Origin of the sequence: Bradyrhizobium sp. DN3, assembly GCF_041357655.1 — a bacterium.
Classification (GTDB): Bacteria; Pseudomonadota; Alphaproteobacteria; order Rhizobiales; family Xanthobacteraceae; genus Bradyrhizobium.
On the sequence record NZ_JAULLN010000035.1, the window covers coordinates 1 to 54,956 of the forward strand.

The window sequence follows — 54,956 nt, forward strand, 5'->3', positions numbered from 1 at the left end:
CTGAATCACTGATATCTCTGCGTCGCAACAGCCGTCTTTTTCAACAGAATCGGCCATAAGCGGACCCGTGCACGTGCCATTCCGAAGGATGGAAATTAACTGGCTTTCCGCTATTTTGTGTTGAGCCGCAGTTCTGTAGCGGCGATCTCGAAACGAGGTTCGCGATGACCTCCAGGTCCTGGATCAGGCGGCTCGGCGCGCCGCTCGTCGCTTTTTTTCTGACCATCTGGCCGTTGATTCCTCCGGTACATGCGATTGAGGACTCTGCAAAGGTTGGCGTGGTGTCCTTTGGTCTGTACGGGGATCAAGGCGTGTTTAGATCCGAGGCGACCGGCGCGGCTGAGGTCGTGGCCGGCCGTTTCGAGACTGGACCGATCAACGTGGAGTACAATTCCAAGAAAGGGGGACGTGCAACGATCGAAGCTCTGACCAAGTCGTTGCAGACGGCAGCCAACCGCTTGGATCCCGAGAAAGACGTTCTCTTTTTGATTCTCACCTCGCATGGCTCTCCTGATGGCCTTGCAATCAAGGCGGGGCGGCTCACAGAAACGCTTACACCATCTCGTCTCCGCGACATGCTCGCGAAGACAGGTGTGCGACACAAGGTGGTGGTCATCTCGGCTTGTTATTCCGGAGTTTTTATCCCGCGCCTGGCGAGTCCCGATGTGCTGGTCATCACCGCGGCCGATGACAAGCATCCGTCGTTCGGCTGCCAGGACAAGGCCAAGTGGACCTATTTTGGCGACGCTTTTTTCAATGTCGCGCTCCGGAAAGCCGTCAGCCTGAAGGATGCGTTTCTCGATGCGCGCTCACTCGTCCGGAAGCGAGAATTGCGGGAACATTTCGAGCCGTCGAATCCGCTCATGGCGGGCGGTGCAGACGTGCTGCCATTGCTTGTCGGACGCCCTTGAACAACCGGCCGCGAGCGCAAAGGCTGTTGCTCGCGGGCGCATCGCCGTTTCCGGTCACCCCCGATAAGCAGACTGCTTGGCGGCCCCCTTAGACTTCGCATTCGGGGCCAATAACGGACTCCGTACCGCCGCATCAAATGGCATCATCAATAACCCCCGTCAGCACGTAGCAAGAAGGGCTCGGGAATAGTTAGGCCAGCAGCCCTCGCACTCGCCGGGCGTCATCGAAGCTGGTGACAGGGAGGTCACCAGTCCTGAGCGAACCGCCGGAATTGGCCAACTGCCGGCGTTAGATGGCCGCCTCGGTCTGCGCGTCGAAAACGTGAAGCCTGGAAGGCCGCATGGCAACGCGCAGCTTATCGCCCACCCTCACCCTCGCGGTCGGCTCGATGCTCGCCACCATGATGCTCTCGCCGACCTTCATATCGAGCAGGATTTCCGAGCCGAGTTGCTCGACCACCTCAATCACAGCATCGAAGCATGGGTGGCCGAGATCAACGCTACCGGCCACGGTGAGGTCCTCCGGACGCACGCCGAGCAAGACCTCGCGTCCGATATGGCCGCGCAGCCGCTGCGCGGCCTCGTCCGGCAGCCTGATGCGCAGACCGGAGTTCTCGGCGATCAGCGATCCGTTCGCCTCGGTCACCGTAACGGCGGCGAAATTCATGGCCGGGGAGCCGATGAAGCCGGCGACAAACTTGTTGGCGGGCCGATTGTACAGCTCGAGCGGCTCCCCAACCTGCTGCACCACGCCGTCTTTCATGACCACGACCCGGTCACCCAGCGTCATGGCTTCGACTTGATCATGAGTAACGTAAATGGCTGTAGTGCCGAGTCGCAGATGCAACTTCTTCAGCTCAACGCGCATCTGCACCCGCAGCTTGGCATCAAGGTTCGACAGCGGCTCGTCGAACAGGAACACGCGGGGGTGGCGCACGATAGCACGGCCTAACGCCACGCGCTGGCGCTGGCCGCCTGAGAGCTGGCGAGGCCTGCGCTTTAGCAATTCGCCGATGCCGAGGATGTCAGCCGCCTCCAGCACGCGCTTGTCAATCTCGGGCTTTTCGAATTTGCGCATTTTCAGGCCGAACGCCATGTTGTCGTACACGCTCATGTGCGGGTACAGCGCGTAGTTCTGGAACACCATGGCAATGTCGCGGTCCATGGGCGCCAATTCATTGACCACGTTGCCGTCGATGGAAATGTCGCCGGAACTGATCGCTTCAAGCCCGGCGATCATCCTGAGCGTCGTCGTCTTGCCACAGCCGGAGGGGCCGACGAACACCACGAACTCCTTATCGCGGATCTGCAGATTGACGTCTTTGACAGCGTGCACGCTGTCAAAGAACTTGTTGATCCCCTTGAGGACGACCTGGCCCATTCACTTTCACCTGCCTCCCAACGACCTATGCGCAATCTGGATTCGCGCCTTCGAATCCCTATGATCCGTCGTGCTGTCAGCCCTTCACCGATCCGGTCAATCCTGCGACGTAGTGCTCGACGAAAAACGAATAGGCGATAGCAACCGGTATCGATCCAAGCAGGGCCCCAGCCATCAGCGGTCCCCAGTAGAATACATCGCCACGGATCAGCTCCGATGTGACGCCGACCGGCACAGTCTTCTGCTCAGGCGAGGACAGGAAGACAAGCGCATAGATGAACTCGTTCCACGACAGCGTGAAAGCGAAGATGCCGGCCGAGAGGATGCCCGGGATCGCCACCGGGATGACGATGTAGAGCATAGCCTGCCAGCGCGAGGCGCCATCAATGCGCGCGCATTCCTCGAGCTCCTTGGGTACCGCCTTGAAGTAGCCCATCATGAGCCAGGTGCAGAACGGAATAAGAAAGGTCGGATAGGTCAGAATCAGTGACCAAGGCGTGTCACCCAGCCGATAGTTGCGTATGATCTCTGCCAGCGGAATGAACAGCAGCGTTTGCGGTACCAGATAAGTAATGAAGATGCCGGTGCCCAGGCTGCCGGCAAATGGAAAGTTCAGCCGCGACAGAGCATAGCCGGCGAACACGCCGCACACGAGCGAGATAGCGGTTGACGCGAGCGCGATGAACGTCGTGTTCCACAGCCACGATGCGAACAGCGTTTCCTCGAACAAGTACCTGACATGGTCCCAGGTCGGTTTCCAAGTCCAGAACGGATTGTAGTTGATCGAATTCCAAGGCCGGTAAAGCTCGCCGTCCGGCCGCACCGAAGTGATCACCATCCAGTAGAACGGGAACAGCAGGAAAAGCAGGAACAGCGCCATGGGGACGTAGAAGAATATCCACTTTCGCCACCTTGCGCCTTCGATCATGGCTCAGCGGACCTCCACGCGGCGGATGTAGAGAAGTTGGATGATGACGACCAGAAACAGGACCGGAAACATTGCGAGCGATATTGCGGCGCCCTCGCTCAAGAGGCCGGTGCCGATACCAATCTGATAGGCGTAGGTGGCAAACAGGTGCGTTGCGTTGGCTGGTCCGCCGCCCGTCATCACATAGACGATCTGGAAGTCGGCGAACGTCTGAATCACTGAGAACAGCACCACGACCATGGTCACGGGCAGCAGCAGCGGCCAGGTGATGTGCCAGAACCGCTGCCACGGCTTGGCGCCGTCGATGGCAGCGGCCTCGTTGAGTTCGGGACTGATAGTCTGCAAGCCTGCGAGCAGGCTGATGGCAAAGAACGGCACCCCGCGCCAGATGTTGACGATGATAATCGAGATCATGGCGAGGTCCGGATCGCCCAGCCAATTGATCCGACCGGTGATCAAGCCGAAATGGTAGAGGAGCCAATTGAGAACGCTGAACGTCGGGTCGAACATCCACTTCCAGGCGAAAGTCGAGAGCACGGTCGGGATAATGAAAGGCAGCAGGATGAAAGCACGGGTAAAGGCCTTGCCGCGGAAATTACGGTTGAGCAGCATGGCCAGCCACAGCCCGAGCGCCAGCTTGAAGACGGTGGTCACGCCCGTATAGAGGAAGGTGTTGTAAACGGAGGTGCGAAAGATTCCGTCATTGAAGATCTTGTAGAAGTTAGCGAGGCCGACGAAGTCGCCGGGCATACCGACGCGCGAGTTGGTGACCGACAGCAATATCCCTCGAATGAAGGGATAGGCAATGAACATGCCGAGCAGCGCGATGGTCGGCACCAGCAGCACGAATGCCAACCAGCGCTCGTCCTCGAGCAACCGCTGTCGCCGCGGAGGGGGCGCCTCGCGGAGCGTGGTGGCGGAAACCGCGCTTATCGCCATGTTCGATCCTCGTCGGCCGGAAGATTCCCTTCCCCTACGAAAACGGGAGAGGGACGGCTTAACCTCAGACGTAGACCTTCTTGAGCTCAGCCTCTGCCCACTTCACGGCATCCTCGGCGGGCATGCCTTGGACGGCCTTTGCGTACATATCAATGATGATGTACTTGGTAACGACCTCGGCTGCCTTGCGCGTAGAGGGGCCTTGGTAGCCAGCGAAGCGCCCTGTGCGCGCCGCTTGCTTGTAGGGCAGCATGATCGGGTCGTCGCCCCACAGCTTGTGCTTTTCCCAATCCGTGGTCGGGCCGACTGAGAAGCCCTTCTGGGAGACGAACCACTTGTCGTAGACGTCCTTGGAGTGAATCCAGCCAAGGAATTTCTTCGCCGCATCCTGGTTCTTCGAATAACCCATCAGGAGGTTCGAGAACGGGACGTGATAGCTGAACTGCCCGCCGGGGCCCTTGGGCAGCGCGGCGTGCAGGATGTCGTCCTTCAATTGCCCGCCTGCCTCCGTCTTGTAGGTATCCGGCTTACGCAGAGCCTCGATGTAGATCGAGGCGCCATTGAGCGTGGCGCTGCACGTCCCGGACAGAAAAGCGCGGTTGTTGTTGGAATCGTCCCAGGCGAGCCCGCCTTCATCGTGGGCGTCCTTCCAGAAGGCCACCATGAACTTTACCGACTCGACTGTCGCTGGGCTATTCAGCACAACCGTCTTGCCGTCTGCTTCGACCTCTTTGCCGCCCCAGGACCACAGGTAGGGGTAAGCGAAGGCGGGCGCATCGCCGAACGTGTGACCCAGCGTTTGGCCGATCGGCCGTCCCTTTGCCTTCAGCTTCTTGCCGGCCTCGCGATACTCTTCCCAAGTCTGGGGAAATTTTCCATCCGTGTAGCCGATCTCGGCAAACCAGGACTTTCGGTATGCGATCTGCAGGCCGACGATGCACCACGGCACTGCGATCCATTTTTTTCCGTCATTGGCGACCGCGCGGGATGTTTCGTAGAAGCCGCCCTGGCTCTTGCCGAGTGCCTCAGCGAGATCGCTGACATCCACGACGCTCTCGCCGTAAAGTTGCCCCCAATTGTTGAGGACACAGACGACGTCCGGGCCTGACCCCGACTGGATAGCCGAGGTGACGCGGGCCTGGATATCGTTGGCATTGATGGTCTCGATATTGAGCTTTATGCCGAGCGCCTTCTCGCCCTCCTTGGCGATCTCGTTGCGCAGAAGCTGATCTGACGCCGGAACGAAGTCGGTCCAGCGCAGCCAGTGCACCGTGGTGGCTTGCGCATAGGCGGGCGCCCTGCCGGTCGCCAAGATGCCGGCCATGCCGCCCACAACCGCGGCACCGCCCTTGAGGACGTTACGTCGGGTTACCGTCGTCATGCATCCCTCCCTCGGTGTGTCTGAGCTGATGCCCTTCGGCCGGTCTTACGCCGGCTTGGACTCCCTTTCAGCCTATCGCGCCTCCGTGGCTCAACGCATGCCCACGCTGTCGCCTGCGCAATACGTTGGCTCGATGATCTTTTGTAGGTGTTCCACTTGCAGCGCCGTGGTGGCGAGTTCGCCGCGAAACATGGTGAATTCTTCGCAGAGCAGCGGCGCGACCACGTCGTTCCCAATCGTCGCGGCGATACGCCCGGCGGCCCGGATCGTGTCGGCGCTGCAACATGAACCGCACCGTCATAACGGTCCCTCCCGCGCAGCGACGGTATTGCCGTGGCCAAGCGGGTTTTCCCCGTCTTATATAAAGTTCAGTACCGGAAGCTGGCGTGACGTCATTGTCGCCCGTCGCAGCAGGAAATCAAGTGCTAGCTTTGACGCGCCGGCCATGGTCTCACTTCGGCTCTCTTTGCGGGTTCGTGGCCAATTGACGAGTCTCCTTTGGGGCAATCGCGCCAGGTCGCCGGCGGGTCCAAAGGGCCGCTTCGCACCCTTCATTCCTTTCTTCTGGAGATCTGGTCCTTCACCAAGAGCAAGCCGACGGCAAAGAGCCTGCTGGCGCACCTGTCGCAGCCGAAGGCAATCGAAAGGATGGTGGCCGCGAGCGGAGGCCACGACCTTCGGGCCTTCGACAACCTGACGACGCTCAAGACCTGGGCCGACGAAGGACCGCCGAAGGGCACGCTCTACCACTACCCGAATCCCTACAACCACCAGATCCTATCGATTGCCGCGCAGCCAACACCGCTCAAGATCGCAGTGCAGATATATTCCTAGGGCCTCATGACCCAGATGACAGTCCGCCACATGCAGGGCGAGCCGCTAGAGAAGACGCTCGCCTGGGCTGAGGGCGAGGTTGAAGGCTACTTGCGCATGTGAAGTCGCGGGTCACGTCGTTGTCCAACGAGCAGACGTTTGTCGGCCTCGCTTGCAGGTCCCTTCGGTGCAGATAGTGCGTCAATCGAATCGGGCGGTTATCGATGGCCACGGTCGAGGGTCCTGCCGACGTCTCATATGGGGTCAAAATCGGCAGTCTGCACCGTTGCGAGCCCCTTCCGGTCTACATCCAACAGCCGACGCTTGGACCGGCATCGAGCTAGGCAGGATCGGGCCACAAGAGTACATCATTCAATTACCTCGTCGGCGCCGGCGAGGAGTGTCGGGCTCATTTCGAGGCTGAGCGCCTTGGCAGCCTTCAGATTGATGACCAACTGGAATTTGTTGGGCCGATAGATCGGGATGTCGCCGGGCTTGGTCCCGTTCAGGATCTGATGCACGTCGATGGCAAGGCGTTGGGCAAGTTCGCCCAGATCCGGCGCATAGCTCATCAGCCCACCTGAATCCACATAGTCGCGAAAGGGATAGATGATCGGAAGATGAAGTTTCCCGGCGAGTTCGGCAATGGAGGCGCGTCGTAAAGGGCCACCCTGCGGTGGCCCTTTTGATCATTTTTGAAGGTTTGCGGCGAAGAACTTGGCTGCTTCCGCCTTCGCTTCCTGATCAGCCTTGGCGTCGTATCTGAGCGGCAAATTGAACTTCTTGCCGAGTTCGGTCGCTTCGGGGTTCGTGAACGCGTGCACAGCGCCGGGATACTCGATGATCCGATAATCGGCCTTCGCTGCGTCGAAATCCTTCTTGAGCGCATCGTACTGCTCGCGCTTCGCGAACGGGTCGTCCGCGCCGTTCAGAATGAGGATTTTAGATTTGACGGTTCCCGGCGCCGGTGCAGGAGTGTTCAGACCAAGTGATGCGTGAAAGCCCGCAACGGCGGCGAGATCAGCGCCGGCGCGTGCCATGTTCAGCACCACCGCGCCGCCGAAGCAGTAACCGACTGCGCCGATCCGCTGGGGATTGACCGAGGCCTGCTTGGCGAGTTGCTCCCGCGCTGCGTTGAAGCGCGCCTCCATCGCCTTCGGATCCTTCATCACGGATCCCGAGAGCGCGCCGGCGTCCTTCGGGTTGTCGGCGGTCTTGCCGTCGCCGTACATGTCCGCAATGAACGCCGTGTAGCCCTGCTGTGCGAATTTCCGTGCCTCGTTATGGATATGCTTGGTGATGCCCCACCATTCGGGCACCATGACGATGCCGGGCCGCTTGGCCTGGGTCGCGTCGTCGTAGACAACGAAGCCCTTCATCGTGGTCTGGCCATCCGTGTAGGTGACCGGCTCTTCCCTGACCGCTGCGTGTGCGCTCGCGACCATTGCGATGGCGCAAAGTGCTCCCACTATGTTCGTTCGCATGCTAACCTCCCGCGGGTTTGGCACTAGACTAAATTGGCATACCAGCGACTCCTGCGCTAGGCTTTGAAACCCGTGCAGGTGCCCTCGGTGGCTGCGCCTAAACTTCAAGTTTCCGGACCTCCAGCTTGAGGCGGAGCGTGCCGACATTGCGGTTGGTCGCTGGATGACAAGGCGCGTTGCGCGGACCGCCCAACCGGGCGCTGTGGCCCATCTCGGAAAGTAGGCTCTGGTCCGACCGGGAGCGATATGCTTTGATGGGTGGGGGCGAGTGGCGCGTGGTGGCCCCATGTACATGGTCATTCGCAAGTACACCAAGGTTCGTTCGGTCGCGGACGCCGCCCGCCGCGCCAAGAGCGGCGTCGGCGAGATCCTCAGGCAATCGCACGGCTTCAGATCTTACCATGTGCTGGATGCCGGCGACGGTGTCGGGATCGCCGTGATGATATTTGACGACCGCGAAAGCGCCAATGCAGCGAACGCCAAGATACTGGCGTTTGTTCAAGCCAGTCTGCATGACCTCGATCTTGGAGTTCCCGAAATCGCTGCCGGTGAGGTTTTGGTGAACATCGAGCCTAATGGGTCCTCGGGCATCAAGTAGCCGCAAACCGCACCAGTTGCGTGGCGGGTGCCGTCCTTGCTCATGTCGTCGACCTGATGTCCCCGTCGCGTTTGCGGCGATCACGCCCTGGGCATGCGCGTGCCATTCGATTGCGCGTGCTTTTCGAGGAGCACAACGACATGAAGCAACACACCTTCGAAGCATTTTCCATCACAGCGATCGACCGGATACCGCTGGTGCTTATGGGCACCGCGATGCCGCCACGAGATCCCGATGAAGACGAGGAGGAGGAAGACGACGAAGAGGACGATGACGAACCGGCGGTCGTGCGCGAGCCGGACGAAGACTAGGCTAGCGCGTGCTCGACAGTCGGCGCTATAATATCTGCCATGGGCTGGGATGCGAAAGACATAGCGCTCCTCACTAGGCTCTGGTCCGCAGGACAGAGCGCAGCGCAGATCGCGCGCCGTCTCGGGTGCAGTCGTAACGCGGTCTGCGGCATGCTGACTCGTCAGGGCCTGAAGCGCGGCCACAAGCCGCCCACGGCAAGACCCAAGATAAGGCCGCCCCCGAAGCTGAGGCCGACGTCGTCGGCAGCTTGCGTCCGTCCGGTCGCAAAGAAGGTGTCGCGGAACACAGCGGAGAGGCAGCAGCAGCCCAAGGAATTCAGCAAGCAGCAGCTTTACGCCATGCTGGCTGAGGCGGTCAGAAACACCGGCTAAGAGCTCACCACGAACGTCGTTGCGCTTTCGTCAGTGCCTGGCTCAGCTCGACGGGTTCTTCCGTCGTGTAGCTTCCCAAGCCTTCGTCTGCTTTCAACTCAGATGGCAGCTCCGGCCAGCAAGAAAGCGCCGCCAAGCGCGACCATCACGAGCCCAGGCCAGTTCGATTTGATGCCGAAGCCGCTACCTGGCCTTTCAGGTTCCAGCGTGTCACGTCCGGAGCGAAGCCACTTCCCACCGCTGAATCGGCCTCGCCAGATGGGCTGAAACGCCATTTGGAGTACGCCGACGAAAACAAGGAGCACACCAAGCCATATGAGAGTCATGCTCACCTCCTCTACCTGCGAACGCCGATAGGTTGCTGCGCCGAGAACCGTGGTCCATTCAGCGCCTGCCCGCTGCTCTCGGAATCAGACCGACCTTGGAAGCCGCCGGACGCACCAGCGCGCCGCACGCACGCTGGGGACCGCACTCGCCGAAACTCAGGCGACGTCTAAGCGTCCTGCTTAGTCCTCGTCCGGCTCGCGCACGACCGGCGGTTCGTCGGTTTGGTTCTCTTCATCGTCTTGCTCTTCCTCCTCATCCTCTTCGTCGTCATCAGGATCTCGGGGCGGCATCGTGTCGGGCATGATCGCGAAGACGTGCCGGTCGATCTCGGCCGGAACCAGCTCGGGGAGTTGGGTCATGGTGTTGCTCCTCGGATGTGACCCTGGGGCACTCTACCCCTTTTCGGCGGGGCAGGCACGAAATTGGCGGCCAGCGCGGACGGTTGCGGAAGTGAAGGAGGAGAACGTGCTTTGCCTCTGGATGGCATGGGGGGCGATCTGTTCCGTCAGACCTGCGCGAGGTGCTGCGCCGGTCGGGTGCAGTCAGATGCGGGGGCGGGCTGTTCAGCCCGGCGACCCGATCCCCCGGGTTTGATCCAGCGCAAGATTCTGAATCGCTTTCAGGATAGCTTTGATCATTCAATGGTTCGTTGGAGGCCACAATGATCATTGAGCGCCTATCCCAAGAACACCGCAATATTGAGACGCTGCTCGCCGTGCTTGAGCACGAGCTTGAGATTTTCGATCGCGGCGACCACCCCGACTATGAGGTCATTCGCGCAATCATCAGCTACTTCGAACTCTATCCCGAGATTTACCATCATCCCCTGGAGGAGCTGGTCCTTGCCAAGCTAGAGCTTCGGGATCCGGCTGCGGCGGCTAGCGTCGGCAACCTGAGACTTGAGCACCAAAAGGGGACCGATCGATTGCGCCGCGTTGCTCGGGCGATCGACGGTGTCCTGTCGGATCGGGAAATCCTTCGGCAAAACGTGGACAATATCGTTCGCGACTTCATAGAGAGCGAGCGGCGTCACATCATGATTGAAGACCGCGATTTCTTTCCTGCCGCTCTCAAGGCTCTAAAGCCTGCAGATTGGAGCGAAATCGCTTCGACCTCAATCGATCATGAGGATCCGCTGTTTAGCGAGGCTGCCGAAGAGACCTTCGGCGCGCTGCGACAGCGCATCTTGCAGATGGAGCACGAGTCTGAAGTCGGACGACGTTAGAAGCGCTCCACTGGCAGCGCCGTCAATGCCTCGACCGTGTATCAGGTCAGCTGCCTCGCCGCCGCCGAGATCATCACCAGCCCGCCGGTGATCACCGCGACGTCCAAGATCGCGGTGTGGATGTGCACCGGCATCCGCTCGACGAAGGCTTTTGCGAGGAACGCACCGGGGATCGCAATCGCGCCGATCAGCAGCGCGAAGGCGAGCACCTGCGCGGTCACAGCACCGGCAAGGCCGAACACCGAGATCTTGATCAGGCCGGTGCCGAGCGAGATCATCGCATCGGTTGCGATCACCGCCGCGCCTTCGAGGCCGGCGGCCATCAGCAGCGACAGCAGGATCACGCCGGAGCCCGAGGTACCGCCGACCAGCACGCCATAACCGATCGAACCGGCGGCAAGGCCGGTGTCGCCGATCCTGACCTCGCGGCGGCGCAGCACGCGGCGCAGCGGCACGCTCAGGATCAGCATGGAGCCGATCACGAGCGCCGCGCCCGCATTGGTCAGCCGCGTATAGCCATAGGCGCCGAGCGCGGTCGTCAGCGCCGCACAGAGAAGCACGATCAGCGCGCGGCGGCGGTCGGCATGGCGCAGATAGGCGATGGCGCGGCTGCAATTGGTGAAGATGGCGGAGATCGCGATGATCGGCACCACGGGCTCGGCGCCGACCAGCGGCACCAGCACCAGCGGCATCAAGGCGCCGGTGCCGTAACCGGCGAGACCACCGATGATCGAAGCCAACAACGCCATCAACGCGACCAGCAGGAGCTGAAAAATCGAGATGTCGGCGAAGCCTGAGACGATGGTCACGTTCTCTCATCGCGGCTGACGCGTGCCGCAGCTTGATCGGCGATGGAAGCGAGCGCGGCTTGCTCTAGTGGAAAATCCGCCGCAAGCCAAGCGTCCTCGGCGAGCGTCAACACATGTCCGAGCGAAGGCCCTTCCGCCATGCCGCGCGCGATGAAGTCGGCGGCCTTCAGCGGAAATTTCGGCGCAGTCCAGCGCTGCGGCAGCTCGGCGAGCGCACGCCATCGCGACGATCCGACGTCGCCGCCGGCCCGCGCCCAGGCCAGCAACACGCGATCGTGATAGCGCTCGGCGCCGAGCCGATAGAGCAGCCGGCGTGCATCGGCCTCATCCTTGGTGACCAAGCGCCACCAGCGGTGTCCCATCGAATCCAGCGCCTTGGTCTCGGTATTGGAGAGCCGCAGCCGCGCGGCGACGCGCTTGGCATCTTCGGTCACGGCGACCGCCAGCGCGGCCAGGCGCCGCGTGGCATTCGCCGGCAGGCTGAGCTCGCACTCGATCGCGATCATCGCCGACAGCGGACCCGTATAGACGACGCCCCCGGTCAGCGCTTGCAGCAATCCGCCCTCGGCCATGGCCAGCACGGCCGCGGACGCACCGCCGGCCACCAGCAGCTTGAGCATCTCCATGCGCACCCGCTCGGCCGAGAGGCTAGCCAGGCCCGCGCGTCCCCGGATGCAGGCGAGATAGCCGTCGCGGTCTGGCTCGCCGGCGCCGAAGGCGGCGTGGATGCGGAAGAAGCGCAGGATGCGCAAATAATCCTCGGCGATGCGCTGGCCGGGATCGCCGATAAAGCGCACGCGACGCGCTCTGGCATCCGCGATCCCGCCGACATAGTCGTGCACGACACCATCAGCATCGACCGACAGGCCGTTCATGGTGAAATCGCGCCGCTCGGCGTCCTTCACCCAGTCGCGGCCGAACGCGACCTTGGCCTTGCGGCCGAAGGTTTCGGTGTCCTCGCGCAGCGTGGTCACTTCATAGGGATGCCCGTCGATCACGAGCGTGACGGTGCCATGATCGATGCCGGTCGGCACGCTCTTGATGCCGGCGGCCTTGGCGCGCCGCATCACTTCGTCCGGCAACGCGGTGGTCGCGATGTCGATGTCACCGGGCTTAAGACCGAGCAGCGCGTTGCGCACCGCGCCGCCGACCACCCGCGCCTCTTCGCCGTCCGCGCCCAGCAATTGCAGGACGCGCGCGGTCCCGCCTGCGGTCAGCCAGGGCGCATGGACAAGTAAAGGCTCCGCGATCATCCGTCGGCCCCTATTTTTCCACGCCCGGCACGAGCTTGCCGTTCTCGATATGGGCGGGAACGTAGGTCGAATCCGGCGCCGCGCCGGAGAAATGCGCGAGGCCGATCAACCCCGCGATCACCAGCACAAGCGCCACCAGGACGAGGCGAGCGACGACATAGACCGGCCAGGACGATTGCACGAACAGGCCGGAACGGCTGGCGGCCAGGAACAGCGCATAGACGGCAAAGGGGATGAGGAAGATTCCGATCTCGGTCAGAACCGTCCGGATCATGATGAATAGATCCGCTCATAAAGCACACGCAGCATACCCGCCGTCGCACCCCAGATGTAGCGTTCCGCGAACGGCATCGCGTAGTAGAACCGCTCCATGCCGCGGAATTCCTTGCTGTGCACCTGGTGGTTCACCGGGTTCATCAGGAAGGATAGCGGCACTTCGAACGCGTCATCAACCTCGGAATGGTTGATGGTGAGCGCAAAGCCCGGCCTGACCCTCGCGACCGTCGGCAGGATGCGGAAGCCGAAGGCGGTGCCGTAGAGATCGAGATAGCCGATCGGCTCGACGAAGTCGCGCGACAGCCCGACCTCTTCCTCGGCCTCGCGCAGCGCCGCATCGAGCGGGGAGGAGTCGGTCGCGTCGATCTTGCCGCCGGGAAAGGCGATCTGGCCGGCATGGTCGTTGAGATGCGCCGAGCGCTGCGTCAGCAGGATGGTCGGCTCGGGATGGTCGACCACCGCGATCAGGACCGCCGCCGGCCGCACCGGCTGCTCGCGCGCGATGATCTCCAGCATCTTGTCGGTGCCTGGATCGCCCGAGGCGGGAATGATGTTCGGATCATAGAGGCCAGGCGGGACGTCGAAGCCGAGCCTGGCCCTGGAGCGGGCGAAGAAATCCGCCGCGCTGAGCGCGACCGGATCGTTCTTCAGGATAGTTTTGTTCAAAGCGCGGCCCTCACCTGCTCCGCGTCGGCCATGGCGAAGAATTCGCCGGCCGACTCGACGCCGAACATCGGCTGGCCATCGACCATCCGCTCCTCACCCATGTCAACCAGATCGTAATAGAGCGCGCGGGTGACCTTAGCCCAGAGATCGGCGCGGACATGCAGATAGGGCGTCAGCCCGCCGTCCTTCGCCTGCTCGAAGCGCAGCCGGTGCGCGGCGTCGCAGGTGACCCAATCGTCGACATTGGTGCGGAAGCTCAGCACGCGGTGGCTGCCCTCGCCGTGCTTCAGCATCTCGACCGCCATGAACGGTGCGTCGTCGACGCGAATGCCGACCTTCTCCACCGGCGTGACCAGGAAATGCTTGTCGCCCTCGCGCTTGAGGATGGTCGAGAACAGGCGGACCAGCGCGTGACGGCCGATTGGCGTTCCCATGTAGAACCAAGTACCATCAGAGGCGATTCGGATATCGAGATCCCCGCAAAACGGCGGATTCCACAGATGCACCGGAGGCAGGCCCTTTTTGGCGCCTTCGGCATTGGCAGCGCTCTTGGCGGCGGCAGTCAGCCCCTCGAGACCGCGATCGGCACTCTGCCCTTGGTTCGCCATGGTTTGCCCTGACTTTGTCATTTGGCACGATTGGTGCAGGTCTACGTTGTACCTCGGTGAGCGGTTCCACTCCGGACGAGTCCGGTGCGCGAGGTCGCCACTTCGTGATGCCGTACATAACCCGAAGCCGATAAGGTGGGGATAGGTTAATTCAACGAATACATGGCCTTCCTGCAAGTCTAGCATAGGGCCCATGATCCGACGGATGACCTCACGTGATCTGCTGAGGTGGAGTGCTGACGTGACGACGCAGGCAAGCCGCGTGGCAGGCTGAAGGAGCGAGCGAATGGCGGAAAGTATCGAGAAACTCGAGGACGGCATCGTCCGTTCGGCCGAGCAGGTGTCGGGCCAGATTCGCGCCGCGAAAGAGGCGATCGCGTCCGTCATCTTCGGCCAGGATCGCGTGATCGAGAACACGCTCGTCACCATCCTCTCCGGCGGTCATGCGCTGCTGATCGGCGTCCCGGGCCTCGCCAAGACCAAGCTGGTCGAGACGCTCGGCGTCACGCTCGGCTTAGACGCCAAGCGCATCCAGTTCACGCCCGATTTGATGCCGTCGGACATTCTCGGCGCCGAGGTGCTGGATGAGAGCACCGCGGGCAGGCGCGCCTTCCGCTTCATTGCAGGTCCGGTGTTCGCGCAGCTCCTGATGGCCGACGAGATCAACCGCGCCAGCCCGCGCACGCAGTCGGCGCTGCTGCAGGCGATGCAGGAGCAGCACATCACGGTTGCGGGTGCGCGCCATGACCTGCCGAAGCCGTTCCACGTGCTCGCCACGCAAAACCCGCTGGAGCAGGAAGGCACCTATCCGCTGCCCGAGGCGCAGCTCGACCGCTTCCTGATGGAGATCGACGTCGATTATCCCGATCGCGACGCCGAGCGCCGCATCCTGTTCGAGACCACCGGCGCCGAGGAGACGCTGGCCAGGGGATCGATGACCGCCGATGCGCTGATCGCCGCGCAGCGGCTGATCCGCCGCCTGCCGGTCGGCGATTCCGTGGTGGAGGCGATCCTGTCGCTGGTGCGCTCGGCCCGTCCGGGTCCCGACGCCGGCGAAGCCGGCAAGTTCATCGCCTGGGGACCCGGCCCACGCGCCAGCCAATCGCTGATGCTGGCTGTGCGCGCGCGTGCGCTGATCGACGGCCGTCTCGCGCCCTCTGTCGACGACGTGCTCGACCTCGCCGAGCCCGTGCTGAAGCACCGCATGGCGCTGACGTTCCAGGCGCGCGCCGAAGGACGCACGATTCCGGACGTGATCCGGCAATTGAAGACACGGATCGGTTGATGGCGGCAGAGAACGGGCACACAGCAAAGGAGATCATAGCGATCCGACGTGCCGATGGCGAAAGCCGCACGCTCGCCGCTTCGCTGCCGCGCCTGGTGCTCGAGGCCCGCCGTATCGCCGCCAACGTCATCCACGGCCTGCACGGAAGGCGCCGCGCCGGCTCCGGCGAAAGTTTCTGGCAGTATCGTCGCTTCGTCTCGGGCGAGCCGTCGCAGAACGTCGACTGGCGGCGTTCGGCGCGTGACGACCATCTTTACGTCCGCGAGCAGGAGTGGGAAGCCGCGCACACGGTCTGGATCTGGCCCGACCGCTCGCCCTCGATGGCCTTCGCCTCCAAGACCGCGCGCGAATCCAAGCTCGAACGCACACTGATCGTCGCCTTCGCGCTGGCCGAACTGCTGGTGTCCGGCGGCGAACGCGTCGGCATTCCCGGGCTGATGGCGCCGACCGCGAGCCGCAGCGTGATCGACAAGATGGCGCAGGCGATGCTGCATGACGACGCCGAACGCCTCAGCCTGCCGCCGTCCTTCGTGCCCTCGGCGCTTGCCGAGACGATCGTGCTGTCGGATTTCTGGTCGCCGATCTCCGAGATCAGGACAACGCTCGCAGGGCTATCCGGCTCGGGCGCGCATGGCACCATGGTGCAGATCGTCGATCCCGCCGAAGAGTCGTTTCCGTACTCCGGCCGCATCGAGTTCGTCGAGCCGGAAGGGTTCGGCGTGATCACCGCCGGCCGGGCCGAGAGCTGGGTGCAGGATTACACGACGCGGCTCACGCTGCACCGCGACCAGATCCGCGCCGAGACCAACAAGCTCGACTGGCTGTTCACGACGCATGCGACCGACCGCTCGGCCGCCGAACTGCTATTGTTCCTGCATGCCGGCCTGCAGGTGAGCAAGTCGGGCGCCCGCACCACCACGATCAAGGCGGGGCCGGCCGCATGATGGGATTGCCGCTCGCCTTCACCGAACCGCTGCTCCTGATCGGCCTCGTCAGCCTGCCCGTGCTGTGGTGGCTGCTGCGGGTGATGCCGCCGCGGCCGCGCCGGATCGAGTTTCCGCCGACACGGCTGTTGTTCGATATCGCGCCGCGCGAAGAGACGCCCTCGCGGACGCCGTGGTGGCTGACCGCGTTGCGCCTGCTCGCGGCCGCGCTGGTGATCTTCGCCGCCGCCGGCCCGATCTGGAATCCGCAGACGGGTCTTGCCGGCAGCAAGGCGCCGCTGATGATCATGTTCGACGACGGCTGGAGCGCGGCGTCGCATTGGGACGTCAGGATCAGGGCCGCCGACGAGCTGATCGCCAACGCCGACAATGACCGCCGCGCCATCGCCCTGGTGCCGCTGTCCGAGCCGAACCGCGACATCACCCTGATGCCGGCGGGGGCGGCGCGCGTCGCGCTGCGCCAGCTCGCGCCAAAGCCCTATTCGATCGACCGGGTCGAGACCCTGGCCGCGGTCGATCGTTTCCTCAAAGCCACCGGCGACTGCGAGATCGCCTGGCTGTCCGACGGCGTCGACACCGGCCGCGGCGAGGAATTCGTAGCTGGCCTCGGCAAGACCATCGGCGATCGCAGCCTGACCGTGTTCGAAGGCGGCACCTCGGCGCCGCTGGCGCTGGTCGCGGCCGAGAACGCCGCGGCCAGGATGACGGTGAAGGTGCTGCGCACCGACAGCGGCATCGCCGTCGGCACCGTGCGCGCGCTGGATCAGAAAGCCTCGCCGATCGGAGAAGCCCGCTATTCATTCGGTCCGCAGGACAAGGAGACCGACGCGGCGTTCGATCTGCCGGTCGAGCTGCGCAACGACATCACGCGACTCGAGATCTCGGGCGAGCGCTCCGCCGGCGCGGTGCAGCTGCTCGACAAGCGCTGGCGCCGCCGCGCCATCGGCATCGTCTCGGGCTCAACCAGCGAAACTGCGCAGCCGCTGCTGGCGCCGACCTTCTATCTCACCCGCGCGCTGGCGCCGTTCGCCGACGTGCGGCTCGCCGACAAGGGCTCGCCGCAGCAGGGCATCACCCAATTCCTCGACCAGAAGCTGCCGATGATCATCCTCGCCGACGTCGGCACCATCGCGCCTGAGCTGCGCGAGCGCCTCAATGCCTGGATCGATCAGGGCGGCGTGCTGGTGCGGTTCGCAGGGCCCCGGCTGGCGCAGGCCGAAGACGATCTCGTGCCGGTCAAGCTGCGCAAGGGCGGCCGCACGCTCGGCGGCAGCCTGACCTGGGAGAAGCCGCAGCATCTCGCCTCCTTCGCTGCCGATGGCCCGTTTGCCGGCGTCGTGGCCCCCAAGGACGTCACCGTGAGCCGCCAAGTGCTGGCCGAGCCCGACGCGGTGCTCGCCACCAAGAGCTGGGCCTCCCTGGAGGACGGCACGCCGCTGGTGACCGGCGAGCATCGCGGCAAGGGCCTGGTCAGCCTGTTCCACGTCAGCGCCGACATGCGCTGGTCGGATCTGCCGATGTCAGGCACCTTCGTCGAAATGCTGCGGCGGGTGGTCGACATGTCCGGCTACACCGCCAAACCCGGTGCCGGGGTCGCGGCCGAGACGACCGCCGAGACGGTGGCGCCGCTGCACATCCTCGACGGCTTCGGCGCCTTCGGCCCGCCGCCGGCCACCGCAAAACCACTGCCGGCGGATTATCGCGACCGCGCCACACCCGATCATCCGCCGGGCTTCTATGGTCCGGCCGAAGGACCGCTCGCCGTGAACACGCTTGCCGCCGCCGACCGCATCGCGGCCCTGAACACCGCGAGCCTGCGCGCCCGGCACGCCACCTACACCAATGCCGAGCCGCGGGACTTGCGCGGCTGGCTGCTGTCGACGGCGCTGGCATTGTTCCTGATCGACGCCATCATCGTCGCGCTGCTCGGCGGCGGGATCGCCGCGCTGCTGCGCCGCCGCGCTGCGCCAGCGATGATCGTCTTCGCGCTGGTGCTCGCGGGCGTCGCGGCGTTCTCGCCGACGCCAGCGCGCGCCGACGGCGTCACGGACGAGTTCGCGATGAAGGCGGTGTCGCAGACCCGCCTCGCTTATGTCGTGACCGGCAATGCCGACGTGGATTCCATCGTCAAGGCCGGGATGAACGGGCTGACGCTGTTCCTGGCGCAGCGCACTGCGCTCGAGGCCGGCGATCCCGTCGGCGTCAATCCCGCGCGCGACGAGCTCGCCTTCTTCCCGCTGATCTACTGGCCAATCGTGCCCGGGGCGCCCAAGCCGCCGCAGGATGCCATCAACAAGATCGACGCCTACATGAAGCAGGGCGGCACCGTGCTGTTCGACACGCGCGACGCGATCGAAGCACCGGCCGGCGCGAACGGCGCGGCGCAAACGCCGGCCATGCAGACGCTGCGCGAGATCCTGTCCTCGCTCGACGTGCCCGAGCTCGAGCCGGTGCCGCGCGAGCACGTGCTGACCAAGACCTTCTACCTGCTGCGCGACTTCCCCGGCCGCTTCGTCACCGGCCAGACCTGGGTCGAGACCCTGCCGCGCGACGAGGACGAGGACAGCGCGCAGCGGCCGGCGCGCGGCGGCGACGGCGTCTCGCCGATCATCATCACCTCGAACGACCTCGCCGGCGCCTGGGCGGTGCGGCCCGACGGCCAGGCCATGCTGCCGGTGACCGGCGGCGATACCCGCCAGCGCGAATTCGCCTACCGCGCCGGCGCCAACATCGTGATGTACACCCTGACCGGCAACTACAAGGCCGACCAGGTGCACGCACCGGCCCTGATCGAACGGCTGGGGCAATGATGCGAGCTTTGGAACTCAATGCTCGCCAAAACAAAGCCGTCATGGCCGGGCTTGTCCCGGCCATCCACGCCTTGCCGCAAGGCATGAAGAACGTGGATGCCCGGGACAAGCCCGGGCATGACGATGCCGAGAAAGCATCGACATGAATTACGGCATCGCGTTCACGCCGCTTGTTCCCGCGATCGTCCTGTGGCTTGCGCTGGCCGCGATCGTCGTCGTCGCGCTCGTGCTGCTGCTGGCGCGCGCACGCGGCGCGGCCGTGCGCGTGGCCGCGCTGGCGCTGTTCCTGCTGGCGCTTGCCAATCCTTCCTTCACGCGCGAGGACCGCGATCCCCTCACCTCGGTCGCCGCCGTCGTCGTCGACAAGAGCCCGAGCCAGAACTTTGGCAACCGCAATCGCGAGGCCGCGCAGGCGCAGGAAGCGCTGGTCGACAGCCTGAAGAAGATCAAGGGCCTCGAAGTCCGCGTCGTCGATGCCGGACAGGCCGACGGCGAGACCGACGGCACGAAACTGTTCGGCGCCCTCGCCTCGGCCTTGTCGGACGTGCCGGTCGACCGCGTCGCCGGCGCGTTCCTGATCACCGACGGCCGCGTTCACGACATTCCGGCGAACGCCGCCGCGCTCGGCTTCCAGGCGCCGGTGCAAGCGCTGGTCACCGGGCAGAAGGACGAGCGCGACCGCCGCATCGCGATCACGGCGGCGCCGCGCTTCGGCATCGTCGGGCAGACCCAGACCATCAGCTACCGCCTCGACGATCAGGGCGTCTCCGGCGAGCGCGCCAAGGTCACGGTCCGCCGCGACGGTGAAGTCATCAACGAGCGCACGCTATCGAGCGGCCAGGCCGCGAGCGTCGACGTCGACATCAAGCATGCCGGCCCGAACATCGTCGAGATCGAGGCTTCGCCGCTCGAACGAGAATTGACGCCGGTGAACAACCGCGCGGTCGTCGCCATCGACGGCGTGCGCGACAAGCTACGGGTGCTGCTGGTCTCGGGCGAGCCGCATTCAGGTGAGCGCACCTGGCGCAATCTGCTCAAATCCGACGCCAGCGTCGATCTCGTGCATTTCACCATTCTGCGTCCGCCGGAGAAGCAGGACGGCACGCCGATCAACGAATTGTCGCTGATCGCGTTTCCGACCCGCGAGCTGTTCCAGCAGAAGATCAACGAATTCCAGCTGATCATCTTCGACCGCTACGCCCGCCAGGGCGTGCTGCCGATCGCCTACTTCGACAACATCGCGCGCTATGTGCGCTCGGGCGGCGCGGTGCTGGTCTCGGCCGGCCCCGACTACGCCTCCAACACCAGCATCTGGCGCACACCGCTGGATTCGGTGTTGCCGGCCGAGCCCGTCGGCGTGACGGAAAAGCCGTTCTACGCGCATCTGTCCGACATCGGCAAACGCCATCCGGTCACGCGCGGGCTGGAGGGCTCGGGATCCGAGCCGCCGCACTGGAGCCGGTTCTTCCGCACCGTCGACACCCGCAATGCGGTCAACCCGCCTGTGATGACCGGGGTCGACGGCAAGCCGCTGCTGTTCCTGTCGCGCTTTGGGGAGGGCCGCGTTGCGCTGCTGCTGTCAGATCACATCTGGCTGTGGGCGCGCGGCTATGAGGGCGGCGGGCCGCATCTCGACCTGCTCAGGCGGATGTCGCATTGGCTGATGAAGCAACCGGATCTGGATGAAGAAGCGCTGCGCCTCCAGGTGCAGGGCAAGGATCTCGTCGTGGTACGCCAGACCATGTCGGACAGCGTCCAGCCGGTGAACGTGACCTCGCCGTCGGGCGTGTCGCACGATCTGACGCTCAGCCCCGGCGATCCCGGCGAGTGGCGCGCCAGCCTGCCGGCGAACGAGCTCGGCCTGTGGCAGGCCACGGACGGCACGCTGAAGGCGCTGATCAATGTCGGCCCGACCAATCCGAAGGAGTTTTCGGAAGTCACCTCCACCACCGAGACATTGAGGCCGCTGACGCAGGCAACCGGCGGCAATGCCGTGCGCGTCGTCGACGGCAACAGCGTCGAGCTGCCACGCATCCTGCCAGTGCGCTCCACCAGTGTCTTCCATGGCGACGGCTGGATGGGCGTGCGGATGCGCGACGCCAGCGTGGTGAAGGGCGTCGGCGTGCTGCCGATCTTCGCCGGGCTGATCGGCCTGTTGCTGCTGCTCGGCGCCTTCGCCGCGACCTGGGTCCGCGAAGGGCGCTGATCTCATGAAGTTTGATGAAACTCGGTCGGCTGTCCGTGGTTCACCTCTCCCCAACGGGGAGAGGTCGGATTGCTTTGGCGCGCAATTGCGCGCCTGAGCAATCCGGGTGAGGGGCCGCAGCGCACCGTAAGACCGTAAGCCCTCACCCGGATCGCATCTTTCGATGCGATCCGACCTCTCCCTACGGGAGAGGTGAACACTCGGCTCATATCGATTCAACCAATACTCACCTCGCTTGAGTTACCCGAACGACACATCGCATGAGCGCCCCGCGCGGCTCGCGCCGGCGACAGTTGACATCCGCTGATCGATCGGGCGATGCTACATTGTAACGCCGCGATGCCAGGGGATTGGCCGCGCGGTGTGGGGCGCTTTCGGATGAAATGGTTTCGGTCAAATGTGAGGCACGCTGCCCGGCTCGCGCTGTTCGCGATGCTGGTGCAGTTCGCGCTGACGTTCGGCCACAGCCACTGGTTCGCGCAGGCCGCGCCCCTCGCCCAATCCTCGCTGCAGCAGACGGACAGCGCCAAGGACATCGCCAAAGGCGTTGCTGCGATCGACCGCGCCGCGGTCCTGAAGCAATCGCCAGCCGGTCCTGACCGCGAGCATCCGGGCGACGACAATTGCGCGATCTGCGCCGCCGTCGCGCTGGCGGGCACAATCGTTTTCGCGACGCCGCCGGTGCTGCTGCTGCCGCAGGCGATCGAGCTGCTCCACCGCACCCTAGATGCCGAATTCATCCATCTGAAATCGGCTGGCACGGCGTTCCAGCCCCGCGCCCCTCCCGCTTCCTGACCTCCAACGCTTGATCACGCCCAGCCTCGCCGCATGGCGGCGAATGCCTGGGAGAAGTTGAAGTCGAATTCCGTCGCACCGCGACGGCAGGCCACCTCCGATCAGCAGATGATCACGCGGACGGCCTGACTGGAATCAGGACCATGTCATTTCAATTGCGACGCGCGCAGCGTCTTGGCGGAGCAAGCCTGCTCCTGCTCGGTGCCGCCGCCACGCCCGCCTTCGGCCAAGAGCCTGCGCAAGACAAATCGGCGACCGAGATCCCGGCCGTCACTGTGACGGCGCCGAGCCCGATCGTGCGCCGAGCGGTGGTGCCGTCCCGCAACACAGGTCGCGGCACGCGGACCGCACGTGTGCGCAGCCGCCAACAAACGGCGGAAGCCACGCCGGCAGCCCCCGTTCCCGCCGCGCCTCAGCAGGGCGTGCTGCCTATCGTGACCAACCAGTTCGCGACCGTCACGGTGGTGCCGAACGAAGAGATCCGCCGCGAGGGCGGCGGTCAGCTCGGCGATCTCCTATTCTCCAAGCCCGGCATCACCGGCTCCAGCTTCGCGCCCGGCGCCTCCAGCCGGCCGATCATCCGCGGCCTCGACGTCAACCGCGTCGGCATCATCGAGAACGGCACCAATGGCGGTGGCGCCTCCGATCTCGGCGAGGATCATTTCGTCCCGATCGACCCGCTCGCGACCAACCAGGTCGAAGTGGTGCGCGGGCCGGCGGCGCTGCGCTATGGCTCGACCTCGATCGGCGGCGTCGTCAGCGCCACCAACAACCGGATTCCGGATGCGATGCCGAGCTGCGCGCCGTCGTTCCAGACCTACGGTCTGCCGACCAAGGCGCCGCTCGCGAGCGCCGCGACCTCGCCTTGCGTCACCGCCGAGACGCGCACCGCGTTCAGCTCGGTCGATCGCGGCGTCGAGAGCGGCGTGCTGCTCGACACCGGCGGCGGCAATTTCGCCTTCCATGCCGATGCCTATGGCCGCACGACGTCCGACTATTACATTCCGAGCTATCCGTACTTGTTCGACCAAACACGGCCAGTCGGCAATCGCCAGCCGAACTCGGCAACGCGGTCGGATGGCGCGTCGATCGGCGGGTCCTACATTTTCACGGGCGGCTTCATCGGCGCGTCGATCACGCAGAACGATTCGCTCTATCATATCCCCGGCATCGATGGCGCCGATCACCGGACCCGGATCGATGCGCATCAGACCAAGATCAACGTCAAGGGCGAATATCGCCCGGATGGCGCCGCGATCGATGCGATCCGTTTCTGGGCGGGCGCCACCAACTACCGTCACAACGAGTTGGGTCTCGCCGATCCCGCCGATCCGACAACCGATGGTGTCCGGCAGACCTTCACCAATCGGGAGGAGGAGATTCGTGTTGAAACGCAGCTGATGCCGTTCAATGCACGCTTTGCCGAGGTGACGACTGCGTTCGGCTTTCAAGCAGGCCATCAGGAGTTGACTGCGCCGAGTCCGGACGATCCCGGCGCGCTGTTCAATGGATTGTGGGACCCGAACCGCAACTACCGCGTTGCCGGCTACGTCTTCAACGAGTTCAAGTTCAGCGAACAAACGAGAGCGCAGATCGCCGGCCGCATCGAGCATGTCGAGCTGCATGGCTCGACGCCGGATTTCCCGGCGGATTTCCTGCCCGACGGCAGTCCTCAAACGAGCATCGTCCGCAATCCGTCCTTCACGCCCAAGAGCGGCAGCATCGGCCTGTTGCAGGATCTGCCGGGCGGCATGGTCGGCAGCATCACCGCGCAATATGTCGAGCGCGCACCGAAGCCGGCCGAGCTGTTCTCGCGCGGCGGCCACGATGCGACCGCGACCTTCGATATCGGCAATCCGAACCTCACCATCGAGACCGCCAAGTCCGTCGAGGTCGGCGTGCGCAAGGCGACGGGACCGCTCCGCTTCGAAGCGACCGTCTACTACACGCATTTCGACAATTTCATCTTCCGCCGCCTCACCGGCGTGATGTGCGACGGCGATTTCGCCTCATGCGGTGCGCCCGACGCCGAGCTGAACCAGGCCGTCTATTCGCAGCGCAACGCGAACTTCCGCGGCGGCGAGTTCCAGTCGCAGCTCGACCTCGGCGCATTCCAGGGCGGGATCTGGGGCATTGAGAACCAGCTCGACGTCGTTCGCGCCACCTTCACCGACGGCACAAACGTGCCGCGGATTCCGCCGGTGCGAATGGGCGGCGGCGTGTTCTGGCGTGACGACAACTGGCTGATGCGCGTCAACCTGCTGCATGCCTTTGCACAGAACAACGTCGCCGTGATCGCGGAGACGCCGACGGCGGGCTACAATCTGTTGAAGGCGGAGGTGAGCTACAAGACCAAGCTCAACCCCAACGCCTTCGGCGCGCGCGAGATGCTGGTCGGCCTCGTCGGCAACAACCTACTCAACGAGAACATCCGCAATTCGGTGTCCTACACCAAGGACGAGGTGTTAATGCCGGGCATCGGCGTTAGAGCATTCGCGAACTTCAAGTTCTAGTTTCGAACCAGTCGGGGCCTACGGGCCCCGACATACATTGTCATTGCGAGGAGCCCTTGCGACGAAGCAATCCAGGCTGCCTTTGCGGAAAGATTCTGGATTACTTCGCTTCCGCCTTCGCTCTTCGGCGGACAAGCGCTCGCAATGACGGAGTATGAGGAACCGCTGTCGTACTCTTAATGCACGGCGGCGTAGCCCGGATGGAGCGCAGCATAATCCGGGATTCTGTCGCCGCGGAAAGACCTTCCCGGATTGCGCTGCGCTCCATCCGGGCTACGGGCGTTACGAACGACGCGCGCCGCAACTATCTCCGCGCCTTGCTCCAGTCGGGACCCACCGCCCCCGACACGCCTTCGAAGGAGCCGTCGACGAGTTCGAACACCAGGATACGGGCGGCGTCGACCGGGCCCGGCATGGTGACGCGGCCCTTAGGGACCGGCTTGAAGCCGACCCGGCTGTAATAGGGCTCGTCGCCGACCAGGAGCACGATGGCGTGGCCTTTTTCCTTGGCATCCTTCAGCGCGCGCTCCATCAGGAGACGGCCGATGCCGCGGTCGCGGAACGGCGGCTCGACGGTGAGCGGCCCCAACAGCAGCGCCGGCGTGTCGCCGATCAGGATCGGCAGTTGCCTGACCGAGCCGACCAGCAGCGTGCCGATGCGCGCGGTGAAGGACAATTCGAGCAGATGGTCGACGTGCTCGCGAATCCGGTAGGCGCTGAGCACGAAGCGGCCGGGACCAAAGGTGCGCTCATGCAGCCGTTCGATCGCCTGGGCGTCGCCGGCGGCCTCGGGAAGGATAGTGAGTGAGAGATCGGTCATGTCAGTTGGCGGGATAGCACCTGAACGCAGCGCGGTCCATCGGGCAGCAAAGATGCTCAGTTCCTTTTCAGCGCCGGCGGGAGAGGTGTTCTGACTCGCCGGTTTGCATCCGTTGATCGACAATCCTCATGCACGGGCCGCCTCAGCGCCACGTCGCAATCAGGGGTTCGCCGCCCAGCACTTCCGCGATCCGCAGCCGCGTGCCGGGCGTGGTCCCCTCGGGCAGCGCCGTGATCGCGAAGAACCCGCATTCGACGATCTCGTGGTTGGGCGCGGGCAGGCGGTCCTGGCTGAACTGCCTGACCACGTAGACCGCGACGTGGTCGCGGCGGGAGACGTGGCTGTTGAGGAAGATGCCGTGCAGCACGGCATCTCCGATCAGATCGATGTCGCCCTCCTCCTTGAGCTCGCGCAGCAGCGCCTGCGCCATGGTCTCACCGAAATCGACGCCGCCGCCGGGCAGGTGCCAGCCGCTGACGTAGCTGTGCCTGACCAGGAACACCCGGTTCTCCGCGTCCAGCACCACGGCGCGGACGCCGAGCGTCATGCCGCGGACCAGCAGGAAATAGACATGGAAGATGCGCCGCAGCAGCGGCTCGCATTTTCGTCGAATGGAGTTCAGACGTTCTCCCATCAGGCTTTCCTTGACACCCCCTTTTTGAGGCCCTGCTTGCGCGCTGGCTGCGACCTTGCCATTACAGCGGAGCAATAGCGAGGCAATCGCGCGCCATGGCCCCCTTTACGCTCGCCCATCTGTCCGACCCGCATCTGCCGCCACTACCGAAGCCGCGGCTGATCGAGCTCGCCGGCAAGCGCGCGCTCGGCTACGTCAACTGGACGCGCAACCGGCACAAATACCAGCGCCGCGAGGTGCTTGACGCGCTGGTTGCCGACATGAAGGCCCAGGCGCCCGACCACATCGCGGTGACGGGCGATCTCGTCAACCTGGCGCTGGAGGCCGAATTCGCGCCGGCCCTGGCCTGGCTCGAAAGCGTCGGCCCGCCCGACCGCGTCACCGCGATCCCCGGCAATCACGATGCCTATGTCAGCGCGACGCGTCATCGTTTCGGCGAGACGTTCCTGCACTACATCGCCGCGGACACGATCGATACCGTGGCTTTCCCAGCCGTCCGTCGGCGTGGGCCGCTGGCGCTGATCAGCCTGTCGACGGCGGTGCCGACCCTTCCGCTGATGGCGACGGGCACGCTCGGGCGCGATCAGCTCGCGTCGCTCGAACAGGTTCTCGAGCGGCTCGCCGCGGAAGATCTCTTCCGCGTGCTGCTGGTGCATCATCCGCTGAAATCCGTCGCGCGCCAGAAGCGGATGACGGACGCGGGCGAGCTGCTGGCCCTGTTGAAACGCCACGGCGTCGAGTTGATCCTGCACGGGCACGACCACATTCATTCGACGATGTGGTTCGAAGGCCCGAACGGCAACATTCCCGCGCTCGGCGTGCCCTCCGCCTCCGCGCTCGCGCACGGGCGCTACCCGGCGGCGGCGTATAATCTGTTCACGATTGAGAAGGACAATACCGGCTGGCGCTGCGAGCAGACGGTGCGGAGCCTCGGGGCTGGATTTCGGATGGGACAGATCAAGCATGCGCGGTTGATTTAGTTCACCGTCATTCCGGTGCATGCGAAGCGCGAGCCCGTTCCGTAGCCTGGATGGAGCGCAGCGTAATCCGGGGCAGTGCATCTGGAGCAACATGTTTCCCGGATTGCGCTTCGCTCCATCCAGGCTACGAGAACTCCTCGCAGGGAGCCTCACCAGCTCCGCAGCGCCGCCAGCACGGCGACGCCGAACAAGGCGGCGGCGCCGAGGATGAAGCCAAACACGAACGGCCACAGGCGCGAGCGGCGCGGCGGCTCGGTGGCCGGTGCTTGCGGTTCGGGCGGGACCACCATCGCATGCTCGCGCTCGATCATGCGGCGCGCGACATAGTCGGTGACGGCCTCGACGATAACAGCGGTGTCGTGCGATTCGGCGAGCACGATGCGGCCGAAGCGGGTGTCCTGGACGAAGCGGTACATCCGCTTGTCACGCCCCATCATGATATGGGCGACGACGTCGATCCAGAGCCTGGGCGTATCGCCCTGGCTGATGCCGCGATCGAACAGGTCGATCTGATCAGGCACCTGCGCGAACAGGGGATCGAGTGCGTCATTGAGGATCTCCAGCCGGGCCACCTCGGCGTCCCTGAGATCGACGACCACGCCGGTCCGGTCGGCAGCCTCGATCCGGGCGCGCAACAGCGCATCGCGCAGCCGCACCGGGCGCGGCTGGCTGGGATGGATTCCGCTGGTTTCGGGCTCTGACATTGTCGGCCTCGTCCTCAAACACCATGGTTAACCTATCAGCAACCAAAGCGCCCGCAAAGGGCCCACAATTCCAGATACTTACGGCACCCACAGACGTTTCACCCGTGCCAAAAACAGACGATCCCACCCAGGCAGGGCCTGGATGGGACCATCCGTCCTTGGACGTCTTCTTAGTTCAGTGCGTCAGGCCGGGACCCGCGACGGCTCTTCCACGATGGAGAAGCGGACGCCGGCCTTGTGGCGGCTCTCTTCCGACACCTCGCGCCAGCAGTCCTCGGCTTCCTTGCGGGTCTTGAACGGACCTTTGACCTGGGCCGAGCCTTCCACGAGCTTGTGGAAGTTCATCGAACCGAACTCGCCGCCGATCACCCAGAAATTGCTGCCTGTGGTCATTGTCAGTCTCCTCTCGAACTGCGCGATGCGTTAGCCGAACTGGTTCATGGTGTTGTGGGCGCCGCCCGCCTTCAGGGCAGCCTCGCCGGCGAAGTACTCCTTGTGGTCGTCGCCGATGTCGGAGCCGGCCATGTTCTGGTGCTTCACGCAGGCGATGCCCTGACGGATCTCGGCGCGCTGGACGTTCTTGACGTAGCCGAGCATGCCCTGCTCGCCAAAGTACTCGCGGGCGAGATTGTCGGTCGAGAGCGCCGCCGTGTGATAGGTCGGCAACGTGATCAGATGGTGGAAGATGCCGGCACGCTTGGCCGAATCCGCCTGGAAGGTGCGGATGCGCTCGTCGGCTTCCTTCGCCAGCGGCGTGTCGTCATACTCCGCCTTCATCAGCTCGGCACGGTTGTACTGGCTGACGTCCTTGCCGGCTTCCTTCATCGCGTCGTAGACCTGCCAACGGAAGTTGAGGGTCCAGTTGAACGACGGCGAGTTGTTGTAGGCCAGCTTCGCATTCGGAACGACCTTGCGGATGCGGTCGACCATCTTGGCGATCTGCTCGATATGCGGCTTCTCGGTCTCGATCCAGAGCAGGTCGGCGCCGTTCTGGAGCGAGGTGATGCAGTCCAGCACGCAGCGGTCTTCGCCGGTGCCGGGGCGGAACTGGTAGAGGTTGGAGGGCAGCCGCTTCGGACGCATCATCTTGCCGTTGCGGTTGATGATCACGTCGCCATTCTTGGCGTTCTCCGCCGTCACTTCCTCGCAATCGAGGAAGCTGTTGTACTGGTCGCCGATGTCGCCGGGCTTGTGGCTGACGGCGATCTGCTGCGTCAGGCCGGCGCCGAGCGAGTCGGTGCGGGTCACGACGACGCCGTCTTCGACGCCGAGCTCGAGGAAGGCGTGGCGGCAGGCCCGGATCTTCGCGAGGAAGACTTCATGCGGCACGGTGACCTTGCCGTCCTGGTGGCCGCACTGCTTCTCGTCTGAGACCTGGTTCTCGATCTGGAGCGCGCAGGCGCCCGCCTCGATCATCTTCTTGGCGAGCAGATAGGTCGCCTCCGCGTTGCCGAAGCCGGCATCGATGTCGGCGATGACGGGCACGACGTGGGTCTGGAAGTTGTCGATCTTCCCGATCAGCTCCTTCTCCCTGGTCTTGTCGCCTTCCTTGCGCGCCTTGTCGAGCGCGCGGAAGATGTCGTTGAGCTCGCGCGAGTCGGCCTGACGCAGGAAGGTGTAGAGCTCCTCGATCAGCGCGGGCACCGAGGTCTTCTCGTGCATCGACTGGTCGGGCAGCGGGCCGAATTCGGAGCGCAGCGCGGCGATCATCCAGCCCGAGAGATACAGGTAGGTGCGATCGGTCTTGCCAAAATGCTTCTTGACCGAGATCAGCTTCTGCTGGGCGATGAAGCCGTGCCAGCAGCCCAGCGACTGGGTGTACTTGGTGGGGTCGCCGTCATAGGCGGCCATGTCGGCCCGCATCAGCGCCGCGGTGTAGCGGGCGACGTCGAGGCCGGTCTTGAAGCGGTTCTGCAGGCGCATGCGTGCGACCGCCTCGGCCGTCACCCCGTTCCAGGTCGGCTGGGTCTTAAGAAGCGTCTGAGCCGCCTCGACCTCGCTCTGATACGAAGCCGGGCGCAGAAGGGGGCTGATGCCGCGGGGTTGATAATTCATGGCCTGATCCTTTTCGCTGACGACGGCCGTTTTGCCATCGACATTTTTGACAGTGCATTGCGAAATGCGTCTCAGGAGCTAAACGCGAAAACGGAAACTTCGTACAGATGCCTTGTTTTTTATTGGTGATGTCATGTAACATCTGAACGTGTAATAGATGTTATTTTGTAAATCCTGTAAATTATAGGTCAGCAACGCTGTCCTTAATGCGCACCTGAGAGGAGACCTGAGAGATGGCCGCCGATTCCGGCAAGAAACTCTTCGTCGGTCCGCGCTTCCGGCGGATCCGGCAGCAATTGGGGCTGTCGCAGACCCAGATCGCCGAAGGGCTCGGGATCTCGCCGAGCTATGTCAACCTGATCGAGCGCAACCAGCGCCCGGTGACGGCGCAGATCCTGCTGCGGCTGGCCGAGACCTATGACCTCGACCTGCGCGACCTCGCCACCGCCGACGAGGACCGCTTCTTCGCCGAGCTGAACGAGATCTTCTCCGATCCCTTGTTCCGCCAGATCGACGTGCCCAAGCAGGAGCTGCGCGACCTCGCTGAGCTCTGCCCGGGCGTGACCCATGCGCTGCAACGGCTCTATGCCGCCTATACCGAGGCGCGCCAGGGCGAGACGCTGGCGGCCGCGCAAATGGCCGACCGTGACGTTGGCACGCGTTATGAAGCCAATCCGGTCGAGCGCGTGCGCGAGCTGATCGAGGCCAACCGCAACTATTTCCCGGAACTGGAGCAGGCCGCGGAAAATCTTCGCGACGAGTTGAACGTGCCGGCCGAAGGGCTCTACGCGGCGCTGGCCGCACGCTTGCGCGAAAAGCATTCGATCCAGACCCGCATCATGCCCGTCGACGTGATGCGCGAGACGCTGCGGCGGTTCGATCGTCACCGCCGCCAGCTCCTGATTTCCGAGCTGGTCGACCCGCCTGGCCGCGCATTCCAGCTCGCCTTCCAGCTCGGCCTAGGTGAATGTGCGCAGCATCTGGAGACCATCATCGGTCGATCCGGGCCGCTCGACGACGCGCCGCGGCGGCTGTTCCGCATCACGCTCGGCAATTACTTTGCAGCCGCTGTCATGATGCCCTACCCGGCATTCCTCGCCGCAGCCGAGGCGCTCAATTACGACATCCATGTGCTGGCGCAGCGCTTCAATTCCGGCTTCGAGCAGGTCTGCCATCGCCTCACCACCCTGCAGCGACCGAACGCGCGCGGCATTCCGTTCTTCCTGCTCCGTGTCGACAATGCCGGCAACGTCTCGAAGCGCTTCTCCTCCGGCACGTTCCCGTTCTCGAAATTCGGCGGCACCTGCCCCTTGTGGAACGTGCATTCGACCTTCGACACGCCGGACCGCCTGCTCAAGCAGGTGATCGAGCTTCCCGACGGCACGCGCTATTTTTCGATCGCGCAGATGGTGCGCCGCCCGGTCGCGCCGCATCCGCTGCCGCAACCGCGCTTCGCCATCGGCCTCGGCTGCGAAATTCGCCACGCCGCGCGCCTGACCTACGCCGCGGGCATCGACCTGGAGAAGACCGAGGGCACGCCGATCGGCGTCAACTGCCGTCTCTGCGAGCGCGAAAACTGCGCCCAGCGCGCCGAGCCGCCGATCACGCGCACGCTGATCCTGGACGAGACGACGCGGCGGGTGTCGAGCTTCGCGTTCTCGAATGCAAGGGAGTTGTGAGGCTGCAGAGTTGCAAGGCGCGGCTCCACGTTTGGCGAAAGGCGCGCGCCACTCGTTCCGCTGTCATGCCCCGCGAAGGCGGGGCATCCAGTACGCCGCAGCCCATCGGCTCAACCACAGCCGTCACGGCGTACTGGATCGCCCGGTCAAGCCGGGCGATGACAGTTGAATGTGTGGCGGCAGCCTAAACCGCTACGCCAGCGTGTGCACGATCACCGGCCCGGCCGCAGCACTCGCATGTCCCGCCAGCAGCGGCCCCAGATCCTTCTCGATCCAGGCGATCGCGCGCCGGTTCGCCTCCTCCGCCTGCTCGAACTTGTCGAAGATCGAGATCGCGGTCACCGTGTCGTCGCCGGCATAGACGACGTAATAGGCGCGGAAACCGTCGACGTCGCTGATGATCGGAACGGCGCCATCCTTGATGCGGCGCGCCAGCTCTTCCGCACTCCCGCTTTTCGCCTTGGCCTGACGGATGGCGGCATACATGGCATCCTCCTTCCGGCTACTGATGTGAGGGCCTGGTGCCCGGAGCGGATGTTACGCCGAAGCGCGCCGCCAATCCACGCTTGGTTAACCCCGCCCTAATCCGCCTCCGCGATCTGCAACCAAGGATTAAGCACGCCTCAACATCGGTGCCTTAGTCTTGCCCCACTCACTTTTCGCAAACAACGGTGGCCTATCCTGCCGGGCGAAGTGAGATCAGGGGGTTCATCATGCGCATTGCGTTGCTGCTGACCGCAACCATCGTCGGCGCGCTCTTCGCCAATCCATCCATTGCCGGATCGCCCGATGCGTCCACCGACGCAGCGCAGCCGCTGCCGCCGGGCTTCCAGAGCTACCGCGGCTACATGTTCGACTTGTCCGAGAATCGCGACCGCAAGGATGTCGACAAGCTCACCGACAATCTGAAGAGCCAGATCGACGTCGTCGAAGGCGTCGGCCTGTCGCCGCGCGTGCTGCGCTTCTTTCACACCGTTCCGATCGTCGCGAGCGAGCTGGCCTGCCTCGACGAAGGTGCCGCGACCGCGTGCTACGGCCGGGTCACGCCGGACATCCAGCGCAGCGTTCCCCGGACGCTGACGGTCTGGGACCCCAGCAAGCAGCGCTGGACCAATCCCAATGCCATCGACCTCGCGGTCGATTCGGGCCTCGGCGTGATCATGCTGCGGCCCGACATGATGCGTTACGAGAAGGAGGCCGTGCTGCTGCACGAGCTGCTGCACGCCTATCACGCGCGGCTGTTACCGGACGGCTACGCCAACAAGGGCGTGATCGCCTACTTCGCCTTGGCCAAGTCCAAGGACCTGTTGCCCAAGGAATCCTATGCGATGAAGAATCCCATGGAGTTCTTTGCCGTGACCGCGAGCATCTTCCTGGCCGGAAAAAGCGAATTCCACGATCCCAAATCGCGCGAGGCGCTCAAGGAGAAGATGCCGGACTATTACAAATATCTAGTCGGCGTGTTCGGCTTCGACCCCGACCCGGCAGCCTCGAGCGGTCCAGTCGCCTCGCTGAAGTGAGGCAGACGTCGCGCGTCCTGCGCCAGACCACATCAGAGCCGCGCGAAAAATGCGCGGCTTTTTTGTTTTGTCAGCCGGAAGCTGCGGATGACGCGCAGGCGGCAATTGCCAAGGCGGGGCTCGATCTGCATAGTCCCACCCGCATCGATACCGTTTTCGAAGGGGATAGAACAACATGGCGGACGCCGACCTGGATGTCGTGATCCGGCAACTGGCCAGACAGCTGCATACGGGCCTAATGACCCGCGCCAAGGAGCGGCGGGATCGCTTCAACGGCCTTGCGGCCAAGGCCAAGGGCAAGGAGACCAGCGATCGCTTCAAGATGATGGCCAAGGCCACCCTGGAGCAGGCCACCGCCGCCGCCAAGCGCCTCCAGATGTCCGCCGACAACGTCGCCGACAGCTACGCCCGCGCCATGCGCCTCGCCGCCAGCACGCCGGTTGCGGCCAAGGTGGAGAAGACGGCGAAGGAAGAGAAGCCGGCGAAGAAGGCTGCCAAGGCGAAGAAGGCGAAAGCGAAGAAGGCGAAGTAAGGCGCGGAGCTCGCACTTCACCTCGCCCCGCTTGCGGGGAGAGGGAGAGAACTCCTATCACCTTCTCGGCGCGGCGAGCCGGGTCGGCTCGACATTCGAAAGCTCGGCGAGCTTGGCGCGCGCGGCTTCGCGGGTGCGGGCGTCCTTGCCGGGCGGCAGTGCCAGCGTGGCTTCGAAATCGGCACGTGCGTCGTCGGTCTGGCCATGGGCGAGGAATGCGAAGCCCCGGTCGAGGCGGGCCTGCGCGTCCAAGGGATCGAGGCGGACCGCCGTGCTGTAGCTCAGGATGGCCCGGTCGAGATCGCCCTTGGCGGCGAGCGCGAGACCGCGCTGGTGATAGGGCCCAGCGAGCTTGGGATCATGCGCGATCGCCTCGTCATAATCCGCGATGGCAAGCTCGAGGTCGCCGCTCTGCCGACGCGCCAGCGCCCGGTCGCGATAGAGCGAGGCGCGGTTGGGATTGAGGTGTATGGCCTCGTCGAAATCGGCGATCGCCCGCCTGAAGTCGCCGTGGCGCAGTGCGATCCGCCCACGCCCTTCATAGGCGAAGGCGATCAGCGAGCCGCGCAGCGGCGAGAAGCCGATCACGGCCGAGCAGATGTCGGGATCGTCCTCGTCGCCGCAATTGACGACCATGTGCGTGGACAGCCCAATGAGCACGCAAAGGACGATCAGCAATGGTACGGCAGCTCTGGTCATCTTCGACGCTGGCCGGCTGAGGTCCGGCCACGCATCCCCTTTCGAAGCAATGGTCTCGCCGCGGTGTTAGCACCGGCGCCGGGGAATTTGTGTGCGCCAGGTCACAAAGCCTGGCGCAAATTCCAGCCGGTTCCGCGTCAGCCCCAAGGACCACGTGAAGGACCGCGTGAAGGACCTCGCGAAGAGGAGCGGCCCCACGGGCTTCGCGGCGGATAGTTCTCGTTGGCGCCGACCGACGGTGCCTGCGCGCCGAGCTCGGCCGCGAGCTGTTGAAGCGCGGCGATGCGGTTCTGGGTCGAGGGATGAGTGGCGAACAGATTGTCGACGCCGTGGCCCGACAGTGGATTGATGATGAACATGTGCGCGGTTGCGGGATTTCGCTCCGCTTCCAAGTTCGGCACCTGATGCGCGGCGCCCTCGATCTTCACCAGCGCGGACGCCAGCCACATCGGTTGTCCCGCAATGCGCGCGCCGAGATTGTCGGCGGCATATTCGCGCGTGCGGCTGATCGCCATCTGCACAAGCATGGCGGCGAGCGGGGCGAGGATCATCATCAGGATCGAGCCGACGATGCCCAGACCATTGTTGTTGTCGCGATTGCCGCCGAAGAACATGCCGAACTGCGCCAGCATGGAGATCGCGCCGGCGATGGTCGCCGTGATCGTCATCAGAAGCGTGTCGTGATGCTTGATATGCGCGAGCTCATGCGCGATCACGCCGGCGAGCTCCTCGCGGCTGAGCTGGTTCATCAGGCCGGTGGTGACGGCAACCGCGGCGTTCTCTGGGTTGCGTCCGGTCGCGAACGCGTTGGGCTGCGGCTCGTCCATCAGGAACACGCGCGGCATCGGCAAGCCGGCGCGGCCGGCAAGCTCGGCGACGAGACCGACCAGCTCCGGCGCGCTGGCACGATCGACCTCGTGGGCGCCGTACATCGAGAGCACCATGCGGTCGGAGTTCCAGTAGGTGAAGAGATTGGTCGCGGCGGCGATGACGAGCGCGATCATGGCGCCCGAGGCACCGCCGATCAGATAGCCCACGCCCATGAACAGGGCAGTGAGGCCTGCGAGCAGCATTGCGGTACGAAGATAGTTCATGGCCGTCTCCTGGCGCGGCCGCGCCGCTGGAGGCATTGCAGGCCGGCAAGCCTGAGGTAGGGATGACCCCGGCCCGGGTGCAAGGTTTCAAGGTGCGTCGCGGGGCCGCGGCTATTGTGGGAAGAGGTCATTCGGGGTCACCCAATGGGCCCGGAATGACGAAGGGAATGGCTCGGCCGCTTTCATTCCTTTAGACTGCGGCAGATTCCTCCTCCCCTCCGGAAACCTCATGCTCCTGACCCGATGTGCGATCGCGACCATTGCTCTCGTCGCGTGCTCCTTTGCTGCCTCCGCCCAGTTCGCGCCAACGCCCGTCAAGCCCGCAGCTCCGAAACCCGCTTCCTCGCCGCGCGCGGCATCGTGCCACAATGGCGCGAGCTTCGATCGCTTCCTGGCCGACGTGAAGCAACAGGCGGTGGCCGCCGGCGTGTCGCAGCGCACGATCGCGGAGGCCTCGCCGTATCTCGTCTACGACCAGGGCATCGTCAACCGCGACCGCGGCCAGCGCGTGTTCGGTCAGCTCTTCACCGAATTTGCCGGCCGCATGGCCGCGCCCTATCGCATGCAGAACGGACAGCAGCACATCAAGCAATACGCGGCCGCATTCGCGCGCGCCGAGAAGGAATATGGCGTGCCGCCGGCCGTGATCGCCGCCTTCTGGGGGCTGGAGAGCGACTTCGGCGCCAACATGGGCAATCTGCCGACGCTGAAATCACTGGTGTCGCTCGCCTATGATTGCCGCCGCTCCGAGATGTTCGTGAACGAGACCATCGCCGCGCTGAAGATCATCGACCGCGGCGATCTGCATCCCGACGAGATGATCGGCTCCTGGGCCGGCGAGCTCGGGCAGACGCAATTCCTGCCCGTGCATTACGTCAACTATGCGGTCGATTATGACGGCGACGGGCGGCGCGACCTGTTGCGCTCGGGACCCGACGTGATCGGCTCGACCGCGAATTACATCGCCAATGGATTGAAGTGGCGGCGCGGCGAGCCGTGGTTGGAAGAGATCAAGGTGCCGCAAAACCTGCCGTGGGATAAGACCGATCTCACGGTGCGAGAGCCACGCTCGACATGGGCCCAGCTCGGGGTGACCTATCCCGACGGCCGGCCGCTGCCGAACGACAATCTCGCGGGGTCCGTGCTGCTGCCGATGGGACGCTTTGGGCCGGCCTTCATGGCCTATGCGAATTTCGCGGCTTACACCGAGTGGAATAACTCGCTGATCTATTCGACCACCGCGGGCTATCTCGCCTCGCGCATCGCCGGCGCCCCGCCAATGCACAAGCCAACGACGCCGGTGGCGCAGCTGCCGTTCAACGAGCTCAAGGAATTGCAGCAATTACTGGTGCGTGCCGGCTTCAATGTCGGCAAGGTCGACGGCGTGCTGGGCCAGCAGAGCCGTGCCGCGGTGAAGGCGATGCAGATCAAGTACGGCCTGCCGGCCGATTCCTGGCCGACCGCGGAGCTCTTGGCACGCATGCGCGGCGGCACGGCGCAGGCGCAGCCGGCAGGTGTGTTGCGATAGCGGTCTGTCATGCCCCGCCACCGGGTCTCGCCTTCGGCGAGCCCGATGACAGGCTCCGGCGGGGCATCCAGTACGCCGCGGCCCATCGGTTCAGCCACAGCCGTCTCGGCGTACTGGATCGCCCGGTCCCGGCTCCGCCAAAGGCTTCGCCGGGCATTCGGTATTGGGCCGGCGAAGGTTCAGCGAAGACGGCAAGCCGGGCGATGACAGCGCGATAGAATTTTCGCATCGCACAAGCCGCTTCCGCGATTGTATTTTTCCATGACGCTCCCATGTGAGTGGCTCAGGTTTTCTCCTGAGGTTTCCCACCATCACAGCGAGCATCACATGTCCTTCTACGACGCCGTCGTCCCCGCCTATTTGCAAATGCTGAACAGCCTCACCGGCCTGCTCACCAAGGCGGAGGCGCATTGCGCGGCCAAAAAGATCGACCCCGGCGTCCTGCTCGGATCACGCCTCTTTCCGGACATGCTGCCGCTGTCGAAGCAGGTCCAGCTCGTCAGCGATTTCGCCGCCAAGGGCTGTGCGCGGCTGACCCATAGCGAGGTGCCCGCGACGCCTGACACCGAGACGAGCTTTGCGGAATTGAAGCAGCGCCTGGCCAAGACCATCGACTACGTGAAATCGTTCAAGCCCGAGCAGTTCGAAGGTGCCGACGTCAAGGACGTCACCTTCCCGGCCGGTCCGGACAAATCCATCACCATGAAGGGCCAGCAATTCCTGAGCGCGTTCTCGCTGCCGAACTTCTATTTCCACGCCACGACCGCCCACGGCATCCTGCGCCACAACGGGGTCGAGATCGGCAAGCGCGATTTCCTCGGCGCGAACTGATTTGCCAAATCGCACGGCCGCGTAGCGGAATTCCCCTGTCGCGGCCGAAATTGCACATGAATCATGCTACGCGGCCTTGCCGCGTAGCTCGCCTGCAGTTTGAGTATGGCTCCGCCCTTGCGCCTGATGTCGCGATGCACAAGTGTTCGTGACCTCTCATTGCCTGGAAGCATTCCCCATGAGCAGTCCGACCAAATTGTTTGAGACCTACAAGCTCGGCCCGATCACGCTGGCCAATCGCCTGGTGATGGCGCCGCTGACGCGCAACCGTGCCGCGCCCGGCACGTTCGTGCCTAGCCCTCTCGCCGCCGATTATTACAGCCAGCGCGCCTCCGCAGGGCTTCTGATTACCGAAGCGAGCCAGGTCTCGCAGCAAGGTCAGGGCTACCAGGACACGCCCGGCATCTACTCCAAGGACCAGGTCGCCGGCTGGCGCAAGGTCACCGATCGCGTGCATGAGCGCGGCGGCAAGATCTTCATCCAGCTCTGGCATGTCGGCCGCATCTCGCATGTCGATCTCCAGGCGAATGGCGCAGCCCCGGTGGCGCCGAGCGCGATCCGCGCCAAGGGCAAGACTTTTGTGAACGGCACCTTCGCCGACGTCTCCGAGCCGCGGGCGCTCGAGCTCTCCGAAATTCCTGGGATCATCGACGACTTCAAGCGCGCGACGAAGAATGCGCTCGAGGCCGGCTTCGACGGCGTCGAGATCCACGGCGCCAACGGCTATCTGCTCGACCAGTTCGCCCGGGACGGCGCCAACAAGCGCACCGATGCCTATGGCGGCTCGATCGAGAACCGCGCGCGGCTGATGCTCGAGGTCTCCAAGGCGGTTGCCACTGAAGCCGGCGCCGATCGCACCGGCATCCGCATCTCGCCGGTGACGCCGGCCAACGACCTCTCCGACTCCAATCCGCAAGCCTTGTTCGATCACATCGTCGACGGTCTCAGCGCGCTCAAGCTGGTCTATCTCCACGTCGTCGAGGGCGCCACCGGCGGTCCGCGCGACATCGCGCCGTTTGACTATGCGTCCTTGCGCAAACGCTTTGCCGGCACCTATGTCGCCAACAACGGCTACGATTTCGATCTCGCCACCAAGGTGCTGGACGCGAACGCGGCCGACCTGATCGCCTTCGGCAAGCCCTTCATCTCCAACCCCGACCTGGTCGAGCGGCTGAAGCAGGGCGCGGGCCTGAACGATTGGGACAAGGCCACCTTCTACGGCGGCAGCGCCAAGGGGTACACGGATTACCCGACGCTGGCGGCCGAGCCGGCAGAATAAGGCTGCTTCTTCCGTCATTGCGGGGAGCTCGCGACAAAATTGCGAAGCAATTTTGCGCTGGCGACGAAGCAATCCAGACTGGCTCCGTTGAAAGACTCTGGATTGCTTCGCTACGCTCGCAATGACGGCGCGGTTGCAGGGTGCGCTCACCAACAAGGAAGGCCGGGACTGCTCCCGGCCTGTACCTGCCTATAGGCCTCACGCCAATGCGCGTGTCTCGGCGCCTGCAGCGACCATGCGTTCCACGATGCGACGCATGCGCTGCGGGGCGGCATCGATGGCGAGGCGGATGGTCTTGGCATTGGGGCGGGCCTGCGCGACCTCCTCGATGCGCTCCAGAATCTCCTTGTCCTCATTAAAAGCGATACGGAAATCGGCGTGCAGGCGCTGATCGACATCGGCATCGTCAAGCGCAAAGTTGCGCACATGGAGCCAGTGATCGATGCAGATGTGATCGTCGACCGGCGTGATGAAGTGGCATGCGAAGATGCGCAATCCCCGGCCCCGGTCCGCGGGATCGACGATCTTGCCAGCGTCCGCGCTGCCGAAGTCGATCACCGCGATGCAGGGCGCGATATAGTCGTAATAGTGCCAGCGATCGACATTGCCGGCGAAATTGCCGTACTTGGCGAAAAGCGGTATCGGCGGCGCGTTCCTGATCCACCGCCACACCAGCACGCCGTCCTCGGAAAAGGTGTGCTCCACCGGAATGTCTTCGCTGGCCGAATTGCCGAGCGTCGACAGGTGGACGAAGCTGACATGCGCGGGATCGCAGAGATTATCCGCGAGGTTGAGATAGTTGGTTTCGATTCGAAGAGCGTCTCCTTCCGCCGCATGCCAGTCGTTCTGACCGTATTGCGGCAGATCATAAATCCGCGACGGGTCGGCGAGCGCGGGATCGCCGGGCCAGATCCAGACCAGTCCCATCTTCTCCCTGAGCGGGTAGGACGACACCCGTGCATTCGGCGGGATCATCGGCTGACCCGGAATCCGGACACAGCGCCCGTCGGCCCCAAATGTCATGCCGTGATAGCCGCACTCGATTGCATCGCCCTTGAGCTTGCCCATCGATAGCGGCGCCAACCGATGTGGACAAACGTCGTCGAGCGCAACGACGCCACCCGCTTCGCTGCGGTAGACGACAAGGTCCATGCCGAGAATACGGTGGCGCGACAGCGTGCGCGTGACGTTGCGCGACCACGTCAGCGGATACCAGGTGTTGCGGGGAGCAAGCAGGTTCATGCGGCACCTCTAGTTCTTGAGCTTGGCCATCACCTCGGCGTCGGCGGGCTGGTAGTCGGCGCCGTCGACATAGCGCCAGTCGGTCATCACGCCCTGGCCGTCCCGTACTGCGAGCCTGCCGACATAGACGCCCATGGTGGATTGATGGTCGATCGCACGGAAGGCGATCGGCCCCACCGGCGTGTCGACCTTCAGATGCTCCATCGCCTTGATCAGATCATCGGTCTTGGTGGAGCCGGCCATCTCGATCGCTTTCGCGAGGACCAGCGTGTTGGTGTAGCCGATGAGTGCACCGATGTTGGGCGGCTCCTTGAAACGAGCGACATAGGCTTGCAGGAACGCGTCATGGGCCTGGGTCTTGATCTCGCTCCAGGGATATCCGGTGACCAGCCAACCGGGCGGCGCTTCGTCCCTCAGCGGCGCGAGATATTCCGGTTCCCCGGAGAGGATGCTGACGACAGCGCGGTTTGCGAACGCCTTGCGCGTCGACCCCTCGCGCACGAACTTGGCGAGGTCGGCCCCGAATGTCGCGTTGAAGATGGCGTCCGGGCTTTCCGCCATCATCGCCTGCACGACCGCACCTGCATCGATCTTGCCGAGGGGCGGCCATTGTTCGGAGACAAATTCGACGTCGGGCTTCAATCGCTTCAGTTCGCGCTTGAAGCTCGCCACCGCCGCCTGGCCAAACTCGTAGTTGGGAGCAATCGTCGCCCAGCGCCGCGCGGGGAACTTGGCCGCCTCCTTTGCGAGGATGGACGCCTGGGTATACGTGCTCGGCCGCAGCCTGAACGTATAGCGATTGCCTTTCTCCCAGATGAGGGCGTCAGTCAGGGGCTGTGAGGCGAGGAAGAATGTCCGCTTCTGCTTGGCGAAATCGGCGACGGCGAGGCCAACATGAGAGAGGATCGTGCCCGTCAGGAGGTCGACCTGCTCACCGTCGACGAGCTGACCGGCTGCGGTGATGGCGACGTCCGGTTTGCCGGCGTCGTCACGGGCGATGATCTCGAGCTTGCGGCCGAGCACGCCGCCGTTGCCGTTGATCTCGTCGCGCGCGAGCTCCCAGCCCTGGCGATAGCCGCGGGTCCCCAGCGGGAGGGCCGAATAGCTTGAGATCTCTCCGATCCTGATCGGCGGCGGCTCCACGGCCCGACCTGCGCCGCAGGCCACCGCTAGGACAAGTCCGACGAACTTCGCAACAGCCGAAATGCGCATATCAGCCTCCCGTCATTGGGACCAGCTTATGTATGTAGTACTTACTACATAGCGAATACCAAGAGCTAATGATTGTCAATGGCGAAGAAATCGGCGGGCTTGCCAAAAAAACGGCAAGCCCCATCCTGCTGGTTGTGATTCCCTGGGATACGCAATGCCCAACGATACAGAGCTGCCAGCCCGTACACTGGCCGGCCCGCGCCTCAAGCGGGCGGCCAAGCGGAAGAAGGCTTCAACGGTTCGACGGACGCGAGCGCCCGATCAGACCCGCGAGGCCATTCTGCGTGCGGCCATCGCCGAGTTCGCCCGCGAAGGCTATGGCGGCGCGCGGGTCGATCGCATCAGCAAGGCCGCCAAGAGCAACGACCGGATGCTCTATTACTACTTCAAGAGCAAGGAGAAGCTCTTTCATCAGGTCATCGAGCATTGCTATGCCGATCTGGTCGCGTCGGAAGAGGCGCTCGATCTCGATTTTTCCAGCCCGCGCCAGGCGCTGGCGGCACTCGTCGCCTTCAATTGGAACTACTATTGGGCCCACCCGGAGCTATTGAGCATTCTCGCTACGGAGAATCTCTTCAAGGGTCGTCACGTCAAGAACAACATCCGCCGCAGCTTCGCAAATACCCAACTGGGCATGCTGGAGCGCGTGCTCCAGAGCGGCATCGAGCGGCGAGAGTTCAGGCCGGACTGTGACCGCCTCCACCTTTATCTGTCGATCCTATCGCTGACCTATTTCTACCGTGCCAACCTCTATACGCTGTCGAGCTACATGCAGACCGACCTCGCCGATCAGGAGATGCGGAGCGCGTGGCTTGCACATGTGCAGGCCATGATCGAGGATCTGGTGAGACGGAAGGAGTGATGGCGCGCGCCACAGGCTCGTCATAGCGAGAGCAGCGAAGCAAACCAGAATCCTTCCGCGGCGACAGTCTGGATTGCTTCCGCCTACGCCAAGGCTTCGGCAGACAAGTCGCTGCGCTCGCAATGACAGTGTGGAGATAGCGCGCCGAACTCCCAGAAAAAGAAAAAGGCCGGGATCGCTCCCGGCCTTTCGCGCTTGATGATGCTTTACGCGCCGCTCACTTGGCTTCCGCGCGCTTGGGCGGGGTGGCCGGCCACGACTTGATCAGCGTGTCGTAGTCGACCGTCTCGCCCTTCGGCTTCTCGTTGGCGAGCTTGCGCTGCGGAGCAATCGTGCCGTCCTTCTGGGCCTTGGCGAACCAGTATTCGGCCGATTCCTTCTTGTGCAGCTTCGGACCGCAGGCACCCTGCACGCCGGACTTCTCCAGGCGCTCCATGACGGAGTCCTGGGCGGCCGCAAGGGCATCCATCGCAGCTTGCGGCGTCTTCGCACCGGACGACGCATCGCCGATGTTCTGCCACCAGAGCTGCGCGAGCTTCGGATAGTCGGGCACGTTGTTGCCGGTCGGGGTCCACTGCACGCGGGCGGGCGAACGGTAGAACTCGATCAGGCCGCCGAGCTTCGGCGCACGTTCCGTGAAGGACTTATCCCAGATGTCGGATTCACGGATGAAGGTGAGACCGACATGGCTCTTCTTCAAGCTCACCGACTTGGAGATGATGAACTGGAGATAGAGCCAGGCCGCCTTGCGGCGATCTGCCGGGGTCGACTTCAGCAGCGTCACCGAGCCGGCGTCCTGATAACCGAGCTTCATTCCTTCCTTCCAGTACGAGCCGTGCGGCGACGGAGCCATACGCCACTTCGGCGTACCGTCCGCGTTCATCACGGCGATGCCCGGCTTCACCATGTCGGCGGTGAAGGCGGTGTACCAGAACATCTGCTGGGCGATGTTGCCCTGCGCCGGCACCGGGCCCGCCTCCGAGAAGGTCATGCCCTGCGCCTGCGGCGGGGCGTACTTCTTCAGCCACTCGAGATACTTGGTGATCGAGTAGACCGCGGCCGGGCCGTTGGTGTCGCCACCACGCTCCACCGAGGAGCCGACCGGACGGCAGCCTTCCATACGGATGCCCCACTCGTCGACCGGCAGGCCGTTCGGAATGCCCTTGTCACCGTTGCCGGCCATCGACAGCCAGGCGTCGGTGAAACGCCATCCGAGCGAGGGGTCCTTCTTGCCATAATCCATATGGCCGTAGACCTTGACGCCGTTGATCTCCTTGATGTCGTTGGTGAAGAACTCGGCGATGTCCTCATAGGCGGACCAGTTCACGGGCACGCCGAGCTCGTAGCCATACTTGGCCTTGAACTTGGCCTTGTAGTCGGGATTGGTGAACCAGTCGTAGCGGAACCAGTAGAGGTTGGCGAACTGCTGGTCGGGAAGCTGATACAGCTTGCCGTCCGGCCCCGTGGTGAACGACTTGCCGATGAAGTCATTGACGTCGAGCATGGGATCGGTGACGTCCTTGCCCTCGCCGGTCATGTAATCCGACAGCACGATGGTCTGGCCGTAGCGGAAGTGCGTGCCGATCAGGTCGGAATCGTTGATCCAGCCGTCATAGACGTTCTTGCCCGACTGCATCTGGGTCTGCAGCTTCTCGACGACGTCACCTTCCTGGATGAGGTCGTGCTTGAGCTTGATGCCGGTGAGCTCGGAGAACGCCTTGGCCAGCGTCTGCGATTCATATTCGTGGGTCGTGATGGTCTCGGAGACGACGTTGATCTCCATGCCTTTGAAGGGTTCGGCGGCCTTGGCGAACCACTCCAGCTCCTTCTTCTGGTCTTCCTTCGACAGCGTCGAGGGCTGGAATTCCGCGATCCACTTCTGGATCACGGCGTCGTCGGCGGCGCGAACCGGCGCCGAGACGGCGAACGACACCGCAACAATCGCGGCGACGCTGGACATGGTCAGCAAGCTATTCTTGGTCAATGGACCTTTCCTTCTCCTAAACTGTCGCATGTTATTCCTCCATTGCAGCGACAAACTTTTATACAGGCCCGGGTTGGTCCCGGATCTGGCCGTCCCTTCGCGAGCTTCAGACCGTGCGGAAAATGAGCACGGCCGTGGCCAGCGAAATTCCTGACGCGAGCCACAGGCTCGAGATCTCAAAACCTTCCTCGCCAACCGGCAGCGTGACGATCGCATCGGTGCCGACGAGGCCGATCCACACGAGGTGAATGACGGCGGCCGCGATCAGCGAGATGAACAGGCGGTCGCCGCGCGTGGTCGGAATACTGAGCACGCCGACGCGCTCGGCCTCGGGATAGACCGCGGCAAGCCACGTCATCACGGCCAGCGTGCAGGCGAGCGCGGCGAAGAAGATTGCGGTCGGCAATGTCCAGGCCATCCATGCGATTGATTCCATGCTCGCCTCCTTACACGCGACCGAGCGCAAAGCCGCGCGCGATATAGTTGCGGACGAACCAGATCACGAGCGCGCCCGGGATGATGGTGAGCACGCCGGCGGCGGCGAGCAGGCCCCAATCCATGCCGGCGGCCGACACCGTGCGCGTCATGATCGCGGCGATCGGCTTGGCCTGCACCGAGGTCAGCGTGCGCGCGAGCAGGAGCTCGACCCAGGAGAACATGAAGCAGAAGAACGCGGCGACGCCGATGCCGCTCGCGATCAGCGGCACCAGGATCTTGATGAAGAAGCGCGGGAACGAATAGCCGTCGAGGAAGGCGGTCTCGTCGATCTCGCGCGGCACGCCGGAGACGAAGCCTTCGAGGATCCACACCGCCAGCGGAACGTTGAAGATGCAGTGCGCGAGCGCGACCGCCCAGGGCGTATCGAACAGGCCGATCGCCGAATAGAGGTTGAAGAACGGCAGCGCATAGACCGCGGCCGGCGCCATGCGGTTCGACAAGAGCCAGAAGAACAGGTGCTTGTCGCCGAGGAAGCGGTAGCGCGAGAAGGCGTAGGCCGCCGGCAGCGCCACCGCGATCGAGATGATGGTGTTGAGGACGACGTATTCCAGCGAGTTGATGTAACCGGAATACCAGCTCTCGTCGGTGAAGATGCGCTTGTAGTGCTGCAGCGTCGGGGTGTGCGGCCACAGCGTCATCGTCGAGACGATCTCGCTGTTGGTCTTGAAGCTCATGTTGACGAGCCAGTAGATCGGCAACAACAGGAAGATCAGGAACAGCCCCATGACGAGGCGGCGGCCGGGGATCGAATGCATCAGGCCACTCCTTCCTTTGGCTTGAGCGCGGGCACGGGCTTGAGCGCGGCCGAAGGTTTGGGCTCCGCCGCCGGCTCGCTCTCCGCCTGGACTTTGCGTTCGACGCCGGCATTGGTCATGACGGTGTAGAAGATCCAGCAGACGATCAGGATGATCAGATTGTAGACCAGCGACAGCGCCGCGGCCTTGCCGAGGTCGAACTGGCCGAGCGCGATCTTGACCAGCTCAATCGACACGAAGGTCGTGGAGTTGCCGGGCCCGCCGCCGGTGACGACGAAGGGCTCGGTGTAGATCATGAAACTGTCCATGAAGCGCAACAGCACCGCGATCAAGAGCACGCGTTTCATCTTCGGCAGCTGGATCGCCTTGAACACGGCCCAGCGCGAGGCGCCGTCGATCTGGGCGGCCTGGTAATAGGCTTCCGGAATCGACTTCAGGCCTGCGTAGCAGAGCAGCGCAACGAGGCTGGTCCAGTGCCAGACATCCATCACGATGACGGTGACCCAGGCGTCAATGTCGTTGGAGACGTAATTGTAGTCAAAGCCCATCGCGTTGAGGACATAGCCGAGCAGGCCGATGTCCGGACGGCCGAAGATCTGCCAGATCGTGCCGACCACGTTCCACGGAATCAATAGCGGCAGCGCGAGGATCACGAGGCAGGCCGCAACGGTCCAGCCCTCGCGCGGCATCGACAGCGCGACGACGATGCCGAGCGGCACCTCGATGGCGAGGATCACCAGCGAGAAAAACAGATTGCGGCCGAGCGAGGCGAGGAAGCGGCCGCCGAGATCGGTCGAAGGATCGAGCAGCTCCTTAAACCAGCCGACGCCGTTCCAGAAGAACTGGTTGTTGCCGAAGGTGTCCTGCATCGAATAGTTCACCACCGTCATCAGCGGCAGCACCGCCGAGAAGGCGACGACCAGGAACACCGGCAGCACCAGGAACCAGGCTTTTTGGTTGACGGTCTTGTCCATCAGGCGGCTCCTTCCACCAGAAGGCTGTCGGCATAGACGTGGACATGCGACGGATCGAATTGCAGCCCGGCGTTGCCATCCGGGCTGGTGAATCCGCCAGGGGCGCGCGCCGCGAGCTTTGCGTCGCCGAGCCGCGCCCGCGCGAAACGGATGCGGCCGAGATCATCGATGCGCTCGATCTTCGCGGTGAGCAGGTCGGGCGCGGGCGCGACGACCTCGACGAATTCGGGACGGACGCCGATCTCGATCTTCGCGCCCGAAGGCAGATTGTCGTAGCTGCGGTTGAGCGCGATGACATGGCCGCCGATCCGCGCCTCGCGCCCCCTCACCTCCGCGGGCAGGATGTTCATGCCGGGCGAGCCGATGAAATAGCCGACGAAGGTGTGCGCCGGCTTGTCGAACAGTTCGGCCGGCGTGCCGCTCTGCACCACGCGGCCGTCATGCATGACGACCACGGTGTCGGCGAAGGTCAGCGCCTCGGTCTGGTCATGGGTGACGTAGATCATCGTGAGGTCGAGCTCGCGATGCAGCGCCTTCAGCTTGGAGCGGAGCTGCCATTTCAGCTCGGGGTCGATCACCGTCAGCGGCTCGTCGAACAGCACGGCGGCGACGTCGGAGCGGACCAGGCCGCGGCCGAGCGAGATCTTCTGCTTGGCGTCGGCCGTAAGCCGCGTCGCCTTGCGGTTCAGATAGGGTTCGAGATCGAGCAGGCGGCCGATCTCGGCAACGCGCTTGTCGATCTCGGCCTTCGGCACGCCGCGGTTTTTCAGTGGAAACGCCAGGTTCTGCCCCACCGTCATGGTGTCGTAGATCACCGGAAACTGGAATACCTGGGCGATGTTGCGCTTCTGGGTTGACAGCGGTGTGATGTCCACCCCGTCGAACATGATCCTTCCGCGCGAGGGCGTGATGATACCGGAGATGACGTTGAGCAGCGTGGTCTTGCCGCAGCCGGACGGCCCGAGCAGCGCATAGGCGCCGCCCTGCCGCCACGTCATGGTGACGGGCTTCAGCGCAAAGCTTTCCGGCGCGGCATCATTGCCGCCGTAGGAGTGAGCGAGATCGACGAGGTCAATGCGGGCCATGTCGCACCTCCCTCAAGAGCTTTTTCTGGTTGACGCGTTTTCTTCACGCGAACCGCTACGCGCTTCGCTTGAAAACGCTATGCCGGGTGCCGCGACGAGCCGGTCGGCCGCGTCGAAGACAAAGACATCATTGGGGTCGAGCACGGCATCGATGGTCTGGCCGGGCTCGAACTCATGCACGCCGTGCAGCACTGCCACCCAATTCAATCCGTCGCGGGTCAGATGCACGAAACTCTCCGAACCGGTGATCTCGGTCACCGTCACCGTGGCATGGAAGGCGTGGCGGCCGGCCTCGCCATTGGCAAGGGCGAGCTGATGCGCGCGGAAGCCGACGCGATAGGCGCCGTCGGCAAGGCCGGCATAGAGCCCCGAGGCCGGTGAGGTCGTGCCGCCGGCATATTGCACAGAGCCGTTCTTCTTCTCGAGACCGACGAGATTCAGCGGCGGATCCGAAAACACCTGCGCGACGCGCAGCGTCTGCGGGCGGCGGTAGACGTTGGAGGTCTCGCCCATCTGAAGTGCCCGGCCCTCCCACATGCACACCGTGTTGCCGCCGAGCAGCAGCGCCTCGGTCGGCTCGGTCGTGGCATAGACGAAGATCGCGCCGGAAGCTTCGAAGATGCGCGGCAGCTCGGCGCGCAGCTCCTCGCGCAGCTTGTAATCGAGATTGGCGAGCGGCTCGTCGAGCAGCACGAGGTCGGCGCCCTTGACCAGCGCGCGCGCGATCGCGGTACGCTGCTGCTGGCCGCCGGAGAGCTGGAGCGGCGTGCGCTTCAGGAACGGCTCGAGGCGGAGCAGTCTTGCAGCCTCCGCGACACGCGCCTCGATCTCGTCGCGCGGCTTGCCCTGCACGCGCAGGGGCGATGCGATGTTCTCGTAGACCGTGAGCGAGGGATAATTGATGAATTGCTGATAGACCATCGCGACCGAACGCTGGCGCACATCGGCGCCGGTGACGTCCTTGCCATTGACCAGCACCTTGCCCGTGGTCGGCTTGTCGAGGCCGGCGAGCAACCGCATGATCGAGGTCTTGCCCGACAGCGTCGGCCCGAGCAGCACGTTGAGGGTTCCGCTCTCGAGTGTCAGTGAGACGTCGCGGATGTGCGGGATCCCCTCGACAGTCCGGGTCACGTGATCGAGCGTCACGGTCATGAGCGTCCTCCCGCTTCCAGCAGGGGAGTTTGCGGCACAGCGTGGGTCCTGATCCAGTCGTCAAGCGCCGCGATCTCGTCGGCAGATAGTCGCAGGCCGAGCTTGGACCGGCGCCAGACGATGTCCTCGGCGGTGACGGCCCATTCATTGGCCATGAGATAACGGACCTCGCGCTCGGTCAGCGTCGCGCCAAAGGCCTGGCCGAGATCGGCCGCCGATTTCGCATCGCCGAGCAGCTTGATCGCCCTTGTGCCGTAGGCTCGGGCGAGGCGCCGCGCATGCTCGTGGCTGAGGAAGGGATAGCCGCGCTGGAGCTCGGCGATCAGGCCGTCGATGTCGGACACGTTCATGTCGCCGCCGGGCAGCGGCCATTTGCCGGTCCAGCCCTCGCGCGCTTTCGCGCTGCGAAGATAGGGGGCGAGCCGTTCCAGCGCCTCTTCGGCGAGGCGGCGGTAGGTCGTGATCTTGCCGCCATAGATCGACAGCAGCGGCACGCCGCCGGGTGTGTCGAGCTCGAACACATAGTCGCGGGTCGCGGCCTTGGCTTCGCTGGCACCATCGTCATAGAGCGGGCGCACCCCGGAATAGGTCCAGACCACGTCCTCTGGCGTGACCGGCTTGGCCAGATATTCGCTGGCGGCAGCGCAAAGGTACTGGATCTCCTCAGATGTCGCCTTCACCTTGGCAGGATCGCCGTCATAGTCGCGGTCGGTGGTTCCGATCAGCGTGAAATCGTCCTGGTACGGGATCACGAAGATGATGCGGCCGTCGGCGTTCTGGAACATGTAGGCGCGGTCGTGGTCGTAGAGCTTCTTGACCACGATGTGCGAGCCCTGGACCAGGCGTACCTTGGCCTTCGCGTTGACGCCGGCGCCGCGGCCGAGCACGTCCTCGACCCAGGGACCACCGGCATTGACCAGCGCGCGCGCCTGGATCGACGAGCGCGCGCCAGTCAGCGTATCGACCATGCTCACGGTCCAGACGCCGTCGGACTGACGGATCTCGGTGGCGCGGGTGCGGGTGCGGATCTCGGCGCCCTTGTCGGCGGCATCGCGCGCGTTCAGCACGACGAGGCGGGCGTCATCGACGAAGCAGTCGGAATATTCGAACGCGCGGGAGTAGCGGTTCGGGATCAGCGGGCGGCCGACCTCGTCGCGTCGGAGATCGATCGTGCGCGTGGCGGGCAACAGGTGGCGGCCGCCGATGTGATCATAGAGGAAAAGGCCGAGGCGCAGCAGCCAGGCCGGACGCAGGCCGGCGTGATGCGGCAGGACGAACCTCAGGGGACGTATGATGTGGGGCGCGATGCCCCAGAGGATCTCGCGCTCGATCAGCGCCTCGCGGACCAGGCGGAACTCGTAATATTCGAGATAGCGCAGGCCGCCATGCACCAGCTTGGTCGACCAGGACGACGTCCCGCTCGCCAGATCGTTCATTTCGCACAGGAAAACCGTGTTGCCGCGGCCCACCGCATCGCGCGCGATGCCGCAGCCGTTCACACCGCCTCCGATGATGGCGAGGTCGAAAATACGCTCCAACAGACGCATCCCCCGAAGACCGCCCGTTCCGTCGAGCGGCTACTTTCGCTTTTGATTAGATCACACCGCAAAACGAAAGCAAGATGAAAGAGAGGCGAAAGGAAGTGAAAGCGGAACATTTTTTGTGGGCGTTGCGACGGACAAGCCGCAACGTAGCGGAGACCCAAAGCAGGACTCACTGAGTGGAGCGGGGAATCGAGCTACCAGTAAATGCGTTGACGGCTTGAATGTAGTAACATGCCTACATAAGATTTGTACCGGCGAAGCCCCGGCCAAGGAGGTGCAAGCAATGGTGACCACTCTCACCAGCCGAGAGTTCAATCACGATACCAGCGGCGCAAAAAAAGCGGCTTCGCGGGGACCGGTCTTTATTACGGACCGCGGCCGCCCGGCCCATGTCCTGCTGACGATCGAAGATTATTTGCGCCTAACTGGCGGGCACATGAGCCTTGCCGAAGCCTTGGCGCAGGCCGGAACGGACTTCGATTTCGATCCGCCGCGCATTGCCGGCGGGATCTTCAAGCCGGCCGATCTCGACTGATGTTTCTGCTGGACACCAATGTCATTTCCGAACTGAGGCGACCAGATAAAGCTCATCGCAACGTCGCCGCCTGGGCCAGCTCAATTCCAGCGGCAAGCTTCTTCATATCCGTCATCTCGATACTCGAAATCGAATTTGGCGCACGCCTTATCGAGCGCAAAGACACCACGCAAGGTGCCATTCTGCGCGCTTGGATCGACAACCATATTCTGGCTCGCTTTGAAGACCGAATCCTGGCCATCGACACGGCCGTGGCGCAGCGCTGCGCCCAACTTCACGTTCCCAACCCGCGCGCCGAACGTGACGCTCTTATTGCGGCAACCGCGTTTGTTCACGGCTTGACGATCGTTACACGCAACGTCGGGGATTTCGAACCTACCGGCGTGCCGCTACTCAACCCGTGGGGCGACGCCTAAGGCACTATCGCAGCCTGACCACCGGCGCCGCTTCAGGCGCGGCGTCTTGTGCATCGGCCTGGGCCTCATCGATCTCCCTCACCTCCTTCGGCATTGCTTCGACCACCTCGATGCCCTTGCTGTGGCAGATGGTGGCGAGGCGCTCGGGCAGCTCCTGGTCGGTGACAAAGGTCTGGATCTGAGTGATGTGCGCGATACGTACCGGCGCGCTGCGGCGGAGCTTTGTGGAATCGGCGACCAGCATGACGCTGCGGGCATTGGCGATGATGGCCTGCGCCACCTGCACCTCGCGATAGTCGAAGTCGAGCAAAGCGCCCTCTTCATCGATCGCGGACGCACCGATGATGGCATAGTCGACCTTGAACTGACCGATCAGCTGCGTCGCGGTCGAGCCGACCACCGCGCCGTCGGCGCGCCGCACCGTGCCACCGGCGACCACCACCTCGATGCGGGGATGGCGGTAGAGCAGCATGGCGACGTTGAGATTGTTGGTGATGACGAGCAGGTCCTCGTGCGAGGTCAGCGCGCTCGCGACCTCCTCGGTCGTAGTGCCGATGTTGATGAACAGCGAGCAGCCGTTCGGGATCAGCGAGGCCGCGGCGGCGCCAATCGCCTTCTTCTCGTCGGCGGCGACGAAGCGGCGCGCCTCATAGGCGAGGTTTTCGACGCCCGAGGCGATGATGGCGCCGCCATGGATGCGGGTCAGCGATCTCCGCTCGCAGAGATCGTTGAGATCTTTCCGGATGGTCTGCGCGGAGACCTCGAACCGGCGCGCGAGCTCCTCGACCATGACGCGGCCCGAGGCGCGCGCGATGTTGAGGATTTCGGCTTGGCGATGGGTCAATCCGGTCACGGCAAGGGCCTCACATCAGGAAGCTGCATGGTGCGGCGGTTCACGCGTCCGGTCAATGCGTGATCACGGTTAACGGACAAGGATCTTCACCACGCCATCGCGGCTGCGAGGTGCGCAAGCAGCTCCGGATCGTCGAACGCACTGGCGGAAGCGACCGCGCCGGCCGCAACGAGGTCAGCATGGCTGAGCGTGGTGCGCAGCCCGATGGTGGGAATGCCGGCCGCCGCGGCCGATTGCACGCCCGAGCGTGAATCCTCGAACGCGATCGAGGCTGGCGCGCTGGCGCCGACGAAACGCAGCCCCTCCTGATAGGGCAGCGGATGCGGCTTGCCGTGCGGCAGCTCGTCGCCGATCACGATGGCCTTGAACCGCTCGGTGATGCCGAGGCCCGAGAGCAGCAGCTCGGCGTTGAGGCGTGGCGCGTTGGTCACGGCGACCATGGGGATGCCGGCGCCATCTGCACGGTCGAGCAGCGCCATCAGCCCCGGTATCGGCGCGATCTGCCCGACCACCAGATCACGAAAGATCGCCTCCTTCTCGCCGAGGATCGCGAGGCGCCGTTCCGGCGATTCGTCCGGCAGAAATCGCTCCCCGATCGACACATTGGAAAAGCCCTGAAGCTCGCGCTTGAAGCGCTCATCATCCACGACGTGCCCGCGCGGAGCGAACACGCGGTGAAAGGCCTCGCGATGAAGCGGATCCGTATCGGCCAGCGTACCGTCGATGTCGAACAGCAACGCCCTGCCCATCGCTTGCCTTTTGGCCTCGATCATTTCCGTACTTTCCCACATGCGCAGCGCATCAATGCGAAAGACGTATCAATACGGCCTCGCACGCGCAATGACGTATCCACATGACGACAATGCGACACTCGACAAAGTCGCGCGCGGCTGCAACACTCGTCGCAAGATCAAAAAGGAGGAAACGATGACGATCAACCGACGCGATCTGGCTCTCTCGACTCTCGCCGTCTCCGCGCTCGCTCTCACCGCGCCGGCGTTCGCTGCCGCGGCAGACGAAGAGGCCGTGGCGAAGAAGGTGGAGGCCTTCCGTCTCGCCCAGATCGCGGCCGATCCGAAGGCGCTCGGCGCGCTGTGCTGGGACGATCTCAGCTACAGCCATTCCAGCGGCAAGGTCGAGGACAAGGCGACCTTCATCGCCAACGCCACCGACGGCAAGTCGAAATTCCTGTCGATCGAATACAAGGACCCGACCATCAAGGTCGTCGGCCCTGCGGCGATCGTCCGCTTCCACTGGCTCGGCGAGCAGGAGATGGCAGCCGATGGGAAAAAAGTGTCGACCAATCTTCATATCCTGATGAACTGGCAGAAGCAGGGCGACGACTGGAAGCTGCTCTCGCGGGCTGCGACGAAGTTGTGATGACAGTTCTTACCCTCTCCCCTTGCGCGGGAGAGGGTGGCATAGGCGGCCTTCGGCCGCCGTTCTTAGAACGCCGAAGCTTTGCTTCGGCGTTCTCTTAAGAACGGCCACTGAAGGCAGCCTATGCCACCTTCGCCCGCAAGGGGAGAAGGAACGGCAGCTGTGTGCTCGGCAAAAAATTCCGACCTCGCGCTTCGCGCGCCGCAGAATGACGAGTGCGGCGCTTACGCCGCCTCCTTCTCATCGCCGTTAATCAGCTTGCGCGCGGCGCGCTCGGCTTCGCGGGCGTTGCGGAAGAGTTGACCTTCGAGGCGGTTGAAGCGGTGGGATGAAGCGAAGAAGCAGTAGCCTCCGGAAGAACGAACGACGATACCTGCGGTCTGCGAGTCGACTTCGATGATGTAGCTATCCGGCATGGTCCGTGGATTCCTCAGTGCGGGCAAATAACGGTGCTCCTGCCCAAAGGTTCCTCAGGCATTTGAGGCCGTTTCCACCCCGAATCGACACGCAATTGAGTACGCCGGGACCTCATCCGTTTTATGACTGGTTCTTGACTGGTTCTTGGCGAGGGCGCGACGCGATGACTTAGTCGCGCCGCGTTTGGCGGTGCTGCACATCTTCGTGAGATGAGGCAGAGCGTCGCGCGCGATTACGTCGCGATCCTCGTGTCGGTCGCGCGAACCGCCTGCGGACGGCCGTGCTCGTCGATCGAGACGTAGGTGAAGTTGCCGTCGGTGACGAGGAACGGATACTCCTCGCCGCGCCGCAGCGCCCAGGCTTCCAGATGCACGGTGAGCGAGGTGCGGCCGACGCGCACGAGATTAGCGTAGACAGACACGAGATCGCCGACATAGACCGCTTTGCGAAAATTCATCGCTTCGATCGCGACGGTCACGGTGCGCGACTTCGCGACTTTCGAGGCGAACACACCGCCGCCAACATCCATCTGGCTGAGCAGCCAGCCGCCGAAGATGTCACCATTGGCGTTGGTGTCGGCGGGCATCGCCAGCGTGCGGATGCAGAGATCTCCGCTCGGCCCGGTCATGGCTTGTTCGTTCATGTCTGTCTCACTTGAAATTGTCCCAGCCCGGATCGGGCGCGAAGCGTTCGCCGAATCGCTCGGCCAGTGCGCGCAAGGTGGATACGACATTCTCCACGCCACGCGTGCGCGCATAGTTCAGCGGACCGCCACGGAACGGTGCATAACCGGTGCCGAAGATCATGGCGCCATCGACCGCGTCGGCATCGTCGACGATGCCTTCGCGCAGCGCCGC

Annotated in this window: 58 protein-coding genes and 1 pseudogene (1 of these 59 running past the window's edge); 24 read left to right on the forward strand and 35 right to left on the reverse strand. The window is 64.0% G+C overall.

Annotated elements, in window-relative coordinates; all coding sequences use genetic code 11:
- The first annotated feature begins 164 nt into the window (after positions 1–164).
- Entirely contained in the window at positions 165–911 is a 747-nt protein-coding gene (locus AAE027_RS34480) for a C13 family peptidase (protein WP_370991011.1), read from the forward strand.
- A 289-nt stretch (positions 912–1,200) separates the two neighbouring features.
- Here the strand turns inward: AAE027_RS34480 and AAE027_RS34485 are convergent, their stop codons facing one another.
- The 5 genes from AAE027_RS34485 to AAE027_RS34505 all read right to left on the reverse strand — a co-directional run bounded on the left by AAE027_RS34485 (position 1,201) and on the right by AAE027_RS34505 (position 5,765).
- On the reverse strand, positions 1,201–2,292 hold the full coding sequence (locus AAE027_RS34485; protein ID WP_370991010.1) for an ABC transporter ATP-binding protein: 1,092 nt from the start codon (positions 2,290–2,292) through the stop codon (positions 1,201–1,203).
- Between the two features lie 76 nt (positions 2,293–2,368).
- Complete coding sequence (locus AAE027_RS34490; RefSeq protein WP_370991009.1) at positions 2,369–3,220, reverse strand: carbohydrate ABC transporter permease; 852 nt, start codon at positions 3,218–3,220, stop codon at positions 2,369–2,371.
- 3 nt (positions 3,221–3,223) lie between these two features.
- The gene (locus tag AAE027_RS34495; protein WP_128938047.1) at positions 3,224–4,159 is read right to left on the reverse strand and encodes a carbohydrate ABC transporter permease; all 936 of its coding nucleotides are present in this window, start codon (positions 4,157–4,159) and stop codon (positions 3,224–3,226) included.
- Between the two features lie 64 nt (positions 4,160–4,223).
- Positions 4,224–5,540, reverse strand: coding sequence for an ABC transporter substrate-binding protein (locus tag AAE027_RS34500; RefSeq protein ID WP_370991008.1), 1,317 nt, complete (start codon positions 5,538–5,540; stop codon positions 4,224–4,226).
- A gap of 90 nt (positions 5,541–5,630) precedes the next feature.
- The gene (locus AAE027_RS34505; protein ID WP_370991007.1) at positions 5,631–5,765 is read right to left on the reverse strand and encodes a hypothetical protein; all 135 of its coding nucleotides are present in this window, start codon (positions 5,763–5,765) and stop codon (positions 5,631–5,633) included.
- Between the two features lie 295 nt (positions 5,766–6,060).
- Here AAE027_RS34505 and AAE027_RS34510 point away from each other — a divergent pair.
- A pseudogene (locus tag AAE027_RS34510) lies at positions 6,061–6,476 on the forward strand (ABC transporter substrate-binding protein); the annotation flags it as partial.
- 245 nt (positions 6,477–6,721) lie between these two features.
- Here the strand turns inward: AAE027_RS34510 and AAE027_RS34515 are convergent.
- Positions 6,722–7,000, reverse strand: coding sequence for an ABC transporter substrate binding protein (locus tag AAE027_RS34515; RefSeq protein ID WP_370991013.1), 279 nt, complete (start codon positions 6,998–7,000; stop codon positions 6,722–6,724).
- A gap of 42 nt (positions 7,001–7,042) precedes the next feature.
- On the reverse strand, positions 7,043–7,837 hold the full coding sequence (locus tag AAE027_RS34520) for a dienelactone hydrolase family protein (protein WP_370991006.1): 795 nt from the start codon (positions 7,835–7,837) through the stop codon (positions 7,043–7,045).
- A gap of 286 nt (positions 7,838–8,123) precedes the next feature.
- Here AAE027_RS34520 and AAE027_RS34525 point away from each other — a divergent pair, with 286 nt between their 5' ends.
- The 3 genes from AAE027_RS34525 to AAE027_RS34535 all read left to right on the forward strand — a co-directional run bounded on the left by AAE027_RS34525 (position 8,124) and on the right by AAE027_RS34535 (position 9,118).
- Positions 8,124–8,435: a hypothetical protein gene (locus tag AAE027_RS34525; RefSeq protein WP_370991012.1), complete on the forward strand. Its 312-nt coding sequence runs from the start codon at positions 8,124–8,126 to the stop codon at positions 8,433–8,435.
- Positions 8,436–8,575: 140 nt separating this feature from the next.
- Positions 8,576–8,746: a hypothetical protein gene (locus AAE027_RS34530; protein ID WP_370991005.1), complete on the forward strand. Its 171-nt coding sequence runs from the start codon at positions 8,576–8,578 to the stop codon at positions 8,744–8,746.
- A 39-nt stretch (positions 8,747–8,785) separates the two neighbouring features.
- Positions 8,786–9,118, forward strand: coding sequence for a GcrA family cell cycle regulator (locus tag AAE027_RS34535; RefSeq protein ID WP_091894305.1), 333 nt, complete (start codon positions 8,786–8,788; stop codon positions 9,116–9,118).
- 506 nt (positions 9,119–9,624) lie between these two features.
- On the opposite strand, the gene AAE027_RS34540 is transcribed toward AAE027_RS34535, so the two are convergent.
- Positions 9,625–9,804: a hypothetical protein gene (locus AAE027_RS34540; protein WP_128935614.1), complete on the reverse strand. Its 180-nt coding sequence runs from the start codon at positions 9,802–9,804 to the stop codon at positions 9,625–9,627.
- Positions 9,805–10,106: 302 nt separating this feature from the next.
- Between AAE027_RS34540 and AAE027_RS34545 the strand changes: the two genes are divergently transcribed.
- Positions 10,107–10,670, forward strand: a complete 564-nt coding sequence (locus AAE027_RS34545) for a hemerythrin domain-containing protein (RefSeq protein ID WP_370991004.1) — start codon at positions 10,107–10,109, stop codon at positions 10,668–10,670.
- A 41-nt stretch (positions 10,671–10,711) separates the two neighbouring features.
- On the opposite strand, the gene AAE027_RS34550 is transcribed toward AAE027_RS34545, so the two are convergent.
- Genes AAE027_RS34550 through AAE027_RS34570 form a run of 5 tightly spaced genes read right to left on the reverse strand, consistent with a single transcriptional unit; the run spans position 10,712 to position 14,282 of the window.
- Positions 10,712–11,479: a sulfite exporter TauE/SafE family protein gene (locus AAE027_RS34550; RefSeq protein ID WP_091894313.1), complete on the reverse strand. Its 768-nt coding sequence runs from the start codon at positions 11,477–11,479 to the stop codon at positions 10,712–10,714.
- The gene (locus AAE027_RS34555; protein ID WP_091894315.1) at positions 11,476–12,732 is read right to left on the reverse strand and encodes a CCA tRNA nucleotidyltransferase; all 1,257 of its coding nucleotides are present in this window, start codon (positions 12,730–12,732) and stop codon (positions 11,476–11,478) included. The genes AAE027_RS34550 and AAE027_RS34555 overlap by 4 nt, the downstream gene beginning before the upstream one ends.
- A 10-nt stretch (positions 12,733–12,742) precedes the next feature.
- A complete protein-coding gene (locus AAE027_RS34560; protein WP_091894317.1) occupies positions 12,743–13,006 on the reverse strand; it encodes a DUF6111 family protein in 264 nt (87 codons plus the stop codon).
- On the reverse strand, positions 13,003–13,674 hold the full coding sequence (locus AAE027_RS34565) for a CoA pyrophosphatase (RefSeq protein WP_091894319.1): 672 nt from the start codon (positions 13,672–13,674) through the stop codon (positions 13,003–13,005). Before AAE027_RS34565 ends, AAE027_RS34560 begins: the two co-directional genes overlap by 4 nt.
- The gene (locus AAE027_RS34570) at positions 13,671–14,282 is read right to left on the reverse strand and encodes a DUF1285 domain-containing protein (protein ID WP_128935620.1); all 612 of its coding nucleotides are present in this window, start codon (positions 14,280–14,282) and stop codon (positions 13,671–13,673) included. Before AAE027_RS34570 ends, AAE027_RS34565 begins: the two co-directional genes overlap by 4 nt.
- A 286-nt stretch (positions 14,283–14,568) precedes the next feature.
- Between AAE027_RS34570 and AAE027_RS34575 the strand changes: the two genes are divergently transcribed.
- From AAE027_RS34575 to AAE027_RS34605, 7 genes are all read left to right on the forward strand, one after another.
- Positions 14,569–15,567, forward strand: coding sequence for an AAA family ATPase (locus AAE027_RS34575; protein ID WP_091894323.1), 999 nt, complete (start codon positions 14,569–14,571; stop codon positions 15,565–15,567).
- On the forward strand, positions 15,567–16,511 hold the full coding sequence (locus AAE027_RS34580; RefSeq protein WP_370991003.1) for a DUF58 domain-containing protein: 945 nt from the start codon (positions 15,567–15,569) through the stop codon (positions 16,509–16,511). The genes AAE027_RS34575 and AAE027_RS34580 overlap by 1 nt, the downstream gene beginning before the upstream one ends.
- The gene (locus AAE027_RS34585; protein ID WP_370991002.1) at positions 16,508–19,321 is read left to right on the forward strand and encodes a DUF4159 domain-containing protein; all 2,814 of its coding nucleotides are present in this window, start codon (positions 16,508–16,510) and stop codon (positions 19,319–19,321) included. The genes AAE027_RS34580 and AAE027_RS34585 overlap by 4 nt, the downstream gene beginning before the upstream one ends.
- Complete coding sequence (locus tag AAE027_RS34590) at positions 19,318–19,467, forward strand: hypothetical protein (protein ID WP_370991001.1); 150 nt, start codon at positions 19,318–19,320, stop codon at positions 19,465–19,467. Before AAE027_RS34585 ends, AAE027_RS34590 begins: the two co-directional genes overlap by 4 nt.
- Entirely contained in the window at positions 19,464–21,527 is a 2,064-nt protein-coding gene (locus AAE027_RS34595; RefSeq protein WP_370991000.1) for a hypothetical protein, read from the forward strand. The genes AAE027_RS34590 and AAE027_RS34595 overlap by 4 nt, the downstream gene beginning before the upstream one ends.
- A 378-nt stretch (positions 21,528–21,905) precedes the next feature.
- Entirely contained in the window at positions 21,906–22,322 is a 417-nt protein-coding gene (locus AAE027_RS34600; RefSeq protein WP_370990691.1) for a DUF2946 family protein, read from the forward strand.
- Positions 22,323–22,465: 143 nt separating this feature from the next.
- Positions 22,466–24,835, forward strand: coding sequence for a TonB-dependent receptor (locus AAE027_RS34605; protein ID WP_370990690.1), 2,370 nt, complete (start codon positions 22,466–22,468; stop codon positions 24,833–24,835).
- A 304-nt stretch (positions 24,836–25,139) separates the two neighbouring features.
- On the opposite strand, the gene AAE027_RS34610 is transcribed toward AAE027_RS34605, so the two are convergent.
- Both AAE027_RS34610 and AAE027_RS34615 read right to left on the reverse strand, forming a co-directional pair.
- Entirely contained in the window at positions 25,140–25,655 is a 516-nt protein-coding gene (locus tag AAE027_RS34610; protein WP_370990689.1) for a GNAT family N-acetyltransferase, read from the reverse strand.
- Between the two features lie 142 nt (positions 25,656–25,797).
- Positions 25,798–26,289 carry an NUDIX domain-containing protein gene (locus AAE027_RS34615; protein WP_370990688.1) on the reverse strand — a complete coding sequence of 164 codons (492 nt, stop codon included), beginning with the start codon at positions 26,287–26,289 and terminating at the stop codon, positions 25,798–25,800.
- Positions 26,290–26,384: 95 nt separating this feature from the next.
- Between AAE027_RS34615 and AAE027_RS34620 the strand changes: the two genes are divergently transcribed.
- Positions 26,385–27,269 carry a metallophosphoesterase family protein gene (locus tag AAE027_RS34620; RefSeq protein WP_370990687.1) on the forward strand — a complete coding sequence of 295 codons (885 nt, stop codon included), beginning with the start codon at positions 26,385–26,387 and terminating at the stop codon, positions 27,267–27,269.
- Positions 27,270–27,418: 149 nt separating this feature from the next.
- Here AAE027_RS34620 and AAE027_RS34625 read toward each other — a convergent pair whose 3' ends face one another.
- The 3 genes from AAE027_RS34625 to AAE027_RS34635 all read right to left on the reverse strand — a co-directional run bounded on the left by AAE027_RS34625 (position 27,419) and on the right by AAE027_RS34635 (position 30,028).
- Positions 27,419–27,973 carry a hypothetical protein gene (locus AAE027_RS34625; RefSeq protein ID WP_370990686.1) on the reverse strand — a complete coding sequence of 185 codons (555 nt, stop codon included), beginning with the start codon at positions 27,971–27,973 and terminating at the stop codon, positions 27,419–27,421.
- Between the two features lie 183 nt (positions 27,974–28,156).
- The gene (locus tag AAE027_RS34630) at positions 28,157–28,366 is read right to left on the reverse strand and encodes a DUF4170 domain-containing protein (protein WP_128935631.1); all 210 of its coding nucleotides are present in this window, start codon (positions 28,364–28,366) and stop codon (positions 28,157–28,159) included.
- A gap of 30 nt (positions 28,367–28,396) precedes the next feature.
- The gene (locus tag AAE027_RS34635; protein WP_370990685.1) at positions 28,397–30,028 is read right to left on the reverse strand and encodes an isocitrate lyase; all 1,632 of its coding nucleotides are present in this window, start codon (positions 30,026–30,028) and stop codon (positions 28,397–28,399) included.
- Positions 30,029–30,261: 233 nt separating this feature from the next.
- Here AAE027_RS34635 and AAE027_RS34640 point away from each other — a divergent pair, with 233 nt between their 5' ends.
- A complete protein-coding gene (locus AAE027_RS34640; RefSeq protein ID WP_370990684.1) occupies positions 30,262–31,707 on the forward strand; it encodes a helix-turn-helix domain-containing protein in 1,446 nt (481 codons plus the stop codon).
- A 192-nt stretch (positions 31,708–31,899) separates the two neighbouring features.
- Here the strand turns inward: AAE027_RS34640 and AAE027_RS34645 are convergent, their stop codons facing one another.
- Positions 31,900–32,193, reverse strand: coding sequence for an antibiotic biosynthesis monooxygenase (locus AAE027_RS34645; protein WP_014497428.1), 294 nt, complete (start codon positions 32,191–32,193; stop codon positions 31,900–31,902).
- A gap of 227 nt (positions 32,194–32,420) precedes the next feature.
- Here AAE027_RS34645 and AAE027_RS34650 point away from each other — a divergent pair, with 227 nt between their 5' ends.
- Together AAE027_RS34650 and AAE027_RS34655 are read left to right on the forward strand one after the other, a co-directional pair.
- Complete coding sequence (locus tag AAE027_RS34650) at positions 32,421–33,227, forward strand: hypothetical protein (RefSeq protein WP_370990683.1); 807 nt, start codon at positions 32,421–32,423, stop codon at positions 33,225–33,227.
- Positions 33,228–33,402: 175 nt separating this feature from the next.
- Positions 33,403–33,759: a hypothetical protein gene (locus tag AAE027_RS34655; protein ID WP_370990682.1), complete on the forward strand. Its 357-nt coding sequence runs from the start codon at positions 33,403–33,405 to the stop codon at positions 33,757–33,759.
- Between the two features lie 57 nt (positions 33,760–33,816).
- Here AAE027_RS34655 and AAE027_RS34660 read toward each other — a convergent pair whose 3' ends face one another.
- Entirely contained in the window at positions 33,817–34,458 is a 642-nt protein-coding gene (locus tag AAE027_RS34660) for a tetratricopeptide repeat protein (RefSeq protein ID WP_370990681.1), read from the reverse strand.
- 137 nt (positions 34,459–34,595) lie between these two features.
- Entirely contained in the window at positions 34,596–35,552 is a 957-nt protein-coding gene (htpX, locus tag AAE027_RS34665) for a zinc metalloprotease HtpX (RefSeq protein WP_091898116.1), read from the reverse strand.
- Positions 35,553–35,781: 229 nt separating this feature from the next.
- On the opposite strand from htpX, the gene AAE027_RS34670 reads away from it, so the two are divergent.
- The 3 genes from AAE027_RS34670 to AAE027_RS34680 all read left to right on the forward strand — a co-directional run bounded on the left by AAE027_RS34670 (position 35,782) and on the right by AAE027_RS34680 (position 39,190).
- Positions 35,782–37,080 (forward strand): lytic murein transglycosylase, encoded by a 1,299-nt coding sequence (locus AAE027_RS34670; protein WP_370990680.1) that lies wholly within the window; start codon positions 35,782–35,784, stop codon positions 37,078–37,080.
- 327 nt (positions 37,081–37,407) lie between these two features.
- Positions 37,408–37,911: a DUF1993 domain-containing protein gene (locus AAE027_RS34675; protein ID WP_091898086.1), complete on the forward strand. Its 504-nt coding sequence runs from the start codon at positions 37,408–37,410 to the stop codon at positions 37,909–37,911.
- 178 nt (positions 37,912–38,089) lie between these two features.
- A complete protein-coding gene (locus tag AAE027_RS34680; RefSeq protein ID WP_370990679.1) occupies positions 38,090–39,190 on the forward strand; it encodes an alkene reductase in 1,101 nt (366 codons plus the stop codon).
- A gap of 198 nt (positions 39,191–39,388) precedes the next feature.
- Here the strand turns inward: AAE027_RS34680 and AAE027_RS34685 are convergent, their stop codons facing one another.
- Together AAE027_RS34685 and AAE027_RS34690 are read right to left on the reverse strand one after the other, a co-directional pair.
- Complete coding sequence (locus AAE027_RS34685; RefSeq protein ID WP_370990678.1) at positions 39,389–40,432, reverse strand: aromatic ring-hydroxylating dioxygenase subunit alpha; 1,044 nt, start codon at positions 40,430–40,432, stop codon at positions 39,389–39,391.
- 9 nt (positions 40,433–40,441) lie between these two features.
- Positions 40,442–41,644 carry an ABC transporter substrate-binding protein gene (locus AAE027_RS34690; protein WP_370990677.1) on the reverse strand — a complete coding sequence of 401 codons (1,203 nt, stop codon included), beginning with the start codon at positions 41,642–41,644 and terminating at the stop codon, positions 40,442–40,444.
- A gap of 154 nt (positions 41,645–41,798) precedes the next feature.
- Here AAE027_RS34690 and AAE027_RS34695 point away from each other — a divergent pair, with 154 nt between their 5' ends.
- A complete protein-coding gene (locus AAE027_RS34695; RefSeq protein WP_370990676.1) occupies positions 41,799–42,506 on the forward strand; it encodes a TetR family transcriptional regulator in 708 nt (235 codons plus the stop codon).
- Positions 42,507–42,723: 217 nt separating this feature from the next.
- Here the strand turns inward: AAE027_RS34695 and AAE027_RS34700 are convergent, their stop codons facing one another.
- From AAE027_RS34700 to glpD, 7 genes are all read right to left on the reverse strand, one after another.
- Positions 42,724–44,466, reverse strand: a complete 1,743-nt coding sequence (locus tag AAE027_RS34700) for an ABC transporter substrate-binding protein (RefSeq protein WP_176946108.1) — start codon at positions 44,464–44,466, stop codon at positions 42,724–42,726.
- Between the two features lie 130 nt (positions 44,467–44,596).
- A complete protein-coding gene (locus AAE027_RS34705; RefSeq protein ID WP_370990675.1) occupies positions 44,597–44,926 on the reverse strand; it encodes a DUF2160 domain-containing protein in 330 nt (109 codons plus the stop codon).
- A 10-nt stretch (positions 44,927–44,936) separates the two neighbouring features.
- Positions 44,937–45,743, reverse strand: a complete 807-nt coding sequence (locus AAE027_RS34710) for a carbohydrate ABC transporter permease (RefSeq protein WP_091898072.1) — start codon at positions 45,741–45,743, stop codon at positions 44,937–44,939.
- Positions 45,743–46,717: a carbohydrate ABC transporter permease gene (locus AAE027_RS34715; RefSeq protein WP_370990674.1), complete on the reverse strand. Its 975-nt coding sequence runs from the start codon at positions 46,715–46,717 to the stop codon at positions 45,743–45,745. The genes AAE027_RS34710 and AAE027_RS34715 overlap by 1 nt, the downstream gene beginning before the upstream one ends.
- A complete protein-coding gene (locus AAE027_RS34720) occupies positions 46,717–47,802 on the reverse strand; it encodes an ABC transporter ATP-binding protein (RefSeq protein WP_091898068.1) in 1,086 nt (361 codons plus the stop codon). The genes AAE027_RS34715 and AAE027_RS34720 overlap by 1 nt, the downstream gene beginning before the upstream one ends.
- 12 nt (positions 47,803–47,814) lie before the next feature.
- Positions 47,815–48,954: an ABC transporter ATP-binding protein gene (locus AAE027_RS34725; RefSeq protein WP_370990673.1), complete on the reverse strand. Its 1,140-nt coding sequence runs from the start codon at positions 48,952–48,954 to the stop codon at positions 47,815–47,817.
- A complete protein-coding gene (gene glpD / locus AAE027_RS34730) occupies positions 48,951–50,501 on the reverse strand; it encodes a glycerol-3-phosphate dehydrogenase (protein WP_370990672.1) in 1,551 nt (516 codons plus the stop codon). The genes AAE027_RS34725 and glpD overlap by 4 nt, the downstream gene beginning before the upstream one ends.
- A gap of 280 nt (positions 50,502–50,781) precedes the next feature.
- Here glpD and AAE027_RS34735 point away from each other — a divergent pair, with 280 nt between their 5' ends.
- Both AAE027_RS34735 and AAE027_RS34740 read left to right on the forward strand, forming a co-directional pair.
- Positions 50,782–51,033, forward strand: a complete 252-nt coding sequence (locus tag AAE027_RS34735; protein ID WP_091898062.1) for a type II toxin-antitoxin system prevent-host-death family antitoxin — start codon at positions 50,782–50,784, stop codon at positions 51,031–51,033.
- On the forward strand, positions 51,033–51,449 hold the full coding sequence (locus tag AAE027_RS34740; protein WP_370990671.1) for a type II toxin-antitoxin system VapC family toxin: 417 nt from the start codon (positions 51,033–51,035) through the stop codon (positions 51,447–51,449). The genes AAE027_RS34735 and AAE027_RS34740 overlap by 1 nt, the downstream gene beginning before the upstream one ends.
- A 4-nt stretch (positions 51,450–51,453) precedes the next feature.
- Here the strand turns inward: AAE027_RS34740 and AAE027_RS34745 are convergent, their stop codons facing one another.
- Positions 51,454–52,302: a DeoR/GlpR family DNA-binding transcription regulator gene (locus AAE027_RS34745; RefSeq protein ID WP_091898058.1), complete on the reverse strand. Its 849-nt coding sequence runs from the start codon at positions 52,300–52,302 to the stop codon at positions 51,454–51,456.
- An 86-nt stretch (positions 52,303–52,388) separates the two neighbouring features.
- Positions 52,389–53,075, reverse strand: coding sequence for an HAD family hydrolase (locus tag AAE027_RS34750; RefSeq protein WP_370990670.1), 687 nt, complete (start codon positions 53,073–53,075; stop codon positions 52,389–52,391).
- A 154-nt stretch (positions 53,076–53,229) separates the two neighbouring features.
- Between AAE027_RS34750 and AAE027_RS34755 the strand changes: the two genes are divergently transcribed.
- Positions 53,230–53,682 carry a nuclear transport factor 2 family protein gene (locus AAE027_RS34755; protein WP_370990669.1) on the forward strand — a complete coding sequence of 151 codons (453 nt, stop codon included), beginning with the start codon at positions 53,230–53,232 and terminating at the stop codon, positions 53,680–53,682.
- A gap of 224 nt (positions 53,683–53,906) precedes the next feature.
- Here AAE027_RS34755 and AAE027_RS34760 read toward each other — a convergent pair whose 3' ends face one another.
- The 3 genes from AAE027_RS34760 to AAE027_RS34770 all read right to left on the reverse strand — a co-directional run.
- The gene (locus AAE027_RS34760; protein WP_091898053.1) at positions 53,907–54,098 is read right to left on the reverse strand and encodes a hypothetical protein; all 192 of its coding nucleotides are present in this window, start codon (positions 54,096–54,098) and stop codon (positions 53,907–53,909) included.
- Positions 54,099–54,331: 233 nt separating this feature from the next.
- Entirely contained in the window at positions 54,332–54,742 is a 411-nt protein-coding gene (locus AAE027_RS34765; RefSeq protein ID WP_370990668.1) for an acyl-CoA thioesterase, read from the reverse strand.
- A 7-nt stretch (positions 54,743–54,749) separates the two neighbouring features.
- A protein-coding gene (locus AAE027_RS34770) for a 3-hydroxyacyl-CoA dehydrogenase NAD-binding domain-containing protein (protein WP_370990667.1) crosses the window boundary here: on the reverse strand, positions 54,750–54,956 show its 3' portion. Its footprint extends 1,890 nt past the window's final position; 207 of the gene's 2,097 nt are visible here — the last part of the coding sequence; the start codon falls outside the window, past its right edge — the gene reads right to left on this strand; its stop codon occupies positions 54,750–54,752.

Coding starts and splice junctions, on each gene's coding strand:
- AAE027_RS34480 (WP_370991011.1), top strand. CDS start 165: ATGACCTCCAGGTCCTGGATCAGGCGGCTCGGCGCGCCGCTCGTCGCT.
- AAE027_RS34485 (WP_370991010.1), bottom strand. CDS start 2,292: ATGGGCCAGGTCGTCCTCAAGGGGATCAACAAGTTCTTTGACAGCGTG.
- AAE027_RS34490 (WP_370991009.1), bottom strand. CDS start 3,220: ATGATCGAAGGCGCAAGGTGGCGAAAGTGGATATTCTTCTACGTCCCC.
- AAE027_RS34495 (WP_128938047.1), bottom strand. CDS start 4,159: ATGGCGATAAGCGCGGTTTCCGCCACCACGCTCCGCGAGGCGCCCCCT.
- AAE027_RS34500 (WP_370991008.1), bottom strand. CDS start 5,540: ATGACGACGGTAACCCGACGTAACGTCCTCAAGGGCGGTGCCGCGGTT.
- AAE027_RS34520 (WP_370991006.1), bottom strand. CDS start 7,837: ATGCGAACGAACATAGTGGGAGCACTTTGCGCCATCGCAATGGTCGCG.
- AAE027_RS34525 (WP_370991012.1), top strand. CDS start 8,124: ATGTACATGGTCATTCGCAAGTACACCAAGGTTCGTTCGGTCGCGGAC.
- AAE027_RS34530 (WP_370991005.1), top strand. CDS start 8,576: ATGAAGCAACACACCTTCGAAGCATTTTCCATCACAGCGATCGACCGG.
- AAE027_RS34535 (WP_091894305.1), top strand. CDS start 8,786: ATGGGCTGGGATGCGAAAGACATAGCGCTCCTCACTAGGCTCTGGTCC.
- AAE027_RS34540 (WP_128935614.1), bottom strand. CDS start 9,804: ATGACCCAACTCCCCGAGCTGGTTCCGGCCGAGATCGACCGGCACGTC.
- AAE027_RS34545 (WP_370991004.1), top strand. CDS start 10,107: ATGATCATTGAGCGCCTATCCCAAGAACACCGCAATATTGAGACGCTG.
- AAE027_RS34555 (WP_091894315.1), bottom strand. CDS start 12,732: ATGATCGCGGAGCCTTTACTTGTCCATGCGCCCTGGCTGACCGCAGGC.
- AAE027_RS34560 (WP_091894317.1), bottom strand. CDS start 13,006: ATGATCCGGACGGTTCTGACCGAGATCGGAATCTTCCTCATCCCCTTT.
- AAE027_RS34570 (WP_128935620.1), bottom strand. CDS start 14,282: ATGGCGAACCAAGGGCAGAGTGCCGATCGCGGTCTCGAGGGGCTGACT.
- AAE027_RS34575 (WP_091894323.1), top strand. CDS start 14,569: ATGGCGGAAAGTATCGAGAAACTCGAGGACGGCATCGTCCGTTCGGCC.
- AAE027_RS34580 (WP_370991003.1), top strand. CDS start 15,567: ATGGCGGCAGAGAACGGGCACACAGCAAAGGAGATCATAGCGATCCGA.
- AAE027_RS34585 (WP_370991002.1), top strand. CDS start 16,508: ATGATGGGATTGCCGCTCGCCTTCACCGAACCGCTGCTCCTGATCGGC.
- AAE027_RS34590 (WP_370991001.1), top strand. CDS start 19,318: ATGATGCGAGCTTTGGAACTCAATGCTCGCCAAAACAAAGCCGTCATG.
- AAE027_RS34595 (WP_370991000.1), top strand. CDS start 19,464: ATGAATTACGGCATCGCGTTCACGCCGCTTGTTCCCGCGATCGTCCTG.
- AAE027_RS34600 (WP_370990691.1), top strand. CDS start 21,906: ATGAAATGGTTTCGGTCAAATGTGAGGCACGCTGCCCGGCTCGCGCTG.
- AAE027_RS34605 (WP_370990690.1), top strand. CDS start 22,466: ATGTCATTTCAATTGCGACGCGCGCAGCGTCTTGGCGGAGCAAGCCTG.
- AAE027_RS34610 (WP_370990689.1), bottom strand. CDS start 25,655: ATGACCGATCTCTCACTCACTATCCTTCCCGAGGCCGCCGGCGACGCC.
- AAE027_RS34615 (WP_370990688.1), bottom strand. CDS start 26,289: ATGGGAGAACGTCTGAACTCCATTCGACGAAAATGCGAGCCGCTGCTG.
- AAE027_RS34620 (WP_370990687.1), top strand. CDS start 26,385: ATGGCCCCCTTTACGCTCGCCCATCTGTCCGACCCGCATCTGCCGCCA.
- AAE027_RS34625 (WP_370990686.1), bottom strand. CDS start 27,973: ATGTCAGAGCCCGAAACCAGCGGAATCCATCCCAGCCAGCCGCGCCCG.
- AAE027_RS34630 (WP_128935631.1), bottom strand. CDS start 28,366: ATGACCACAGGCAGCAATTTCTGGGTGATCGGCGGCGAGTTCGGTTCG.
- AAE027_RS34635 (WP_370990685.1), bottom strand. CDS start 30,028: ATGAATTATCAACCCCGCGGCATCAGCCCCCTTCTGCGCCCGGCTTCG.
- AAE027_RS34640 (WP_370990684.1), top strand. CDS start 30,262: ATGGCCGCCGATTCCGGCAAGAAACTCTTCGTCGGTCCGCGCTTCCGG.
- AAE027_RS34645 (WP_014497428.1), bottom strand. CDS start 32,193: ATGTATGCCGCCATCCGTCAGGCCAAGGCGAAAAGCGGGAGTGCGGAA.
- AAE027_RS34650 (WP_370990683.1), top strand. CDS start 32,421: ATGCGCATTGCGTTGCTGCTGACCGCAACCATCGTCGGCGCGCTCTTC.
- AAE027_RS34655 (WP_370990682.1), top strand. CDS start 33,403: ATGGCGGACGCCGACCTGGATGTCGTGATCCGGCAACTGGCCAGACAG.
- AAE027_RS34660 (WP_370990681.1), bottom strand. CDS start 34,458: ATGACCAGAGCTGCCGTACCATTGCTGATCGTCCTTTGCGTGCTCATT.
- htpX (WP_091898116.1), bottom strand. CDS start 35,552: ATGAACTATCTTCGTACCGCAATGCTGCTCGCAGGCCTCACTGCCCTG.
- AAE027_RS34670 (WP_370990680.1), top strand. CDS start 35,782: ATGCTCCTGACCCGATGTGCGATCGCGACCATTGCTCTCGTCGCGTGC.
- AAE027_RS34675 (WP_091898086.1), top strand. CDS start 37,408: ATGTCCTTCTACGACGCCGTCGTCCCCGCCTATTTGCAAATGCTGAAC.
- AAE027_RS34680 (WP_370990679.1), top strand. CDS start 38,090: ATGAGCAGTCCGACCAAATTGTTTGAGACCTACAAGCTCGGCCCGATC.
- AAE027_RS34685 (WP_370990678.1), bottom strand. CDS start 40,432: ATGAACCTGCTTGCTCCCCGCAACACCTGGTATCCGCTGACGTGGTCG.
- AAE027_RS34690 (WP_370990677.1), bottom strand. CDS start 41,644: ATGCGCATTTCGGCTGTTGCGAAGTTCGTCGGACTTGTCCTAGCGGTG.
- AAE027_RS34695 (WP_370990676.1), top strand. CDS start 41,799: ATGCCCAACGATACAGAGCTGCCAGCCCGTACACTGGCCGGCCCGCGC.
- AAE027_RS34700 (WP_176946108.1), bottom strand. CDS start 44,466: ATGTCCAGCGTCGCCGCGATTGTTGCGGTGTCGTTCGCCGTCTCGGCG.
- AAE027_RS34705 (WP_370990675.1), bottom strand. CDS start 44,926: ATGGAATCAATCGCATGGATGGCCTGGACATTGCCGACCGCAATCTTC.
- AAE027_RS34710 (WP_091898072.1), bottom strand. CDS start 45,743: ATGCATTCGATCCCCGGCCGCCGCCTCGTCATGGGGCTGTTCCTGATC.
- AAE027_RS34715 (WP_370990674.1), bottom strand. CDS start 46,717: ATGGACAAGACCGTCAACCAAAAAGCCTGGTTCCTGGTGCTGCCGGTG.
- AAE027_RS34720 (WP_091898068.1), bottom strand. CDS start 47,802: ATGGCCCGCATTGACCTCGTCGATCTCGCTCACTCCTACGGCGGCAAT.
- AAE027_RS34725 (WP_370990673.1), bottom strand. CDS start 48,954: ATGACCGTGACGCTCGATCACGTGACCCGGACTGTCGAGGGGATCCCG.
- glpD (WP_370990672.1), bottom strand. CDS start 50,501: ATGCGTCTGTTGGAGCGTATTTTCGACCTCGCCATCATCGGAGGCGGT.
- AAE027_RS34735 (WP_091898062.1), top strand. CDS start 50,782: ATGGTGACCACTCTCACCAGCCGAGAGTTCAATCACGATACCAGCGGC.
- AAE027_RS34740 (WP_370990671.1), top strand. CDS start 51,033: ATGTTTCTGCTGGACACCAATGTCATTTCCGAACTGAGGCGACCAGAT.
- AAE027_RS34750 (WP_370990670.1), bottom strand. CDS start 53,075: ATGATCGAGGCCAAAAGGCAAGCGATGGGCAGGGCGTTGCTGTTCGAC.
- AAE027_RS34755 (WP_370990669.1), top strand. CDS start 53,230: ATGACGATCAACCGACGCGATCTGGCTCTCTCGACTCTCGCCGTCTCC.
- AAE027_RS34760 (WP_091898053.1), bottom strand. CDS start 54,098: ATGCCGGATAGCTACATCATCGAAGTCGACTCGCAGACCGCAGGTATC.
- AAE027_RS34765 (WP_370990668.1), bottom strand. CDS start 54,742: ATGAACGAACAAGCCATGACCGGGCCGAGCGGAGATCTCTGCATCCGC.